At 63.4% G+C, this 56,055-nt stretch carries 53 protein-coding genes, 1 tRNA gene and 1 pseudogene (2 of these 55 running past the window's edge); 24 read left to right on the top strand and 31 right to left on the bottom strand.

The features are described from left to right. The 11 genes and pseudogenes from EH240_RS09495 to moaA all read right to left on the bottom strand — a co-directional run. Positions 1 to 339, bottom strand: the 5' portion of a protein-coding gene (locus EH240_RS09495) for a DNA alkylation repair protein (RefSeq protein WP_124997484.1). Its footprint begins 366 nt before the window's first position; 339 of the gene's 705 nt are visible here — the first part of the coding sequence; it begins with the start codon at positions 337 to 339; its stop codon lies beyond the left edge, outside the window. 6 nt (positions 340 to 345) lie between these two features. Next, positions 346 to 1,201, bottom strand: a pseudogene (locus tag EH240_RS09490) (NAD(P)-dependent oxidoreductase). Positions 1,202 to 1,400: 199 nt separating this feature from the next. Further along, positions 1,401 to 2,225, bottom strand: coding sequence for an ABC transporter permease (locus EH240_RS09485; RefSeq protein ID WP_124997482.1), 825 nt, complete (start codon positions 2,223 to 2,225; stop codon positions 1,401 to 1,403). Next, the gene (locus EH240_RS09480) at positions 2,222 to 2,938 is read right to left on the bottom strand and encodes an ABC transporter permease (protein ID WP_124997480.1); all 717 of its coding nucleotides are present in this window, start codon (positions 2,936 to 2,938) and stop codon (positions 2,222 to 2,224) included. Before EH240_RS09480 ends, EH240_RS09485 begins: the two co-directional genes overlap by 4 nt. A gap of 78 nt (positions 2,939 to 3,016) precedes the next feature. Next, positions 3,017 to 3,802: an ABC transporter substrate-binding protein gene (locus EH240_RS09475; protein WP_124997478.1), complete on the bottom strand. Its 786-nt coding sequence runs from the start codon at positions 3,800 to 3,802 to the stop codon at positions 3,017 to 3,019. Positions 3,803 to 3,953: 151 nt separating this feature from the next. Then, on the bottom strand, positions 3,954 to 4,469 hold the full coding sequence (mobB, locus tag EH240_RS09470; RefSeq protein ID WP_206075241.1) for a molybdopterin-guanine dinucleotide biosynthesis protein B: 516 nt from the start codon (positions 4,467 to 4,469) through the stop codon (positions 3,954 to 3,956). Beyond that, on the bottom strand, positions 4,466 to 5,098 hold the full coding sequence (mobA, locus tag EH240_RS09465) for a molybdenum cofactor guanylyltransferase MobA (protein ID WP_124997476.1): 633 nt from the start codon (positions 5,096 to 5,098) through the stop codon (positions 4,466 to 4,468). Before mobA ends, mobB begins: the two co-directional genes overlap by 4 nt. A gap of 5 nt (positions 5,099 to 5,103) precedes the next feature. Further along, a complete protein-coding gene (locus EH240_RS09460; protein ID WP_124997474.1) occupies positions 5,104 to 6,024 on the bottom strand; it encodes a DMT family transporter in 921 nt (306 codons plus the stop codon). A gap of 122 nt (positions 6,025 to 6,146) precedes the next feature. Continuing rightward, positions 6,147 to 6,503: a hypothetical protein gene (locus tag EH240_RS09455; RefSeq protein ID WP_124997472.1), complete on the bottom strand. Its 357-nt coding sequence runs from the start codon at positions 6,501 to 6,503 to the stop codon at positions 6,147 to 6,149. Between the two features lie 114 nt (positions 6,504 to 6,617). Continuing rightward, a complete protein-coding gene (locus EH240_RS09450) occupies positions 6,618 to 7,115 on the bottom strand; it encodes a hypothetical protein (protein WP_124997470.1) in 498 nt (165 codons plus the stop codon). A gap of 53 nt (positions 7,116 to 7,168) precedes the next feature. Further along, positions 7,169 to 8,164 carry a GTP 3',8-cyclase MoaA gene (gene moaA / locus EH240_RS09445; RefSeq protein WP_124997468.1) on the bottom strand — a complete coding sequence of 332 codons (996 nt, stop codon included), beginning with the start codon at positions 8,162 to 8,164 and terminating at the stop codon, positions 7,169 to 7,171. A 194-nt stretch (positions 8,165 to 8,358) separates the two neighbouring features. Between moaA and EH240_RS09440 the strand changes: the two genes are divergently transcribed. Both EH240_RS09440 and EH240_RS09435 read left to right on the top strand, forming a co-directional pair. Beyond that, on the top strand, positions 8,359 to 8,712 hold the full coding sequence (locus EH240_RS09440; RefSeq protein WP_124997466.1) for a gamma-butyrobetaine hydroxylase family protein: 354 nt from the start codon (positions 8,359 to 8,361) through the stop codon (positions 8,710 to 8,712). Between the two features lie 95 nt (positions 8,713 to 8,807). After that, positions 8,808 to 9,419: a pyridoxamine 5'-phosphate oxidase family protein gene (locus tag EH240_RS09435; protein WP_124997464.1), complete on the top strand. Its 612-nt coding sequence runs from the start codon at positions 8,808 to 8,810 to the stop codon at positions 9,417 to 9,419. Positions 9,420 to 9,467: 48 nt separating this feature from the next. Here EH240_RS09435 and EH240_RS09430 read toward each other — a convergent pair whose 3' ends face one another. After that, the gene (locus tag EH240_RS09430) at positions 9,468 to 9,920 is read right to left on the bottom strand and encodes a MarR family winged helix-turn-helix transcriptional regulator (protein WP_124997463.1); all 453 of its coding nucleotides are present in this window, start codon (positions 9,918 to 9,920) and stop codon (positions 9,468 to 9,470) included. A gap of 47 nt (positions 9,921 to 9,967) precedes the next feature. Here EH240_RS09430 and EH240_RS09425 point away from each other — a divergent pair, with 47 nt between their 5' ends. Beyond that, positions 9,968 to 10,876 (top strand): alpha/beta hydrolase, encoded by a 909-nt coding sequence (locus tag EH240_RS09425; RefSeq protein ID WP_124997461.1) that lies wholly within the window; start codon positions 9,968 to 9,970, stop codon positions 10,874 to 10,876. A 56-nt stretch (positions 10,877 to 10,932) separates the two neighbouring features. Here EH240_RS09425 and EH240_RS09420 read toward each other — a convergent pair whose 3' ends face one another. Both EH240_RS09420 and EH240_RS09415 read right to left on the bottom strand, forming a co-directional pair. Continuing rightward, positions 10,933 to 11,334 carry a rhodanese-like domain-containing protein gene (locus tag EH240_RS09420; protein ID WP_124997459.1) on the bottom strand — a complete coding sequence of 134 codons (402 nt, stop codon included), beginning with the start codon at positions 11,332 to 11,334 and terminating at the stop codon, positions 10,933 to 10,935. Positions 11,335 to 11,406: 72 nt separating this feature from the next. After that, positions 11,407 to 12,018: a TetR/AcrR family transcriptional regulator gene (locus tag EH240_RS09415; protein ID WP_124997457.1), complete on the bottom strand. Its 612-nt coding sequence runs from the start codon at positions 12,016 to 12,018 to the stop codon at positions 11,407 to 11,409. A 99-nt stretch (positions 12,019 to 12,117) separates the two neighbouring features. On the opposite strand from EH240_RS09415, the gene EH240_RS09410 reads away from it, so the two are divergent. After that, positions 12,118 to 12,864 (top strand): 3-oxoacyl-ACP reductase family protein, encoded by a 747-nt coding sequence (locus EH240_RS09410; RefSeq protein WP_124997455.1) that lies wholly within the window; start codon positions 12,118 to 12,120, stop codon positions 12,862 to 12,864. Positions 12,865 to 13,074: 210 nt separating this feature from the next. After that, positions 13,075 to 14,940 carry a L,D-transpeptidase family protein gene (locus EH240_RS09405; RefSeq protein ID WP_124997452.1) on the top strand — a complete coding sequence of 622 codons (1,866 nt, stop codon included), beginning with the start codon at positions 13,075 to 13,077 and terminating at the stop codon, positions 14,938 to 14,940. Here the strand turns inward: EH240_RS09405 and EH240_RS09400 are convergent. Together EH240_RS09400 and EH240_RS09395 are read right to left on the bottom strand one after the other, a co-directional pair. Beyond that, entirely contained in the window at positions 14,932 to 15,402 is a 471-nt protein-coding gene (locus EH240_RS09400; RefSeq protein WP_425374778.1) for a hypothetical protein, read from the bottom strand. The two genes, EH240_RS09405 and EH240_RS09400, sit on opposite strands and share 9 nt — an antisense overlap. A gap of 117 nt (positions 15,403 to 15,519) precedes the next feature. Further along, positions 15,520 to 15,777: a PepSY domain-containing protein gene (locus tag EH240_RS09395; protein ID WP_124997448.1), complete on the bottom strand. Its 258-nt coding sequence runs from the start codon at positions 15,775 to 15,777 to the stop codon at positions 15,520 to 15,522. Positions 15,778 to 16,198: 421 nt separating this feature from the next. Here EH240_RS09395 and EH240_RS09390 point away from each other — a divergent pair, with 421 nt between their 5' ends. Together EH240_RS09390 and EH240_RS09385 are read left to right on the top strand one after the other, a co-directional pair. Next, positions 16,199 to 17,980, top strand: coding sequence for an adenylate/guanylate cyclase domain-containing protein (locus EH240_RS09390; RefSeq protein WP_124997446.1), 1,782 nt, complete (start codon positions 16,199 to 16,201; stop codon positions 17,978 to 17,980). Positions 17,981 to 18,099: 119 nt separating this feature from the next. Continuing rightward, complete coding sequence (locus tag EH240_RS09385) at positions 18,100 to 22,380, top strand: cytochrome P450 (protein ID WP_124997444.1); 4,281 nt, start codon at positions 18,100 to 18,102, stop codon at positions 22,378 to 22,380. 17 nt (positions 22,381 to 22,397) lie between these two features. Here EH240_RS09385 and EH240_RS09380 read toward each other — a convergent pair whose 3' ends face one another. Continuing rightward, complete coding sequence (locus EH240_RS09380) at positions 22,398 to 23,084, bottom strand: Crp/Fnr family transcriptional regulator (protein ID WP_124997442.1); 687 nt, start codon at positions 23,082 to 23,084, stop codon at positions 22,398 to 22,400. A gap of 591 nt (positions 23,085 to 23,675) precedes the next feature. On the opposite strand from EH240_RS09380, the gene EH240_RS09375 reads away from it, so the two are divergent. The 3 genes from EH240_RS09375 (at position 23,676) to EH240_RS37875 (ending at position 29,176) form a co-directional block, all read left to right on the top strand. Beyond that, positions 23,676 to 27,347 carry a S8 family serine peptidase gene (locus EH240_RS09375; RefSeq protein ID WP_124997440.1) on the top strand — a complete coding sequence of 1,224 codons (3,672 nt, stop codon included), beginning with the start codon at positions 23,676 to 23,678 and terminating at the stop codon, positions 27,345 to 27,347. After that, positions 27,340 to 28,863 carry an MBL fold metallo-hydrolase gene (locus EH240_RS09370; protein WP_124997438.1) on the top strand — a complete coding sequence of 508 codons (1,524 nt, stop codon included), beginning with the start codon at positions 27,340 to 27,342 and terminating at the stop codon, positions 28,861 to 28,863. The genes EH240_RS09375 and EH240_RS09370 overlap by 8 nt, the downstream gene beginning before the upstream one ends. A gap of 142 nt (positions 28,864 to 29,005) precedes the next feature. Further along, a complete protein-coding gene (locus EH240_RS37875) occupies positions 29,006 to 29,176 on the top strand; it encodes a hypothetical protein (protein WP_167483977.1) in 171 nt (56 codons plus the stop codon). Between the two features lie 65 nt (positions 29,177 to 29,241). Here EH240_RS37875 and EH240_RS09365 read toward each other — a convergent pair whose 3' ends face one another. The 6 genes from EH240_RS09365 to EH240_RS09335 all read right to left on the bottom strand — a co-directional run bounded on the left by EH240_RS09365 (position 29,242) and on the right by EH240_RS09335 (position 34,443). Next, positions 29,242 to 29,991, bottom strand: coding sequence for a glucose 1-dehydrogenase (locus EH240_RS09365; protein WP_124997436.1), 750 nt, complete (start codon positions 29,989 to 29,991; stop codon positions 29,242 to 29,244). Positions 29,992 to 30,081: 90 nt separating this feature from the next. After that, on the bottom strand, positions 30,082 to 31,086 hold the full coding sequence (locus tag EH240_RS09360) for a sugar-binding protein (RefSeq protein WP_124997434.1): 1,005 nt from the start codon (positions 31,084 to 31,086) through the stop codon (positions 30,082 to 30,084). Between the two features lie 51 nt (positions 31,087 to 31,137). Then, positions 31,138 to 32,199, bottom strand: a complete 1,062-nt coding sequence (locus EH240_RS09355) for an ABC transporter permease (RefSeq protein WP_124997432.1) — start codon at positions 32,197 to 32,199, stop codon at positions 31,138 to 31,140. Positions 32,200 to 32,254: 55 nt separating this feature from the next. Then, on the bottom strand, positions 32,255 to 32,995 hold the full coding sequence (locus EH240_RS09350) for an ATP-binding cassette domain-containing protein (protein ID WP_124997430.1): 741 nt from the start codon (positions 32,993 to 32,995) through the stop codon (positions 32,255 to 32,257). Positions 32,996 to 33,561: 566 nt separating this feature from the next. Beyond that, positions 33,562 to 33,636, bottom strand: a tRNA-Val gene (locus EH240_RS09340). Positions 33,637 to 33,762: 126 nt separating this feature from the next. Next, entirely contained in the window at positions 33,763 to 34,443 is a 681-nt protein-coding gene (locus EH240_RS09335) for a phosphoglycolate phosphatase (protein WP_124997428.1), read from the bottom strand. A gap of 153 nt (positions 34,444 to 34,596) precedes the next feature. Between EH240_RS09335 and rpiA the strand changes: the two genes are divergently transcribed. From rpiA to gor, 3 genes are all read left to right on the top strand, one after another. Then, positions 34,597 to 35,328 carry a ribose-5-phosphate isomerase RpiA gene (gene rpiA, locus EH240_RS09330; RefSeq protein WP_124997426.1) on the top strand — a complete coding sequence of 244 codons (732 nt, stop codon included), beginning with the start codon at positions 34,597 to 34,599 and terminating at the stop codon, positions 35,326 to 35,328. Beyond that, on the top strand, positions 35,315 to 35,914 hold the full coding sequence (locus EH240_RS09325) for a DUF2059 domain-containing protein (RefSeq protein WP_124997424.1): 600 nt from the start codon (positions 35,315 to 35,317) through the stop codon (positions 35,912 to 35,914). Before rpiA ends, EH240_RS09325 begins: the two co-directional genes overlap by 14 nt. A gap of 117 nt (positions 35,915 to 36,031) precedes the next feature. Further along, complete coding sequence (gene gor, locus EH240_RS09320) at positions 36,032 to 37,420, top strand: glutathione-disulfide reductase (protein ID WP_124997422.1); 1,389 nt, start codon at positions 36,032 to 36,034, stop codon at positions 37,418 to 37,420. Here the strand turns inward: gor and EH240_RS09315 are convergent. The 3 genes from EH240_RS09315 to EH240_RS37870 all read right to left on the bottom strand — a co-directional run bounded on the left by EH240_RS09315 (position 37,371) and on the right by EH240_RS37870 (position 40,396). Beyond that, positions 37,371 to 37,826, bottom strand: a complete 456-nt coding sequence (locus tag EH240_RS09315; RefSeq protein WP_245435888.1) for a magnesium transporter MgtE N-terminal domain-containing protein — start codon at positions 37,824 to 37,826, stop codon at positions 37,371 to 37,373. The two genes, gor and EH240_RS09315, sit on opposite strands and share 50 nt — an antisense overlap. A 277-nt stretch (positions 37,827 to 38,103) precedes the next feature. Then, entirely contained in the window at positions 38,104 to 39,993 is a 1,890-nt protein-coding gene (locus EH240_RS09310; protein WP_167483976.1) for an ABC transporter ATP-binding protein/permease, read from the bottom strand. A gap of 247 nt (positions 39,994 to 40,240) precedes the next feature. Beyond that, positions 40,241 to 40,396 (bottom strand): hypothetical protein, encoded by a 156-nt coding sequence (locus tag EH240_RS37870; RefSeq protein ID WP_167483975.1) that lies wholly within the window; start codon positions 40,394 to 40,396, stop codon positions 40,241 to 40,243. Between the two features lie 234 nt (positions 40,397 to 40,630). Here EH240_RS37870 and EH240_RS09305 point away from each other — a divergent pair, with 234 nt between their 5' ends. Beyond that, complete coding sequence (locus EH240_RS09305) at positions 40,631 to 41,065, top strand: hypothetical protein (RefSeq protein WP_124997418.1); 435 nt, start codon at positions 40,631 to 40,633, stop codon at positions 41,063 to 41,065. 86 nt (positions 41,066 to 41,151) lie between these two features. On the opposite strand, the gene EH240_RS09300 is transcribed toward EH240_RS09305, so the two are convergent. Both EH240_RS09300 and EH240_RS09295 read right to left on the bottom strand, forming a co-directional pair. After that, the gene (locus tag EH240_RS09300; RefSeq protein ID WP_124997416.1) at positions 41,152 to 41,832 is read right to left on the bottom strand and encodes a DsbA family oxidoreductase; all 681 of its coding nucleotides are present in this window, start codon (positions 41,830 to 41,832) and stop codon (positions 41,152 to 41,154) included. A 41-nt stretch (positions 41,833 to 41,873) separates the two neighbouring features. Beyond that, entirely contained in the window at positions 41,874 to 43,694 is a 1,821-nt protein-coding gene (locus EH240_RS09295) for an extracellular solute-binding protein (protein WP_124997414.1), read from the bottom strand. A 296-nt stretch (positions 43,695 to 43,990) separates the two neighbouring features. Between EH240_RS09295 and EH240_RS09290 the strand changes: the two genes are divergently transcribed. Beyond that, entirely contained in the window at positions 43,991 to 44,611 is a 621-nt protein-coding gene (locus EH240_RS09290; RefSeq protein WP_210325009.1) for an invasion associated locus B family protein, read from the top strand. 75 nt (positions 44,612 to 44,686) lie between these two features. Here EH240_RS09290 and hspQ read toward each other — a convergent pair whose 3' ends face one another. Both hspQ and EH240_RS09280 read right to left on the bottom strand, forming a co-directional pair. Further along, positions 44,687 to 45,010, bottom strand: coding sequence for a heat shock protein HspQ (gene hspQ / locus EH240_RS09285; protein ID WP_167483974.1), 324 nt, complete (start codon positions 45,008 to 45,010; stop codon positions 44,687 to 44,689). A 248-nt stretch (positions 45,011 to 45,258) separates the two neighbouring features. Then, on the bottom strand, positions 45,259 to 46,470 hold the full coding sequence (locus EH240_RS09280) for a UbiH/UbiF family hydroxylase (RefSeq protein ID WP_124997408.1): 1,212 nt from the start codon (positions 46,468 to 46,470) through the stop codon (positions 45,259 to 45,261). A gap of 101 nt (positions 46,471 to 46,571) precedes the next feature. On the opposite strand from EH240_RS09280, the gene EH240_RS09275 reads away from it, so the two are divergent. From EH240_RS09275 to EH240_RS09235, 9 genes are all read left to right on the top strand, one after another. Continuing rightward, on the top strand, positions 46,572 to 47,465 hold the full coding sequence (locus tag EH240_RS09275; protein ID WP_124997406.1) for a DUF2182 domain-containing protein: 894 nt from the start codon (positions 46,572 to 46,574) through the stop codon (positions 47,463 to 47,465). A 12-nt stretch (positions 47,466 to 47,477) separates the two neighbouring features. Further along, positions 47,478 to 48,092, top strand: a complete 615-nt coding sequence (locus EH240_RS09270; protein WP_124997404.1) for a DUF1326 domain-containing protein — start codon at positions 47,478 to 47,480, stop codon at positions 48,090 to 48,092. Continuing rightward, complete coding sequence (pcsA, locus tag EH240_RS09265) at positions 48,065 to 48,919, top strand: phosphatidylcholine synthase (RefSeq protein ID WP_425374777.1); 855 nt, start codon at positions 48,065 to 48,067, stop codon at positions 48,917 to 48,919. The genes EH240_RS09270 and pcsA overlap by 28 nt, the downstream gene beginning before the upstream one ends. A 41-nt stretch (positions 48,920 to 48,960) precedes the next feature. Further along, positions 48,961 to 49,938: a quinone oxidoreductase family protein gene (locus EH240_RS09260; protein ID WP_124997400.1), complete on the top strand. Its 978-nt coding sequence runs from the start codon at positions 48,961 to 48,963 to the stop codon at positions 49,936 to 49,938. A gap of 215 nt (positions 49,939 to 50,153) precedes the next feature. Then, on the top strand, positions 50,154 to 51,731 hold the full coding sequence (locus EH240_RS09255) for an ABC transporter ATP-binding protein (RefSeq protein ID WP_167483973.1): 1,578 nt from the start codon (positions 50,154 to 50,156) through the stop codon (positions 51,729 to 51,731). Beyond that, positions 51,728 to 52,840 carry an ABC transporter permease gene (locus EH240_RS09250; RefSeq protein ID WP_124997396.1) on the top strand — a complete coding sequence of 371 codons (1,113 nt, stop codon included), beginning with the start codon at positions 51,728 to 51,730 and terminating at the stop codon, positions 52,838 to 52,840. Before EH240_RS09255 ends, EH240_RS09250 begins: the two co-directional genes overlap by 4 nt. Beyond that, complete coding sequence (locus EH240_RS09245; RefSeq protein WP_124997394.1) at positions 52,840 to 53,760, top strand: ABC transporter permease; 921 nt, start codon at positions 52,840 to 52,842, stop codon at positions 53,758 to 53,760. The genes EH240_RS09250 and EH240_RS09245 overlap by 1 nt, the downstream gene beginning before the upstream one ends. Before the next feature lie 51 nt (positions 53,761 to 53,811). Beyond that, positions 53,812 to 54,879, top strand: a complete 1,068-nt coding sequence (locus EH240_RS09240) for a BMP family ABC transporter substrate-binding protein (RefSeq protein WP_124997392.1) — start codon at positions 53,812 to 53,814, stop codon at positions 54,877 to 54,879. A 396-nt stretch (positions 54,880 to 55,275) separates the two neighbouring features. Then, entirely contained in the window at positions 55,276 to 55,719 is a 444-nt protein-coding gene (locus EH240_RS09235; RefSeq protein WP_124997390.1) for a hypothetical protein, read from the top strand. Between the two features lie 149 nt (positions 55,720 to 55,868). Here EH240_RS09235 and rimO read toward each other — a convergent pair whose 3' ends face one another. Beyond that, on the bottom strand, positions 55,869 to 56,055 hold the end of the coding sequence (rimO, locus tag EH240_RS09230; RefSeq protein WP_124997388.1) for a 30S ribosomal protein S12 methylthiotransferase RimO. The gene runs 1,127 nt beyond the window's last position; only the last 187 of its 1,314 coding nucleotides appear in the window; its start codon lies beyond the right edge, outside the window — the gene reads right to left on this strand; its stop codon occupies positions 55,869 to 55,871.

The following is a 56,055-nucleotide window of genomic DNA, read 5'->3' as shown; positions in this document are numbered from 1 at the left end:
CGTTTCGGCAAACAGGTCGGCGACAGTGTCGACGATTTCCCAACTGTCGAAATCGGCGGCCCAGCGCCGGCATTGCGCGATATCGACCTTCTTCGGTTCGCCGGTGAAGGCAGCCATCAGCCGTGCCTCGCGGATGCCGATGTCCCACAGAAGCAGCGACCGCTCGTGGTTCTTCTTCAGCTTGCGCGCCAGCGGCCGCAGGTCGGAATTGCCGACGCCGAGCGCGGTCGCGGTGTTGATGCCGAACCGCGCCATGCCGGCGCGGTTTTCCCCGCTGCCGATCGAGCGCAGGTAGGCGACGATGTCGTCGGCGCTCCAGCTCGGATCGGGCAGCGCCATCGCCGTCTATTTTTCCAAGCGGGCCAGCAGCGAGGACGTGTCCCAGCGCCGGCCGCCCATGTCCTGCACTTCCTTGTAGAACTGGTCGACCAGCGCCGTCACCGGCAGCCTGGCGCCGTTGCGATTGGCTTCGGCCAGACAGATGCCGAGATCCTTGCGCATCCAGTCGACGGCAAAGCCGAAATCATATTTTCCCGCGTTCATCGTCTTGTGGCGGTTTTCCATCTGCCAGGAGCCGGCGGCGCCCTTGGAGATCACCTCGATGACCTTCTCGATGTCGAGCCCGGCCTTCTTGCCGAAATGGATGCCCTCGGCCAGCGGCAATAGTGATCTGGTTGATCATCTTGGTGAGCTGGCCGGCTCCCGCCGGCCCCATCAGCCCGACCATGCGGGCATAGGCATCGATCACGGGCCTGGCCCTGTCGAAAGCAGCCTGCTCGCCGCCGACCATCACGGACAGTACGCCGTTCTCGGCACCCGCCTGGCCGCCCGACACCGGCGCGTCGAGGAAGGAAAAGCCGGCCTTCTCGGCGGCTTCGGCCAATTCGCGCGCGACCTCGGCCGATGCCGTGGTGTTGTCGATGAAGACGGAGCCCTTCTTCATCGCGGCGAAGGCGCCCTTGGCGCCGGTCGTCACCGAGCGCAGGTCGTCGTCATTGCCGACGCAGGAGAACACAAAATCCTTGCCCTCGGCCGCTTCGGCCGGCGTCAGCGCCAGCTTGCCGCCGTGCCGGGCGACCCATTGCTCGGCCTTGGCGGCGGTGCGGTTGTAGACAGTGACGTCGTGGCCGCCCTTGTTCTTGAGGTGCCCGGCCATCGGGTAGCCCATGACGCCAAGACCGAGAAATGCAACCGATGCCATAAGCCTGCCTTCCAACAAAACAGAGATTTCAGTGGCGGAAGGTCTAGGCTATGCGCAAAATTCGTCAAGGCACGCAGAGCCGCAACGACTGGTGCAGGCAAGAGCCAGAGCGGTTCAGTTAGAGAGCCGCTCTAATTTTGTTTTCGGCAATTCCGGACGGAAAACCGCTACGCGCGTTTCCTGGAATTGCTTAGGCGCTCTATCGTTTGAGGTGAATGGTGATCCGGCGCTCGATCCATTCGACGCCGTGGCGCAGGATCTCGACCATCACCAGATAGACGATTGCCACCCAGATGTAGGCCTGGATGTCGAAGGAGTTTGCATAGGCGAGCTTCGCGTTGCCCATGAGGTCGTAGACCGTGATGATGGCAACGATCGCCGAAGCCTTGATCATCAGGATGAGCTCGTTGCCGTAAGGCCGCAGCGCCACGATGATCGCCTGCGGCATGATGACCTTGCGCAGCGTGTGCAGCTTGTGCAGGCCGAGCGAAGCGGCGCCTTCCCATTGGCCCCGCGGAACGCTTTCAATGGCGCCGCGCAGGATTTCGGCCTGGTAGGCGGCGGTATTGAGCGAGAAGGCAAAGACGCCGCAGTAGAACGCCTCGCGGAAGAACCACCACAGCCCGACGGTTTGCAGCTCCGGCCGGAACGAGCCGATGCCGTAATAGACCAGATAGGTCTGCACGAGCAGCGGGGTGCCGCGGAAGAAATAGACGTAGCAATAGGCCAATCCGGACAGGATTCGGCTCTTGGACATCCGCCCGTAGGCGACTGGCAGCGAGAGAATAGCGCCGGCCACCATCGAAATGGCCACGAGCGACAGAGTGGTTCCCAGCCCTCGCAGATAGGCCGGCGCGTATCTGGCGAAGAACGCGGCATTCCAGGCGAAGATCAGGTAGGCAAGGATGCCGAGGCCGAAGAGGGTCCAGAGACCGACGAGCGCATAGCCCACGATGCGGGCGCGCGGCCAGAAGCGGGCCAGGGGCGGCGGCCTGTCGACGGCTATGGCCTGGCTGACGCTCATCGTGCCTCCCTTCGGCCGAGCGAGCGAAGAATGTACCCCGTGGCGATCGACGACAGAATGGCCAGCAGAAGGAAGACCAGAGCGGCGACGCTGTAGAAGAGGAAGGCATGCTTGGTGACGCGGGCGGCGACACTGGCGTTTCGCAGCGTCTCTGCGAGATTCACGACGGACACCAGCGACGTGTCCTTGAGCAGGCTCAGCCAGCAATTCTCGAGGCCGGGGAAAGCGATGCGCAGCAATTGCGGCAGGATCACCAGTCGCATCGTCTGCCATTTGGACAGGCCGATGGCGTAGCCGCCCTCGTACTGCCCCTTGTGGATGGCGCGGAAGGCCGAGAGAAAAACCTCGCTGGCATAGGACGAGAAGATCAGCGACAGCACGATCATGCCGGCAATGAAGCCATTCACATCGACCGTTGCTTCGGGCCAAAACAAGCGGATGAGATGCTGCAGCAGGAGCGGCATGCCGAAGAAAAACAGGAACAGCGTCACCAGTTCGGGCAGGCCGCGAAACACGGTGGTGTAGATGTTGGCCGCGAGCCGCAGCGAGGGCTCTTCTTGCTGTTTGGCGAAGGCGACGAAAAAGCCGATCGTCAAGCCGATGGGCAGCGTGGCAAGCGCCAGCGCAATCGTGACCAGCACGCCGGAAGCGATATCGTCAATCCAGCCATCGGGCCCCCAACTGAGAAGTGTCCAAATGCTCTGGGCCGGCATTGGCGGGGCGTGTCTCCGTGGTGATCCCGGAATGAAGGAAGGGCGGTGAGGTCTTCCTCACCGCCCTGAGCGCAATGATCAGGACTCGGCGCCGTAGACGTCGAACTTGAAGTATTTGTCGTTGATTTCCTTGTACTTTCCGTTGGCGCGGATGGCGTCGATCGCGGCATTCAGCTTGTTGACCAGGTCGGTCTCGCCCTTGCGCACGGCGATGCCGGCGCCAGGTCCGAAGATCTCGACCGGTTGCGGCGAGGGCTGGCCGAGGATCTTGCAGCAGGCGCCGTCAGGCGAATCCAGCCATTGCTGCAGCACGACGATGTCGTCCTCAATGGCATCGAGACGGCCATTGGCAAGATCGGCCTGTTCCTCGGGGCTGCTCGGATAGCCCTTGATCGTGCTGTCGGTATAGGTCTTCGAGGCATAGTTGAAATGCGTCGTCGTGGTGGCGACGCCGATCGACTTGCCGGCGAGATCTTCCTTGGTCACGCCCTTGATGTTGCTGTCCTTGGCGACGGCGATCGCCGAGGGCGTGTTGTAGTATTTGTGGGTGAAATCGACCTTCTCCTGACGCTCGGGCGTGATCGACATCGACGCGACGATGGCGTCGAACTTGCCGGCCTGGAGCGCCGGGATGATGCCGTCCCAGTCCTGCGCGACGAAGGTGCACTTCACCTTCATCTCGTCGCAGAGGGCCTTGGCGATGTCGATGTCGAAGCCGACCAACTGGCCGTCCGAGGTCAAGTTGTTGAAGGGCGGATACGCGCCTTCGGTCCCGATCCTCAGGGTCTTTTCCTGAGCCTGGGCGACGCCAATCGCCAGTAGCGCGGCCGAAGCGGCAAGCGCGATACGCAGTGCAATACGCATGATAATCCTCTCATATTGTCTTGGCCGCTGTCCCGCGCGGCTCTTGTGGGCGGGGCTTCTTGACCGCCCGCTGCGTGGGATACTCCCACTCTTTCCAAGAAAAAAGCAACTGCAAATCAACAGCAAACGACAATCGCCGAATGCCGTTGCGTTACTTGCCCTGAGCAACGAGGCCGGTCGCGCGCTCGACAAAGTCGGCTATCGATTTCGTGTCGTCGAGGTCGAAAACCGGCAGGCTCTCGCCTTCGACTTTGAAATCCGCGGCGATGGCGACGATGTTCGGATCGCCGGCCGAAAGCGGCGTCCTGTCCTTGGCGTCGAGCCGTCTCGCTTCGATTTTCTTGTGTGCTTCGCGTTTGTACCCTTCGACCAGCACGACATTCGAGGGCGCCAGACGCGACAGGATGTCGTCCAGCGACGGCTCGTCCTCGTTTCGCAGTTCGTGCATCAGCGCCCAGCGCCGGCCTGAGACGACCGCGACCTCGGTGGCGCCGGCCTGCCGGTGGCGGAAGGAGTCCGTGCCCGGCTTGTCGATGTCGAAGTCATGATGAGCATGCTTCACGGTCGAGACCGTCCAGCCGCGCCGCGCCAGTTCTGCGACCAGCTTCTCGGTCAGTGTCGTCTTGCCGGAGTTCTTCCAGCCGGTGATGCCGAACACGCGTCTCATGATTGGAGGCTTTGCAACAGACGATCGGCCTGCGCAAGATCGTCCGGCGTGTTGATATTGAAGAACGGGTCGATCCGCAGCCCTTCGGCCTCGATCATCGGAAACTCCACCAGGACGAAACCGTGCCGCTCCATGAAGGCGGAAACCCGGCGATTGTCTTCCTCGACCAGGAAATGGCGCAGGGCATTGCCGAGGCCAAGAGGCCACAGGGCGAAAGTTGGATGCCGCCTCCCGTCGGAAACGGCGACGGCAATCCTGCCTGGCTGCTTGTCGGCCGCGGCGGCCAATCGTTCGACGAGATCGCCGGGGAAGAACGGCGTGTCGCCAGCCGCGCTCACCAGCGACCGGCAAGCCGTGTTGTCGGCCGCCCATTCGAGGCCCGTGAGGATGCCGGCCAACGGGCCGGCGTAGCCTGGTATCGTGTCGGCAAGCACCGGAAGGTCCGTGCCGGCAAACCGCGCCGGATCGCCGTTGGCGTTGAGCGCCAGCGTGCCGACCTGCGGTTTGAGACGCGCGGCGACGTGGTCGATCAGCTTGCCTTTGCCCAGCGAAAGCAGAGGCTTGTCGCCACCGCCCATTCGGCGCGACTGGCCTCCCGCCAGGATGATGCCAGCAATGCTCCGGTCCATCGGGCCTATATGCCGTCCGGCGCCATGTCCGGTCCAGCGCTTTCGGCGGCAGGCTGCCGCCTGCCGACAATACGCTCGCGATAGAGCGCATAGAGGCCGGAGCCGATGATGATCGCGGCGCCGACGATCATCGGCAGGTCGGGGACGTCGCCGAAGACGACGAGGCCAAGCAGGATCGACCAGAGCAACGCCGTATAGCGGAACGGCGCGATGAAGGAGATGTCCCCCGAGCGCATCGCCATGATGATGAACTGGTAGCCGATGAGCACTAGCACCGCCGCCAGCGCCAGCAGCGCGGTTGCCCTGCCGGACATCGGCGTCCAGCCGCCCATCGGCGACAGCAGCAGCGCGCCGAGCACGGTCATGGCGAGCGCCGTCGCCGTCGACACCAGCATGGTCGGGATCGCCTGCGGGATGCGCTTGGTGGCGAGATCGCGCACCGCGCAGCAGGCGACGCTCGCCAGCGCCGGCAGCGAATAGACGCTAAAGCCCTCGAAGCCCGGCCGCACGATGATCAGCACGCCGGCAAAACCGACGGCAATGGCGAGCCAGCGCCGCCAACCGACGCCTTCGCCGAAGAAAAGTGCGGCCCCCATCGTCACGGCCAGCGGCAGCGCCTGCAAGACGGCCGAGACATTGGCGATCGGCAGATGGGCAAGGGCGATCAGGAACGAGACGGTGGCACCGGCTTCGCCGGCGACGCGCACCGCGACCATCGGCTGCAGCATGGCGCCGGGGCGGGCAAGCGCGCCGCGATGCCAGGCGAGCAGGCCGACGAAGAGCGATGCGAAGGCACCCCGCACGAGCATGACCTGCGCCATGTTCATCGATTCGGAAGAGAATTTGGTGATCGCGTCGTTGAGGGTGAAGCCGATCATGGCCACGACCATGAACAGCGCGCCGCGAAGATTGGGCGAAAGAGGCAAGGGCGTTTCCGGGTTATGTTCTGCGCCAAGCCTCTAGCAGCAGGCAGCAAAACAGCAACGTCAAAGAAGTGGGCCACAGGTTTTTCCCGCGGCCCGCAATATCGGTTGCAATTGCTGAATGCTTATTTCGGCGTCAGCACTTCGGTGCCGTTGCCGTCCTGGCCGGCGATAGTCCACAGGCCGTGCAGCGTGCCGTCCTTCTCCACCTTGTAGACCACGAGACCGATTTCCTTGCCCATCACATAGCCTGCCGAAAAGGCATTGTCGTTGCGCATGCAGATACCGTCCGAGGTCGAACCGCCGGTTTCCCAATGGATGGTGCAGGTCGTCTCGCTGGTGAGCGTGATCGTTGCCTCGCCACCATATGACGAGCCTTCGAAATTGGTGCCGGAGACGGTATAGGTGCCGCCAATCGACTGGGCCGCTGCCGGCACCGATGCAAGTCCAAGCATTGCAAGCGAAGCCAAGAATTTGCGCATAAGATTTCCCCCTGGATGCGAAAAATCGCTTCTGGAGGCTAGGCCCAAATGCCCCTGGGGTAAATCGCGCGGACGTCCGCGCGGAGGCTTTATTTGCAATGCGTCGCACGCGCCTCAAGGGCCGCGCAGGCTGGCGGCGATCGCGCCGGTCAGCGGATCGTATTTCGCCTTGCGCGACGAAGGATATTCGATCCAGACGCTGCGGATGACGCCGTCCTTTCCGAACAGGCGCCGCTCGTAGAACACCCTGTCGCCCTTGACGCCGGAGAGCACCGCCCAGTTCTTCCCGGTCTTGCTGTAGGTGATCTCGTAACCCGGTCCGGTGTTTGCCTTTTCGCCGGCGACGAAGCTCTTCGGCGTGTCGTTGTCGATGTTGTAGATGCCGGAGCAGGCCAGGCTGGCGCCATCGGCGCTGAGCCATTGTTGCCCATCGCCATTTTCGGGCTCAGGCAAGCGGTCGCTGAAAATCTCGTCGGGAAAGGTGCAGGACGTGCCGAAGCGCGCATTGACGTAGGTGGATGGTTTTGCAACCGCCGTTGCCGTGACAATCGCCAGCAACGACGACACGGCGATCGCCAAAGGCGCGCCCTGGATGAGATGAAGTCGCGTCATGGTGCCCCCAAGGTCAGTGACCAGGGTGATCCTGCACCAATTTCCGGAAAAAATCAGCCGCCGGTGACGCTCATGTGGCGCGATACCGATGGACGCCTGGTGCGGCGGTCGATGATGAAATCATGGCCTTTCGGCTTGCGCCCGATCGCCTCGTCGATCGCCTCGCTGACCAGGTCGTTGCCTTCGGACGCACGCAGCGGCGTCCTGAGATCGGCGGCGTCCTCCTGTCCGAGGCACATATAGAGCGTGCCGGTGCAGGTCAGCCGGACGCGGTTGCAGCTTTCGCAGAAATTATGCGTCATCGGCGTGATGAAGCCGAGCCTGCCGCCGGTCTCGGCGACCTGGACGTAGCGCGCAGGGCCGCCGGTCTTGTAGGGGATGTCGGTCAGCGTGAACTGGCGCTCCAGCGAAGCGCGCAGCAGCGACAGCGGCAGATACTGGTCGGTGCGGTCGGCGTCGATCTCGCCCATCGGCATGGTCTCGATCACTGTCAGGTCCATGCCGCGGCCATGCGCCCAGCGCAGCATCTCGGGGATTTCGGCGTCGTTGAAGTCGCGCAGCGCCACGGCATTGAGCTTGACCCTCAAGCCTGCGGCCTGCGCGGCGTCGATGCCTTCCATGACCTTGGAGAAATTGCCCCAACGGGTGATCTGGCGGAATTTGTCGGCATCGAGCGTGTCGAGCGAGACGTTGATGCGCTTCACTCCGCAATCGGCGAGTTCGGCGGCAAAGCGCGAGAGCTGCGATCCATTGGTGGTGAGCGTCAGCTCTTCCAGCGCGCCGCTCTCCAGATGCCGCGACAACTGGCGAACCAGATGCATGATGTTCTTGCGCACCAGCGGCTCGCCGCCGGTGAGTCTCAACTTCCTCACGCCCTTTTCGATGAAGACGGTGCAGAGCCGGTCGAGCTCCTCGAGCGACAACAGATCCTTCTTCGGCAGGAAGGTCATGTCCTCGGCCATGCAATAGGTGCAGCGGAAATCGCAGCGGTCGGTAACCGACACGCGCAGATAGCTAATCGTGCGACCGAAGGGGTCGATCATGTCCATTGCAAGCGTTTCCCGTGGCCTGAACGACGTCGTTTATATGGCTATGTGATACGATCCAGCCCGGCATTCAAGATAGAAGGTCTCGATCTTTGGTAACATCCCCCGACCGACATTCAATGTCGGCTGCCTCGCATGGCCTTTCCGCATCGCGCGAAGCGGCGTAGGGAAGGGCGCCATCTCACGCAGGACCAGACATGACGGCGCCGAAGGAACTGAGGGTCTCTAAAGACCGCAAGCTGCTCACCGTGACCTTTCCCGGGCATCAACCATTCGAGCTGCCGGCGGAGCTCTTGCGCGTCGCATCGCCGTCGGCGGAAGTGCAGGGCCATTCGCCCGAACAGCGGGTGACCGTGCCCGGCAAGCGCAACGTCGCGATCCTCAAGATCGAGCCAGTCGGCAACTATGCGGTGCGCATCACCTTCGACGATTTCCACGACACCGGCATCTTCACCTGGAACTATCTTCATACGCTCGGACATGAGAAAGACGAGCGCTGGAATGCCTATCTTGCCGAGCTCCAGGAAAAGGGCTTGAGCCGCGATCGTTAGCCTGGCGCGCCTGGAAGCTCAACTTCGGCGACGAGCTGTCGTCAAGGCGTCATGGACATGGCGTAGCGCCGGCAAAAGGTCAGGAGGCGAAAAAGATGTCGTTCATCACATCGGTCGAACAGCTCGAGGCCCTTTACGGGCTGCCTGGCGAGGCCTCGATCGTCAAGGAACTCGACCATGTGATTCCCGAATATGCCGCCTTCATCGAGGCCTCGCCTTTCGTGGCGCTGGCGACCAGCGGGCCGGAAGGGCTGGACTGCTCGCCGCGCGGCGATCTTGCCGGCTTCGTGCGCCTCGTCGACGAAAAGACGCTGATGATGCCCGACAGGCGCGGCAACAACCGCGCCTATTCGCTGAAGAACATCATTCGCGATCCGCGGGTCGGACTGCTCTTTCTAGTGCCCGGCTCCGGCACCACGCTGCGCGTCAATGGCCGCGCCCACATCACCACCGACCCGGAGCTTTGCGCGTCCTTCACGGTCCACGGCAAGCCGGCGCGGTCGGTCACGGTCATCGCTGTCGACACGATCTATTTCCAGTGCGCCCGCGCCATCTTTCGCTCGGATCTCTGGAGCCCGGCAAAGCACGTCGACCCGAAGTCGCTGCCGACGCCCGGCCAGATCCTCGAGATCACCAGCCGCAAGAACATCGACGGCGTCACCTACGACAGGGAATGGCCGGAGCGGGCGAAGAAGACGATGTGGTGAGGATATTCAGGTGAGGCCGGCCTCACTTGAGACTGACAGGCCTGGAGATCACGCCTCTTTCAGCACGTCGGCGATCTTGCGCATCTGCTCGCCGATCATGTCGCACTGTTCCGGCGTCGATTGGCTCATCGCTTTCTCGATCAGCGCCATATGCACTTTCAGCGCCCGCATCAGCAGGGCCTCGCCGGCCTTGGTGAGGTTCAGCCGCAGCACGCGCTTGTCCTTCTCGTCGCCCTCGCGACGCAGCAGGCCGCGGGCTTCCAACTGCGGCAACAGCATGGTGACGTTGGAGCGGCCGACCAGCAGCTTGCGGGCAAGGTCATGCTGCGACATGCCGGGATGGCGGTAGAGGTTCATCAGCACGTCGAGCTGCGCAGGCTTCAAGTCGAGCGGCGCCAGCTTCACCGCCAGCGTGCGCTCCAGCACATGGCAGGCGCGCGCCACCGCAACCCAGTTGCGAAAGCGCGGATTGTCCCAGGGCAGCTCTTGCTTAATGTTCATGTTTGAACTATTATGTTCATGCTTGAACGAATGGATGGACCGCCACTATGGCATCATTTGGATTGAAGGTCATCCGGGGCGTGTTCGGCGCGGCCGAGCATGTCGCTCCGCGTTTGAGCGGCCGCGCCGCGTTTGAATTGTTCTGCCGCACGCCCAACGTGAAGGCATTGAGCGACGGCGAGCGCCGCGCCGTCGAGCGCGCTGCCGGTTTCATGGCCGAGGCGCGCCATCATCGTCTGAAAACCAAGACGGACTGCGTTGCGGTGCATGAGTTCCGGCCCGAGCCGGGCAGGGGCTCTCGCGGCACGGTGCTCGTCATCCATGGCTGGCGCTCGCGCACCGAATACATGCGCGCGCTGATCGAGGGATTTCGCGAGGCCGGTTACAAGGTCGTCTCGCTCGACCTGCCAGGGCACGGCCATTCGCTCGGCCGGCATCTCAACATGGTGACGGCGGTCGACGCGGCACGAGTCGCCGGCGAATGGTTCGGCCCGTTTGCCGCCGCCGTCGGCCATTCCTTTGGCGGCGCGATCGCTGCCAACGCGGTTGCGGCCTCGGTCAAGGGCATGCCGCCGCTGGCGGCCGAAAGACTGGTGCTGATCGCGGCGCCGAGCTCGCTGCCGGCGATCTTCGACGATTTCAGCCACAGGCTTAATGTCGGGCCGCGCTCCCGGATCGCCATGGCGGATCGGGTGAAGCATCTGTCGGGGCGCCCGCTCAGCGAATTCACCGGCGACCGCCAGCTTGCCGAGGCGCCGGTGCCGACGCTGATCGTCCACGCGCCGGACGATCGCGAAGTCCATGCCGATCATGCAAAACGCTATGCGGGGGCCGGCGACCATGTCCGCCTGCATTGGGCCGATGGACTTGGCCACCGCCGCATCCTGGCCGACAAGGATGTCGTTGCCCGCGCCGTGGGCTTCGTCACCGAGGAACGCCAATCGGCGCTCCATTGAAAATAGATTCGGGAAAGCCTGCCGCCGTCTTCCGTCCGGAATTGCTAAAAACCCGGTCAGTCGGCCTTCTTCTTCTGTCCCGGCTCGACCGGTAGGCCGGCGGCCTTCCAGGCGGTATAGCCGCCGAGAATGTGCTTGACCGGCGTCAGCCCCATGTCCTGCGCCGTCTTGGTCGCCAGCGCCGAGCGCCAGCCGCCGGCGCAGAAGAAGACGAAGGTCTTGCCGGAAGCGAAGAACGGTTTGTGATAGGGGCTTTCCGGATCGATCCAGAATTCCAGCATGCCGCGCGTCACGTGCTTCGCGCCGGGGATCTTGCCGTCGCGCTCGACCTCGCGAGGGTCGCGCAGGTCGACGAAGATCGTGCCGTCATCCTCCAGCAGCCCGGCCGCTTCCTCAGGCGACACCACCTCGATCTCGGCATTCGCCTCGTCGAGAAGCTCGCGATATCCCTTCTTCACTGCACATCCTCCGGGCCGTGGCCGCTGGAATTTCGATCACAAAGACCGCGGTTTGTCACGGACCGATGTTTGTCACGCCGGGTCGCCGGCCATCGTTGCCCAGGCCGCCATGGCGCCTGCAACGGTTGCCATAAGAGCGGCATGGGTGGCGCCGTCGCGCGCCTGGATCGACATGCCGTGCTGGACGGTGGAAAAAAAAGTGGCGGCGGTTTGGATGTCGAAGTCCGCAGGCAGCTCACCTTCCGCCACGGCACGTTCCAGACGCCTTTTGAGCGCCATGTGATTTTCGGCGCGGCGGCGGCGCAGATCATGGCAGATCGGGCCCTGGCTGGAATCCTGATGCAAGGCCCCGAGCGCGATCAGGCAGCCCTGCGGCCGATCGGTCTGGGAATAGGCCTTCGCCGTCCGGGTCAGGAATCCCTCGATCGCCAGCCGCGCGGTCGGCGCTTGTTCCAGCGTCGTCCAGATATCCGCCCCCTCGACCCGCGTGTAGAGATCGGTTGCTTCGAGGAAGAGCGCTTCCTTGCTGCTAAAGGCGGCATAGAGGCTGGGTGAATTGATGCCCATGGCCGTCGTCAGGTCGCTCAGCGAAGCGCCTTCATAGCCTTTGGCCCAAAAAACCTCCATCGCTCGCCGCAACGCGGCGGTTCGATCGAAGGAACGAGGGCGGCCTCTTTCCGGCATGACATCCTTTTGTATGTTGATCGATACATAATTCAGTTGACGAGGCAGGGCAAGGCTGACAGATATTTATGTATCAATCACTACAAAAAGGAGAAATCGATGTCTTCCAAGCAACTGAGCGGCAAGGCCGCGTTCGTGACCGGCGGCAGCCGCGGCATAGGTGCGGCCATCGCCAAGAGGTTGGCGCGCGACGGTGCGAGCGTTGCCTTGACCTATGTCTCCGGCGAGGCGCAGGCGCTGGCCGTCGTCGACGAGATCGAGGCGGCCGGCGGCCGCGCCCTTGCCATCAGGGCCGACGGCCGCGATGCCGATGCGATCGCGCGTGCGGTCGAACAGGCGACGGATGCGTTTGGCCGGCTCGATATCCTGGTCAACAGCGCCGGCATCTGGCGCGCGGCGCCGATCGACACCTTGTCGCTTGCCGACTTCGACGAGAGCATGGAGGTCAATCTGAGGGCGCCCTTCGTTGCCTCCAAGGCGGCCGCCCGCCGCATGGCGGAAGGCGGCCGCATCATCTCGATCGGCAGCAATCTGGCTGAGCGCGTGACGGACGCGGGCCTCAGCGCCTATTCGACCAGCAAGGCGGCTCTGGTCGGGCTGACGAAAGCCCTGGCACGGGACCTTGGCCCGCGCGGCATCACCGCCAACATCGTTCATCCGGGATCGACAGACACCGACATGAACCCTGCCGACGGGCCGCATGCCGAGCATCAGCGCCAGAAAATGGCGACCCCGCGTTTCGGCGAGGCCGAGGAGATAGCAGGCCTGGTTGCCTGGCTCGCCGGTCCCGAGGGACGCTTCGTCACCGGCGCAGAGCTGACCATCGATGGGGGCGCCAACGCCTGATTGTTATCGACGCTTGTGAAACCCGGAGCGGCCCTGCCGCATTGGGTCTCACAAGGATGTGAAACTGTTCTGCAACAGAGCGTGGAAATTTATGAAAGCTTAACGAAATCGGTATGAATCGGTATAGTCGCGCCTTACATCCGCCATGCGGAGGGCGGGACCGTCTAGCGGCGCGGAACGGGACCCGGTTGCAACCGGTGCGGGTGAAGCATGAAAATCCTCGGGAACAAAAGGGCTGTCATGCCGATCGCGATCGCGGCGGCATTGGCCTTCGGACAGCAACCGGCGAGCGCGCAGGGCTTGTTCGACATGCTGTTCGGCGGCGGCCTTCGGCACAATCCCCAGGGTGAGTTTCCGCCGCCGCCACGTAAGCTACAGCCTGGGACCGGCGGCGGTGCCAGGATCAGCAGCCCGACCTACAACATCTACAGAGCCGACAAGCTTGTACGCGTCGACTTCAAGTCGCTGCTGCCGGTTCCGCAGCCCGCGACCGCACAGGACGCAGCCTTTGTGCCGTCCGTGACGAGCAATACCTTCCGCGATGCGGTAGCTGGCCTGAGCGACTACGAGCTTTTCGCAGAACCCGACATCGCCAAGGCGCTCATCGCCTACTATTCGGCCAATCCGGACTTCATCTGGCTAACCGATAGCGCGCTGAACGGCAGGGCGCAGGATGCGGTGCGGGTACTCGGCGAGGCGGCGAGCTACGGCCTCACACCTGCCGACTACACCGTCGACGTTCCGGCGGCCACGACTTCCGCCACGCCGGAAGAGCGGACCAAGGAAATGATCCGCTTCGAGATGGCGCTGTCGGCGCGCGTGCTGCGCTATGCCCACGACGCCCAGAGCGGCCGCGTCGACCCGAACCGCATGACCGGCTATTACGATTTCCCGGCCAAGCCGCTCGATCTCGAAGGCGTGCTGAAGACGCTGGCGCATACCCAGGAGGTCCGCACCTATCTCGAATCGCGGCACCCGCAGAACCCGGAATACCAGGCGCTGCGCGTCGAACTGGAATCGCTCGAAGCAAGCGAGGAGAACGAGATCGTCGTCGATCCGAAGCTGCTACTCAAGCCAGGCGAAAGCAGCCCGGAACTGCCCAAGCTTTTGACGCTGATCGCGCGCAATCTCGATGACGAGATGGGCGGTGATTATGGCGAAACCCTCGCCAGACTTGGCAAGAGCGAGATTTACGATCCCGAACTGGTGCCGGTGATCAAGGCGGTGCAGCAGCGGGCCGGCATGAAGGGCGACGGCGTCATCGGTCCGCGCACGGTCGCCTCGCTTGCGGGAACCTCCAAGGCCGACAAGATCGAGAAGGTCAGGGTCGCGCTCGAAGAGCTGCGCTGGCTACCCTCCGACCTTGGCAGCCCGCGCGTCTTCATCAACCAACCGGCCTTCACCGCAAGCTACATCGACAATGGCGAGGAGAAGCTGAAGACCCGCGCGGTCATCGGCAAGGTCACCAACCAGACCGCCTTTTTCTACAATCAGATCAAGCAGGTCGATTACCATCCCTACTGGGGCGTGCCGCAGTCGATCATCGTCAACGAGATGCTGCCGCGGCTGCGCAGCGATCCGGGCTATCTCGACCGCGCCGGCTATGAGGTGGCAGATTCCAGCGGCAGGCGAATTCCCTCGGCCGCGGTGGACTGGGGCGCCTACGGCTCCAAAATTCCATTCAGCGTGCGCCAGCAGCCGAGCGAGGCCAATGCGCTCGGCGAACTGAAGATACTCTTCCCCAACAAGCACGCCATCTACATGCACGACACGCCGCAGAAGTCGTTCTTCGAGCGCGACATGCGTGCGCTGAGCCACGGCTGCATCCGCCTGCAGGATCCACGCGGCATGGCGGCCGCGGTGCTCGGCACCTCGGTAGACTATGTCGCCGAGAAGCTGAAACACGGCCATTCGACCGAAAATGTCACGCGCGTCATCCCGGTCTATGTCGCATATTTCACCGCTTGGCCGGACATGTCGGGCAAGGTCGAATATTTCGACGACGTCTACGATCGCGATTCGAAGCTGATGCAGGCGCTGGATGCGACCGAAGCGGTGCGCGCACCGTCAACCTAAGCGCTCGATGAGCGGGCGCCTGAAACCGGCGTCGCGTCCGGCGATCAGCCAATAGACGAATCCGGCCACCAGCCCGGCCGCGACAACGATGCCCATGTCGGCCCAGCGTTCCGGATCGTCGGGCGCGCCGGGCCAGAGCAGCATGAAGCCGGCGGCCGCCGCCACGCCGCCGAACAGCATGTGCAACCAGAAGCTTCGCAGCGAAAAGAACTCGGCAATCAGGGCAAAGACCAGTGTCTGCATGCCGGTGACCACGATCGTCAGGAAATAGACGAACATGCCGAGAGGCGGCACGACCAGCACCGCGATGGGCGTAATCCCCATAAGGTCGAAATAGGCCGGCGCGTTGGGCACTGCGCTCAGGATCGCATAGATCGTTACGACGGCGATCAACCCGACGAGCACTGCGACCAGATAGCCGGCGAGCACCATCAGGATGCGCTTCAGGACGTAGCCAACCATTGCCATGCACCCCCGTGCCCGCAATCGTGGCGCGCAGTCAGCCACCAAACACGCGTCGACGCAAGGTCTGACAGGAATGCAAGTTCTGACAGGGCGGATTTGGTCCAGTTGGGGAGCTTACTTCGGCTCGCCGGTCACCGGATCATAAGTGATTTCGACCTTGGCCCTGTCGGTCGTGAAATAGGTGACGGTATAGCCGTCGCTGCTCCACTCGACCTCCTTCACATACTGGAAGTCGTTCCGCTTCTCGACCTTGGCGACGATTTCGGAGAGCTTCTTGGCACTTTGCGGCGGCCTCACTTGCTCGTCGGCCGCGAAAGCCGACCCGCCGATAACAAAGAACGCAATACCACTTGCCAAAACAATAGCGCGCATGACTGCCCCCTCAATCTCATGTTGGTATGAATGTGCTGCATGAATGTGCCGAAAACTCGAATCCCCGCCCGTTGGTTCCGCCACGGGTGGGCAACGCCTTGCGCCACGGCTGGTCCGTCACGGCCGGCGCCACCTTCATTCGCGGAAGCCGAAATAAAAACGTTTCGAGATTCCAACATGTAAGGAAGTTTCTATGATCTGGCGCCTCAGATAACAAACGGCTAACCATGGATCGGACCGAAGACGCGTTCCATTAGCTGTTAGTGGTAGAGCTTTTAACGAGACCCTGTTAGAGTTCCAGATCAACAGGGTGGCAACGGCGCGCCGAGCCTGCCGAGGGTGTTCCGTCGGCAAACGGCGAAGTGTTTCGAGAGCGGAAGTCGCCTGTTCTGGACCGAAAACAGGGACCGGGGGCTCAGCCATGGCTGAACGGAACTATACCCGTCAGCTTGCGACAATCATTTCTATCGACGCCGTGGGCTTTTCTCGGCTGATGGGCATCGACGACGAGCTGGCCGTCGCGGCCTTCGAGGAACGGCGCGATATCATCACCGACAGCTGCAGCGCCTTTGGCGGCCGCACTTTCGGCGTTGCTGGCGACAGCATCATGGCCGAATTCGGCAATCCGATCGAAGCCTTGCGTGCGGCGTTCGATTTCCAGGATCGGATCATGGCGCTCAATGCCTCGGCCGCCGAGGAGATGCGCATGCCGTTTCGGGCCGGGATCAACACCGGCGACGTCATCGTCCGCGAGGGCCGTCTCTATGGCGACGACGTCAACATCGCCGCACGTCTCCAGGAATTCGCTCCGCATGACGGCCTCGCCATTTCGGAGACAACCTGGCACCACGTGAAAGACAAGACGGCAGCGGTTTTCACCGACCTCGGCGAATTCATGCTCAAGAACATCGCCCTGCCGGTGCGCGTCCTGATAGCCGGGCGCGGCGGCAATGGCGCGGCGACGGCAGCTCCCCTGGCCGCCATCCCGACCGCGCCCGGTCATTACAAACCCTTCCCCAAGGGACCGCCGGCAATCGCGGTGCTGCCGTTCCAGGGCGACGGAAACAAGCCCGATGTCGGCTACATGGCCGACGGCATTGCAGAGGACATTATCTATGGCCTCTCCAACACCCGCTGGCTTTCGGTGATCGCCAAGGGCTCCAGCTTCCAGTTCCGCGACGACAGCCTCGGAACCAGGCTTATCGGCAACGCGCTTGGCGCGCGCTACATCGTCAGCGGCTCGCTGACGGGTTTGGGCGGGCAGATACGCCTCAACGCCTCGCTTGCCGATACGTCGAACGGGCGCCTCGTCTGGTCGCAGCGCTTCGACCGCGACCTCGTCGACATCTTCAGCCTGCGCGACCAGATCGGCAGCGAGATCGTTTCGATCCTCGACAAGGAGGTTGACCGGGCCGAGCAGGTTCGGACCTTCCAGGTGCCGTGGGAAAGCCTCGAGACCTGGCAGCTGGTGCGGCGGGGCCGCTGGCACATGAACAGGCGCACGCGCAAAGATACGGAGATCGCGCTCGAATTCTTCGACAAGGCCTACCGGGAGGACCCGAATTCCAGCGCCGTGCTGAACGAGCTGGCATGGTGGTATTTCTGGCGGGCATGGCTGCGCTTCGGCGACAGCGACGACCTGGCCAAGGTCGAAGAATTCGCGCGCAAGGCGCTTCTGATGGACAGCCTCGACGCGCGCCCGCACGCCTATCTCGGCGCGGCCGACATCATGCGCGGCCTGCCGGCATCGGCGGCCGAGCATCTTACCGAAGCGATCCACATCAATCCGAGCTTTGCGTTTGCCCGCTCGGCGATGGGCAGCGCGCGCCTGCTGCTCGGCGACGCCGCCGGCGCGATCCCGTTCTTCCTGGATACCGAGCGGCTGAGCCCGTTCGACCTCTACCGCTTCCACAATCTTGGGGAACTGGCCGCCGCATACTGCTTCGTCGAGGACTGGGCGGCGGCAATTGCCGCTGCCGACCGCTCGCTCAACCTTTCGCCGGGCTACTTCTACGCCAGGTTCCTGAAGATCGGCGCCTTGATGCGGAGCGGCCGCCGCGAAGAGGCCGAGCGGGAACGCGCCATTTTCGCCACTAGGCATCCGGATTTCTCCGAGCAGAGGATTCGCTGGATACCGTTCGTCGACCCGGCGAAAAACAACTTCCTGATCGCCAATTTCGATCAGGGCAAGCCCATTGCATGATTGCTGGAACCGAAGACAGACGACTGTGAAAAAAATCACATACGCCGGACCGAAGCAAACCTAGGCCAAGGGATAGCCGGCATCGCAGTGACGTGGACAGCCGGGGGGCACGAACGCGCATGATCAGGTGGAAGTACTTCAACGGCATAAACGAGGCCCAGAAAAAACAGGGCCCCGTGTCGGCAATGCCGCCATTCGACATCGATCGGCTGCGCACCAAGGGCCTGTCGGCGCGCATCGCCGAGTTTTTTCTCCGGGATCATCCCCATTGGGGATTAGCCTTCCTGCGGCGCTTCCACCCGAACCTTGCCATAGGCAGCAGATTTCTCCTCGTCACCAAGGGAGTGGACGTCCGCGACATACTGGAGCGCGGCGACGAGTTCGAGACGCCCTACGGGCCGGAAATGACCGAGCTGGCAAGGGGATCGAACTTCATTCTCGGCATGCAGGACAGCGCCGCCTATCGGCAGATGAAATCGGCCGTGCTCAGCGCCTTTCCGCCGTCGGAAGTCGAAGCCGCCGTGAGGCCGATCGCCGAGCGGCATTCGCGCGACATCATGACCCGCGCCAGCCCCGGCTTCGATGCCGTCGCCGGATTGATGAAGATCGTGCCGGTGCGCATCTGCCGGGACTATTTCGGCCTCGAGATCGACGACGAGACGGAATTCGCCGATTGGTCGATCGCGCTCAGCGCACTGTTCTTTTCAGATCCGATGGCCAACGCCACCACACGCGAGCTCGCGGTCGTCGCCAGCGATCGTCTGATCAAGCTCATCGATCGTTCGATCGCCGCTATCAGGAACCGGCAGGAAAAAGACGGCCGGCCGCTGGCGCGCCTTGTCGCCCTGGTCGATCAGAAGCGTCTATCGCTGCCCGACATCCACTCCATCATGCTCGGCATGATCGCCGGCTTCGTGCCGACCAACGTGCTTGCCGGGGGCAATTGCCTGGACGTCATCCTGTCGCGCGCCGATGCGCGGCGGGCTGTCGACGCGGCGCTTGCAGAGAACAGCATCGACAAGCTCGACCGGGCGATACTCGAAGCCATGCGCTTCAAGCCGATCTGGATCGGGCCCTGGCGCTACACCAGGCGCGATGCGGTCATCGGCCAGGGCACGCGCCGCGAGCGTCTGGTCAAGGCCGGAACGGTCGTGATGCCGGCGACGCTGTCGGCCATGTTCGACCCGGAAATCGTGCAGCGGCCGAACGAATTCGACACCTCGCGGCCGCATCGCGACTACATGGTTTTCGGCCACGGTATCCACTTGTGCATCGGCGCCGAGATCGCCCGCATCCAGATCGGCGAATGCGTTCGCGCCCTGTTCAGCAAGCCGGGGCTCGATCGCGTCCGGGGCAGGGCCGGCAAATTGGGCTACGTCGGCGCCTATCCGGCGAACCTCAAGGTCGATTTCGAGCGCTCACCGCTTTGCCGCATTGTCGATCAGTCCATGGTCACCGTGGTTTGCCCGATCACGCGCGCGGTGCCGCTGGATGCCGTGCGCGACAAGGTCGGCTCGCTCGGCAACCCGGCGAGCGACCAGGTAGGCGACGCGCTCGACAAGGTGGGCTCGATCCATTTCACCAGCTTGGCCGTCGTCGCCACCGGCAAGGACGAGAAATCGGGCCTCGAGACCGGCGCGCTCGTGTTCGAGATCTCCGGCGACGGCAGCACCGACGATGTCATCGGCGCCGTAACGCTAGCCATAGGCCGCCGGCTGCGGCCGATCTTCAGGGATGTGTGCGGTTTGCCCGACGGCGGTTCGCTGGAGGGCTTCCTGAAGAAGCATCACATCGAGATATCGCCGTCCTTCGGCAGCGCGGCAGGGCTGGTTTTTTCGGGAACGCCTGGCCATTCGGTGCGCCGCATCCAGGCCGAGGCCGAGCTTGCCGACAGCGTGCGCGAGATCGTCGAGAAGCCGCGCGCGGGTACCGGCAACGCCCCCGCGGTGCTCACCGAGGCGCGCCGGCATGCCCAGTCGCTGGGGCAGTTCGGCTGGGCCTTCGAGCCGGCCGAAAGCCTGCTGGAGCGTCCGCCGGGCCATTGGTGGCGTGCCTTGACGACGACGCTGCTTGCGCCGGCGATGCTCGCCGCGGTCGCGATCGTCGTCCTTGCCTCCTGGCGCATGACCTATGTGCTCGTGTTCGGCAATCCCCACGGCATCACCTTCACCAACATAGCCATTGCCGGCACCGCGCTTCTGCTGGCGGTGCTGGGACTGCTGGCGATAGCCATCCTGTTCTTCGCCTTGTGCTTCCTGGGCCTGCGGCGCCTCGAGGACAAGGACCGGCCTCAGAACACACCGGTCGACATCGGCGCGCTGGACAGGATCCTCGCCAATGAGGACCATTGTGCGCAGAACCATCTCACCGCGATCTCGACGATGAAGGCGGGCACCTTGCGGCGGCTGGCGCTGAGGCTTTCCTTCTACCTTATCTCGATATCGGCGCAGAAAGTATTCAAGCCGGGGTTCCTCGCCACCATAAACACCATTCACTTCGCTCGCTGGGTGCTGCTGCCGGGCACCGACAAGCTGATGTTCTTCTCCAACTACGGCGGCAGCTGGGAAAGCTATCTGGAGGACTTCATCGCCAAGGCCTCCGAAGGCCTGACCGGAGTGTGGAGCAACACGGAAGGTTACCCGCGCACGCGCTGGCTCTTCCTCGACGGGGCGCGCGACGGCGACCGCTTCAAGCGCTGGGCCAGGCGCCAGCAGGTGCCGACGCTGTTCTGGTACTCCGCCTATCCGCATCTCAACACCACGCGCATCCGTATCAACTCCAGGATACGGCGCGGCATTGCTTCTGCGACCGGCAACGAGGCCCGCGACTGGGTGAGCCTGTTCGGCTCGTTGCCGCGCCCGCAGGCGAGGGCGGCGGAATTCACAAGCCGTGAGCCGGCGCCTACCCCCCTCGAAGAGCTGGAATCCGGCGAGATCCAGTCGATCTTCTTCGGTCCGTTCGGCGCGCTCGGCCACGCGCATATGCTGGCGATCCGGCTGCCCGAAGAGCTGCCGGCAACGCAAAGGAGAGCATGGCTGGACTTCGTCATCGACAACACGAGTTTCGGCGACGGCGTGCCGGCCGGACGCGCCATGACGGTGGCCTTCGGTCCCGACGGCCTGCGCCGCCTCGGGCTGCAGGGCGGTGTCGACGACGATCCGCTGGATACATTCCCAGCCGCGTTTCGTCACGGCATGGGCAATCCCGAGCGCAGCCGCATCCTCGACGACACCGGCCTCGACGCGCCTGACAAATGGCAGTGGGGCTCGGCCGGGACGCCGGTCGATGCTGTGGTCATCTGCTATGCCAATGAGCCAGCCGTGCTCAAGGCCGAGGTCACCGCCGCGAAGCGGAAGACGACCGGCGCGGGGATGAAGATCGTCGCCGAATTGCCGCTTGTCGTGAATCGCGAGCCGAAGAAGGACGGCGTGAAAACCCAACATGCCGGCCATAGCGGCCGGCCGGAGCGCCAGCGCGCCTATGAGCATTTCGGCTTCGCCGACGGTGTCTCGCAGCCAATCGTCAGGGGTACGTCGCGCGCCGCCAAGGGTGCCGCACCGATGCACCTGGTCGCGCCCGGCGAGTTCCTGTTCGGCTATCGCGACGAGCATGGGTTCTATCCAGCCTCGCCCTCCGTTCGGGCAGCGCAAGATCGCACCGATATCCTGTCTCAGGTGCGGCGCAACCGGCAGATTCCCGGTCAGCCTCCGCCACCGCGCGATTTTGGCCGCAACGGCTCGTTCCTCGTGGTGCGCCAGTTCGAGCAGCATGTCGAGTTGTTCGATGACTACTGCAAGCATGCCGCCGCGCAGGCGGCGCGTGAGACCGGCGACGACACTATTACGCCGCGCTGGGTAGCGGCCAAGATGCTCGGGCGCTGGCAGGACGGCAGCTCGCTGGTGCGCAACCCCGATGGCCGCCCGGGCCGCGGCGTCGACAACGACTTCGCGCTCGGCGCAGAGGATCCGCAAGGGCATCGCTGTCCGCTCGGCTCGCACATACGCCGCTCCAACCCGCGCGACTCGCTCGGCGAGGATCGCGAGACGCAGATCCGGATCGGCAAGCGCCACCGCATCCTGCGTGTCGGCCGCACGTATGAGAAGAAGGACCGCAGCGGGAAGGTCGAGAAGGGGCTTCTCTTCATGTGCCTCAACGCCGACATCGAACGCCAGTACGAATTCATCCAGCAGACATGGGTCTCGTCGAGCTCGTTCCAGGGCCTTGTCGGCGAAAAAGATCCGACAATCGGCGCGCGCGACGGCGACGGCCGGTTCTCGATCCCGTCATGGGAAAAGGTCACGGTGCTCAGGGACATGCCGCAATTCGTCACCACGAAGGGCGGCGGCTACTTCTTCATGCCAAGCCGATCCGCGCTGCGCTACCTGATTTCGCGGCTCTGATTCGGGGTCAAAATCGCTCAGCCGTCGTCCTGCGAATCGGCGATCTGGTTCAGCGCGGCGGCATTGATGATGCGCAGCCCACCGCGTTTGATGGCGATCATGTGCCGGTTGCGCCAATCATTGAGCGTCTTGTTGACGGATTCGCGCGTCGCGCCGAGGAATTCGCCGAGCTCCGATTGAGAGATCGGGACCCAGCCGGCGGGATCGGCCATGACGCCGCTGAGAAACACCAGCCGCTTCGCCAGCCGGGCCTCGATGCCGAAGAAGGCCTGGTCGCCGAGCTCGCCGCTGACCCAGCGCAGCCGCGTGCATAGGAGTTCGATCATGGCGCGCGCCAACGGCGGATTTTTTTCAATGCGATCAAAGAGTTGTGCTCGGTTGAGCGAAACCAGCTCGCATGCGGTGAGGCACATGGCGGTTGCCGTGCGCGGGCGTCCGTCCAAGGCGCCTATCTCGCCGACGAGGCTGCGCGACAGCTCGATATTGGCCACCAGCTTCTGTCCGCCCGGCGAATAGAGCGAAATTTCGACCGTGCCGCTCATCACGCCGTAGATGCGGTCGGACGCATCCTCCTGGACGAACAGGTGCTGGCCGGCGGCATAACGTTCCACCTTGCAGCCGCCGAACAGCAGATCGAAGTGACGCGGATCGATCCGCGCCAGACGCGGCAGGGTGCTCCTGTCGTCTGCGCTGGCTGTGGACATGATGCGATTCCGCCTCTCGTTGAGCGGAAATTGTATGACAAGTGCATGTTCGATCAAGGCCTGGTCTCCTTTCGTGGCAATTACGGCAACACACGACGGCCTTTGGAGATCGAGCGCCAGACGTGCGCTGCAGGCATCAAATTAGCCGGCAACTTCCCTTGCAGCGGGAATCGGAGCGCGCTGGCGGACGCGAACCGATCTATGAAACGCCGTCCGCGCGCGTGGCGGGAGGTGACCGACGCGCGCGAACAGCAAATCTGAAAATGGCTAGGTGATCGAAATTCCACCCCACTTTCAGGCGCCCGGAAGCCATTCGAGCCCGTGCATTGAAGCAGAAGCGAGTGCCACCCGGTGCGGTATCTGCGCGCGAAGCCCACCCGCCGTATGTGAAGGCGATCACAGAAGCGTCTGTCGGCCGGCGCGATTGTCATTGCCGGGTGTACGTTTCAGTCGCCAAGCATATTGGTTCGGAAATACAATCGGCCCGGTTTCTTGGTTGGCTAACAGATCGATCGAAGCATGGTTTGGGACTTGGCTTGACTGCGATTGACGGTCCACGCCATGGTTTCCACTTCCGAGGAGGGGCACGCCATGGCGAGGAGACTCCTTGTCAAGGTTCGGGGTGACGGCGCCGGGCTCGCGGCCCGGAGGCGGTCGCTTGGTATCGGAGCAATCGACGCCGAACCGATCCTGACCGTGCCGCCTGGTGCTGCGGGCGCTGACTTCGGGGCGGCGGCGGACCGCGGCGCGACGTGGCTGCGGCTTTCCCCCAAGACCGAGGACTCGGACAATCCCTGGGACGCTGCCCACGAACTTGTGGCCCGCGGTGGAGATTTCGCTGCGACCGGCGGCGATATCCTGGCGGTCGAACCCGACATCGTTCAGCAATGGGACTACAGGAACAGCAGCGGCGACCGCGGCATGGCGGCGAGCGCCGCCCCCGTCTGCGCCTTCGACGACCAGGACCCGGGCGGCAGGCAGGCGACCGTGCCTGGCGTGGTTGCCTGGAACGCCGGGCCATCCTTCAGCCAGTTCGCCGCCGCCCGCAGCAAGGTCGGCGCCAAGCAGGCCAACATCACCATTGCCCATCTCGATACCGGCTTCGATCCTGGCCACCGCACCTTGCCGGCCGGCCTTCTCACGGCCAAGCAGCGCAATTTCGTCGACGACGGCACCGGGCCGAACAACGCGACCGATCATGCGCCTGCCGGTACGCTCACCAGCAATCGCGGCCACGGCACCGGCACACTCAGTCTGCTTGCCGGCAACAAGCTCGACGGCACGTCGCCGCATTGGCCGGGCTTCACCGATTTCGTCGGCGGCGCCCCGCAGACCAAAATCCTGCCGGTCCGCATCGCCGACTGGGTGGTCCGGCTGACGACGGGCACGATGGTGCAGGGCATCGACTATGCGCGCCAGAAAGGCGCCCAGGTGCTGTCAATGAGTATGGGCGGCCTCGCTTCGCAGGCTCTCGTGGACGCGGTCAACCTCGCCTACGACCACGGCCTGGTGATGGTCACCGCTGCCGGCAACAATTTCACCATCACGCCGCGCAGCATCGTCTATCCCGCCCGCTACAATCGCGTGCTGGCCGCATGCGGCGTGATGGGCGACGGCCGCGCCTATGCCGGCCTCGACTTCGGCACCATGCAGGGCAATTACGGGCCGGCTTCCAAGATGAAGACGGCGCTCGGCGCCTACACACCGAACGTGCCCTGGGCCGAGATCGACTGCGCCAAGATCGTCGACATGGACGGCAGCGGCACCTCGGCGGCGACGCCGCAGGTCGCGGCCGCGGCCGCGCTTTGGCTGGCCGAGCACTGGGACGTCGTGAAGGCCTATTCGCAGCCCTGGATGCGCATCGAGGCTGTCCGCTTCGCGATGTTCAAGGCGGCGAAGAAATCGACGCCGAAGATGAACGCCGCCGAGACGCTGGAGAAGATCGGGCAAGGGGTGGTGCGCGCCTTCGACGTGCTGGCGATCGCCCCGCCGGCGGAGAACCTGCTGCAGAAGCTGGCGCCGGCGACCTACACCTGGAGCTGGCTCGATCTCTTGACCGGCGGCAATTCGCTTGCGGTCCAGTCGCCCGCGGCGTTGCAACGGCAAAGGATGCTGGGGCTGGAGCTGATGCAGATGGCGCAAACCACCGCTTCGGTCGACCAGGCAATCGCCGATCCGGACGGAGACCCGGACACGATCTCGGCCGCGGCGCGCAATCGCTATCTCGAAGCCGCTCTCGACGAAGGCAATCCGTCGAGACCGCTCAAGGCCTTTCTCGAAGGGTTGCTGGGCAGGACCGGCGCCAAGCCGGTGCCGGTCGCAGCCCCTGCCGCAAGTCCGGCGCCGATCAAGCGCAAGCCGCGTCCGCTACCGCCGCCGCAGCGGCGCCTGCGCATCTACGCGCTCGACCCTTCCGTCGCCAAGCGATTGGTCTCGGTGTCGGTCTACCAGGCGACGATTTCGGTTCCGTGGGACGACGAGCCGTCGGCCGACAGGCCGCTGCTGCCGGGCCCGATCGGCGAATATCTCGAAGTGGTCGATGTCGATCCGGCGTCCGACCGCGTCTACGATCCGGTCGACCTCAACGACAAGATGCTTTTGGCGCAGGACGGTCTGCCGCCTTCGGAGGGCAATCCGAAGTTCCACCAGCAGATGGTCTACGCGGTCGCCATGACCACGATTGGCCATTTCGAGCGCGCGCTCGGGCGGCGGGCGCTATGGGCGCCGCATTATTCGCAACACCCCGGCCGCACCGGAGACATGACGGTGAAGGCCCACTATGTGCCGCGCCTGCGCATCTATCCGCATGGACTGCGCGCCGAGAACGCCTACTACAGCCCTGAAAAGAAGGCGTTGCTGTTCGGCTATTTCCCGGCAACCAGCAATGAGGGCGACGTCACCACGCCCGGAACGACGGTGTTTTCCTGCCTGTCCAGCGACATCATCGCGCACGAGATGTCGCATGCGCTGCTCGACGGGCTGCATCGCCGCTTCCAGGAAACGTCCAACCCGGACGTCCCGGCCTTCCATGAGGCCTTTGCCGACATCGTCGCGCTGTTCCAGCATTTTACCCTGAAGGAGCTGGTAAATTTCGAGATCGGCAAGGCGAGGGGCGATGTGTCGGCGGCCTCGCTGCTCTCCGGCATCGCCAAGCAGTTCGGTGAGGGCAGCGGCAGGGCAGGGCCGTTGCGCGAATATGGCGGCGCCGGCATGGCCAACCTCGACTACGACAAGACGTTCGAGGCGCATGACCGCGGCTCCATCCTCGTCTTCGCCGTCTACCAGGCGTTCATCGCCATCGCCGACCGCCGCACCGACGATCTGATCCAGCTTGCCACCGGCGGCACGGGCATCCTGCCGGCGGGCACCTTGCATCCGGGCCTGGTCGAGCGCCTTACCGACGAGGTCGCCAAGACCGCCAAACAGATGCTGACCATGTGCATCCGTGCGCTGGACTATTGCCCGGCGGTCGACATCACCTTCGGCGAATACCTGCGGGCGCTGATCACAGCCGACCGCGACGCCTATCCCGACGATCCGCTGCACTATCGCCTGGCGTTCCTGGAATCCTTCCGCAAGTGGAAGCTCCTGCCGCGCGACGTGCGCACCATTTCGGAAGAGACGCTTGCCTGGAGCGCGCCGGAAGATCCTTCGCCTCTCTGGCTGAAGGGCTTGCTTGCCAAGGTCGACCTCGGCTGGAACCAGAAGCTGAAACGCTCCGAGATCTTCGCCCTGAACGACAAGAACCGCTACGCGCTGTGGAAGGCGATGCACAGGGCCTTCGCTTCCGATCCCGATCTCTACAAGCAGTTCGGCCTGCTGCCCGACCTGCCGCGCTACAACGAGGACGGCACGGTCATGCACCAGCCGAAGAAGGGCGAGACGACCTTCGACATCTACAGCGTGCGTCCGACGCGGCGCGTCGAGCCGGACGGCTCGTTCCGCGTCGAGGTTGTCGCCGTGATCCAGCAGCGGCTTCCCGTCGCCTTCGACGGCACGCCGGCGCCGCAAGGCGTCAACAAGGGCGACGGCTTCTTCTGGTTCCGCGGCGGCGCCACCATCATCATCGACCCGCGCGAAGGCTTTGAGGAGATGCGCTACGCGATCATCAAGAACACCGGCAGCACGGACCGGCAGAAGCGCCAGGCCCAGACGGTAACCGCGAACTATCTGTCGCCGCTCCGGGCGCTCTATTTCGGCGGCGAGGCTTCCGAGCCCTTCGCCATTCTGCACGCCAGCGACGGAGACGACGACCATGTCTAGGAAGCCAGCGGCAACAAGGCGACCTCGACGAGCCGCGGCTCCCGCCGCACGCGCGCCTTCGGTTACCGTCCGGCACTATTGCCAAGGCATCGGCGACTGCCACCTGCTCACCTTCACGAGAGCCGACGGCTCGCCGTTCCGGATGCTGATCGACTGCGGCATCCACGTCTCGATCGCCGGCGGCCCGGCGCTGGTCGCCGACATCGTTGCCGACCTCAAGAAGGAGACGGGCGGCAAGATCGACGTGCTCGTCGTCACCCATGAGCACTGGGATCATGTTTCGGGCTTCCTGACCGCAAAGGACTTGTTCAAGGAATTTTCCGTTGGCGACATATGGATGGCGTGGACCGAAGATCCGGCCGACCCCGAAGCCTTGGAACTCGATAAGTTCAAGGGCCAGGCGCTGGCTGCGTTGCAGGGCGCGAGCCAGAAGCTCGACGGCATGCAGGGGCTCAACCCCTATATGGAGCGCGTGCGCGACGGCCTGCAGGCCGTGCTCGGCTTTCAGTTCGGGGCAGCCGGCGAAAGAGTGCGCTCGGCGCGCAACGCCGCGGCAAAGCTATCCGCAAAACCATCGCCCACCTATTTCGAGCCCGGCGGGGCGCCGCAATCGATCGCGGAACTGCCCAATCTCCGGATTTATGTGCTTGGTCCGCCGCGCGACAAGGCGGCGCTTCGGCTGGAGGAAAAGGCGAGCGAGATGTTCCCGCTCGCCAGCGGCGGGCCGTTCGCGCGGGCGCTTTCATCCGGGCTCAAGATGAACCAGGCCGATGATCCGACTTATATCGACGAGCTCAGCCCCTTCGAACGCAATGTCGGCACACCGCTCTCGGCGGCGCTGAACGGCGAGAAGGGCAGCGATCCGGCCGTCGATATCGACGCTTTCACCCGCAAGCATTATTCCGGGCCGGTCTCCAGCGCGGCTCCGATGGAGGACCGCGATCAGTCATGGCGCCGCATCGACGCCGACTGGATGGCGATCGCCGCCGACCTCGCCTTGCAGCTTGACCGCGGCGTCAACAACACCAGCCTGGTGCTCGCCTTCGAGTTCATCGACAGCGGCCGGGTATTCCTGTTCCCGGGCGACGCCCAGATCGGCAACTGGCTGAGCTGGAAGGATCTGAAATGGCCGGTGGGGCAGGCGACCGTCACCACGGCCGATCTGCTCGCTCGCACCGTCTATCTCAAGGTCGCTCATCACGGCAGCCAGAACGCCACGCCGCAGAAACAGGGGCTCGACCTGATGACAAGCCCGGACCTCTCGGCCTTCATTCCAACCAACAAGCTGGATGCGGTAAAGGTGCATTGGGGCGAGATGCCCTATGACCCGATCCTGGCCGCGCTCGAAGCCAAGACCAAGGGCCGCGTCATCCGTGCCGACGATTCCTGGCTGGCCGGTGCAAATGGAAGACCGGCTTTTGCTTCGCCGTCCGGCTCGATCCTGGCGGTGCGCAGCGCGCCGCGCGACCCTGCTCGGGGCCCCGGTGGGCTCTGGGTCGAGGTGGATTTGGTATAGGGAGCGTCGGCGCCGGCACGCTCCAGGCGCGGGTTCTGTCAGTGTCCCACATCATGCCGGTTGCGGAAAATCGAAAACCGCTCTATTGAGCGCACGGCTGATTGAGGGCGGCCATCCATCCTATTTGCATAGGTTCGTCTCTATGCCCGATAACTTCTCGCGCATCATTGCTTTTCTTGCGGTGGCCATGGCCCTGCTTCTCGCAGGGATTTACTTCCACCACGGCAACATTGTGGCCACGCTCTATTTCATGACCGGCGCAATCCTGGTGACGGCGGTGACGCATTTGACTGTGCGCAGAGGGTTGATCTAGGCAGCCACGTCCGGCGCCACTAACCGGTTGTTGTCTGGCTGTCACTGTTGAAGGCGGTTCGCAGGTCAGAGGGAGACCGATAGCCCCCCGTCGACCGCCAAAACATGTCCGTTGACGTAGGCGGCAGCGTTGGACGCGAGAAACACCACGGCTCCGCCGAGTTCCTCAGGTTGGGCCCAGCGGCCAGCAGGAGTTCGCGCCTCGACCCATTTGGTGAAGGCCTCGTCGTTGGTAAGTGCGGTATTGAGCTCGGTGGCGAAATAGCCGGGGGCAATCGCGTTGATGGTGATGCCGTGACGACCCATCTCGGCGGCGGTCGAGCGTGTCAGTCCATGCAGCCCCGCCTTTGCCGCCACATAGGCGTGAATGGTGGGACGGCCAAGGATCGCTGCAACCGATCCAGTGTTTATGATGCGCCCGAATTTGTTCGGCAGCATCAGGCGCACCGCCTCGCGCATCATGCGGAAGCAGGCCGAAAGGTTGACTGCAATCACACGGTCGAAGTCCTCGTCCTGCCATTCGACCAACGGGCTGCGATGCTGGATACCGGCGTTGTTGATCAGGATATCGAGGCGGCCGTGGCGTTCGACGATTCCCTCAAGCGCCGCCCTTGAGATCGCCGCGTCGGCAACATCGAACGGCAGGGCTTCGGCGCCGATCTTTTGCGCCGCCGCGGAGAGGGCATCCATGCCGCGGGCATTGACGATCACCGTTGCGCCGTTTTCCGCAAGCGCCTTGGCCATCGCGAAGCCGAGGCCACGCGAAGCACCTGTCACCAACGCGACCCGGCCCTTGAGCGAGAACAATTCCGACATTGAAACCCCTGGAGCGAGATGAGAACGCTTCAATCTAACTGCATCTCGCTCCAATGAAAGGGCGGGAGTTTTCCTCCCGCCCATAGAGCACTATTTGGCGACGCAGGTGTCCGCCGTCTCCGGAGTGCAGACATCGAGGCCGGTGTAGGTCGGGTCAGCCGGCGGCGCCTTGCCGTCCTTCATGTCCTTCAATGCCATCATCGTCTTGTAGCCCATTTCGAAAGGCCGCTGGCCGACCTGGCCAAGAGAGAGACCTTCCTTCATCTGGTCGATCTGCACGGGAAGCGTGTCGGCGACGACAAGGGCCAGCGCCTTCGAGGCGATCTTGTCCTTGTACGGGGCTACCGCAGCGCGGTTGGCATCGGGTATGAACTGCGGGAAGCCGCCGGTTGGGATGAATGCGTCGAGGTTCGGGTTTTTCCCCATGATGTCCTCGAACTGCTGCACCGAAAGCGGGAAATCATCATTGGTGTAGAGCGGACAGCCTTCGATTTCGGTCCAGCCGTTCTGGCCCGTCAGCCGGTCCCCGGGCGAGGCGGCCGATTTGGTGCCCGAAAGCGTATCGCGAATGCCCTGCATGCGTTCATTGTGGTTGGCCGCCGCCGCACCGCCCGACTGGATGCAGACCGTGCCGCCTTTGGGCTTGATCTGCATGGCAAGCTTGGCAAGGTTCACGCCGATCTCATAATTGTGCGTGCCGATATAGGCGGCGCGAAGATCCTTGTTCTCGGGCAGGAGGTCGGAGTCCCAGGTGAGGACCGGGATGCCGGCTTCCTTGGCGGCCTGCAGCGCAACCGCCATCGCCGCGGCGTTCGATGGCGACACGGCGATGCCGTCCACCTTCTTGGCCACGAGGTCCTGCACGATCTGTACCTGCTCGTCGCCGCCGCCATGCTCGCCGGGGCCGATATACATGCACTCCACGGCGCCATTCGATTCGGCTTCGGCCTTCTTGCAGCCGTCGCGTGCCTGGTCGAAGAAAGGATTGTTCATGTTCTTCGGCACCAGGGCGAAGGTGTATTTCGCCTGGGCACCGGAAACGGCGAGCACCATTGCGCCAAGCGCCACGGCCGCCGTCAGCAGATGTTTTTTCATCGGACGTTCTCCTCCTTGGTGTGATCCCGCAGGCCTCCCGCCAGCGGGTTTCTAGCGGCTTCTTTTGGGCATCAAGGCTGCCAGCGACGCTGCGAGCAGCGATCTGCCGCCGGTTTGCATGCCCAAAAGAACCGCAAGAACGATGAAGGCGCCGACGAAGGCACCCTGCCAATTTGAATCGATGCCGGCCATCAGCAGTGCGTTCCTGATCACCTCGAGGAAGGCCGAACCGATGATTGCGCCGAACGCCGTGCCGGCGCCGCCCATGAGGCTGGCTCCGCCAATGACTGTCGCGGCGATCACGCGCAACTCATAGCCCTGGCCCATGGCATTGATGGCCGAACCGTTGTAGCCGAGGAGCAGTAGCGAGGCGAGCGAAGCGGTGAAAGCCGAGAACACATAGGCCTCGAACTTGATCCAGTCGACCGGCACGCCGGTAAGCCGGGCCGCCTCCTCATTGCCGCCGATGGCGAAGAGATGCCGGGCCCAGGCCGTGAAATTGAACACGAAGCCGACGATCAGGGCCAGGACCACCATGGTCCAGAACTGCGATGACAATCCCGGTATCCAGTGCGGTGCCCAGTCCTGCGGCCCATGCAGCGGCCATCTCGCCTGACCGATCGCCTTCACGATCGGAGCATCGGGGCCGAACTGGTAGAGCATCTGGTTGGCCGAGAACACGACCGCCAGCGAGCGCGCCACGGACAGCATGCCAAGGGTGACCACAAAGGACGGCATTCCGACATAAGCGACAAAGAACCCGTTGACCGCCCCGCAGGCCAGGCCGGAGAAAAGGCCGACTGCGAAGGCGACGTACCAGGGATAGTGCCAGGTCAGGAACAGCCCGGCGACGATGGCCACCAGGCCCATGATCGAGCCGACCGACAGATCGATGCCGCCGGTGATGATCACCACCGTCATGCCGAGCGCCATGAGGCCGAAAGGTGCGAAGTTGCGCGTGACGTTGGCGACGTTTTCGGAGGTGCCGAAGCTCGGCTCCATGGCTGTCATCAACATGACCAGAGCGATGAGCGCGATCGTCACCCAGAACGGCTGACTTGAAACTACACGCTGCAGCCCCGTCTTTTCCTTGGTCGGGACGAAGTCCGACATGGCTGGCCGGCCGGTTTCCCCGGCCGACTCCCGAACACTAACCGACTGCCGAGCACTATTCGCCACGGATGGCCCCCGTTATCAGTCCGGTGATTTCCTCGGGCGAGGTGTTGTCGGTCTGCTTGTCGGCAACCTTCGAACCTCGCCTGAGCACTATAATACGATCTGCCACGGCGAAAACGTCGGGCATGCGGTGGCTGATCAACATGACGCCGACCCCTTGCGCCTTGAGGCGCCGGATCAATTCGAGCACCTCCGCCACCTGGCGCACGGAGATGGCGGCGGTCGGTTCGTCCATCAGCACCAGCTTGGCGTTTGAAAGCCGGGTCCGCGCGATGGCTACCGCCTGGCGCTGCCCTCCCGACATCTTCCTGACGAGGTCGCGCGGCCGGGTTTCCGATTTCAGTTCCTTGAACAGCGCTGCCGAGCGGTCGACCATAGCCTGCTTGTCGAGCACCCTGATGGGCCAGAAGCCCTTCTTCATCTCGCGGCCAAGAAAGACGTTCTGCGCGGCCGTCAGATTATCGGCGAGCGCCAGGTCCTGATAAACGACTTCTATCCCCTTGGCCCGGGCCTGGACGGGTTTGTGGAAGTGACAAACCTCGCCGTCCACGACAATTTCGCCGTCGTTCGGCGGGAAATTCCCGGCCACCGTCTTGACTATCGTCGACTTGCCGGCTCCGTTGTCGCCCATCAGACCCACGACTTCACCCCGCTCCACCTGGAAGCTGACGTCGGTCAGGGCCTGGATGGCCCCAAAATTCTTGGAAACGTGACGAACCTCAAGCACCGGCATCGCGGTCCTCCCCGGACAACATTTGCCAATCTTGTCCCGGTGTTATGCAAGGCAGCTAATCAGCGAAACGCCTTCAACACAAATCATTATTAGATCGGCCTTATCGGATGGCAATCTCCCTCGACTTGGGCTTGGAGACGCGGCGTTGTCGCCCGTGACGGCCGACCGATCCAAAAGATTCGCAAGCCTTGGTATGCGGCTCGAAAGTTCGCCGGCCTCAAGAGGTCAGTGACGCCGCATATCCTCCGTCACAGCCGCGCAACATGGATGATGCAGCAGGGCATCGATCTGTAGGAGGCAGCCGGCGCGCTAGGCATGTCCGTCAAGATGCTTGAGGACACCTATGGGCATCATCCCGTGATTTCCAGGGGCAGGCAGCGGAGGTCTGACCATGGCGAAATCGGCGGTTTCGGCCGACTGCATCTGCCCGCTACTTCCGGGGCTGACGTCCGTGGCTTCAGGTCCCGATCGGCGCAACCAAGTCTGTCAGTCTCGGCCGAAGTAAGGCTTTGCTGCACGGTTTCGGTACGCGGAGGATTTTCGGTATGGCTAAGTGCTTGAGAAAATGGTGGGCGATGCAGGGATTGAACCTGCGACCCCACCCGTGTGAAGGGTGTGCTCTCCCGCTGAGCTAATCGCCCGCTCGTTGGCCGAAGGCCGAAGCGAGCCGCGATATAAGGGAGGCGGGTGCGCGAAGTCAAGGCAATGTGCCGACGATCTGCCATGATCGAATTCGCCGGGCCTCGGCAGGCTGGAAAAGCCGGAACTCAGCGCGCGGCGGCGATCAGCCTTTCGGCCAGTTCCGGCGTCAGCGTGTCGAAATGCGAGACGACCAGCGTCGGCTCGAACTCGCGCACATGGCGGTCGGTGTAGCCGAAATCGACCGCCACCACCGGAATGCCGGCCGCCTTGGCGGTGTCGATGTCGGTCTGCGAATCGCCGACCATCAGGGCGTTGTGGGGGTCGCCGCCGGCCAGCTTGATGGTTTCGGTCAGGTGACGCGGGTCGGGCTTACGGAACGCGAAGGTATCCTGGCCGCAGATCGCGTCAAAATAGTCAGCCATGCCGAGCGCCGTAATCAGCGCCACCGAATTCGCCTCGTATTTGTTGGTGCAGACCGCCATCAGGCAGCCGGCAGCCTGGAAGCGGTCGAGCGCGGCGACGACACCGGGATAGGGACTCGACTTGCCTGGAATGTTGATCGTGTAATGGTCGAGGAAGAGTTTCAACAGCCGGTCGTGCTCCTCCGCCACCAGCGATTTGTTCTGCGCGGCATGCGCGCGTTCGATCATGACGCGGCCGCCATGGCCGACGAAGCGCCTGAAGCCGGCCTCATCGACGGCAACGAGGTCGCTTGCCGCCAGGCTGTGGTTGAGGCTGTCGAGCAGGTCCGGCGCGGTGTCGATGAGCGTCCCGTCGAGGTCGAACACGATGATCGGTCGGGTCATGGCCAGTCCTGCAGCGGTTGAAGTGCCGCAGCCGATACAGGCTGCGCGGCGGTCAAGCAAGCAGGCTCTATCGGTCCACAGGCAGAGCCTTTGACGGGACAGGCAAAAATGCTAGGAGGCGCGCGAAACCAGCGAAATCGGGACAACGGCGGCATGGATGCAAGGCAGTTGAAGGTCGAGGCCGCGCGCGCAGCGCTCTCCCATGTCAGCAGCGGCATGCGGCTCGGCATCGGCACCGGCACGACCGCCGACGAGTTCGTCCGGCTGCTGGCCGAAAAGGTCGCGACCGGGCTCGCCGTCATCGGCGTGCCCACATCCGAACGCACCGCGGCACTCTGCCGCGAGCTTGGCGTGCCATTGTCGACGCTGGAGGAAACGCCCGAGCTCGACCTCACCATCGACGGCGCCGATGAGATCGACCCGGCGCTGACGCTGATCAAGGGCGGCGGCGGGGCGCTCTTGCGCGAAAAGATCGTCGCGGCGGCGTCTGAGCGCATGATCGTGATTGCCGACCAGTCCAAGATGGTCGAGACCCTCGGCCGTTTCCCGCTGCCGATCGAAGTCAACAAGTTCGGCCTGCGCGCCACCGAGATCGCGGTCGGCGCAGCGGCGGCTAGCCTCGGCCTTGTCGGCCCGGTGACATTGAGGATGACGGGAAGCCAGCCTTTTGTTACAGACGGCGGCCACTTTATCCTCGATGCATCTTTTGGCCGCATTCCGGATACAAGAGCGCTTTCGAATGCTCTCTTCGCCATTCCAGGCGTTGTCGAGCACGGTCTATTCATCGGGCTGGCGTCAGCGGCCATCATCGCCGGCGGCGACGGCATCCAAACCGTCCATGCCGCCCGAAAACCAGGGAGTTCTATCCATCATGATGTTGCATAAACGGGTTCGCCGCCTTTCTACGATTCTGGCGGCCTCAGCCGTCCTTGCGCTGTCCTCGCCGGCGTTTTCGCAGGATATCAGCGAATCGCATCTCAAGGCCGCGCGGGCCGCGGTTGCGGCTATTCATGCTACCGACCCGTTCGACAATATCCTGCCGCAGGCGGCGGCCGCGCTTCAGAACCAGCTGATCCAGAAAAACCCCGACATGCAGGAGCTGATCGGCAAGACCGTCACCGAGAAGGCCATGGCGCTGGCGGCACGCCGCGCCGATCTGGAAAAGGAGGCGGCCCTTGCCTATGCCAAGGTGTTCTCCGAAAAGGACCTCAACGATATCGCTACCTTCTACAGCTCGGATGCCGGCAAGAAGCTGCTCGACAGCGGCCCGGCGGTCACGCGCGATCTCGTGAAGGCAGCCGACATCTGGCAGAACGGCGTCGCCCGCGATCTCGCCCAGCAGGTCGGCGAGACGCTCGCCGCCGCCGCCAAGGCCGCCGCTCCGGCCAAGCCTGCGCAGGATGCAACCGCTCCCGCCGATGGCTCTGCTCCGGCTGACGGATCGGCCCCGGCTGACAATTCGCAGAACTGATCCACTTCCACAGGCTCAATGCCGCTGGACCAGGAAAGCCCGGGTTTCCCGGGCTTTTCTTTTAGCGCCCGGCAGCCTACCTCTGGCACACACTTCCATTGTGCAGGAGCCCATCCGATGGCCGGTTACGACTATGATCTTTTTGTCATCGGCGGCGGCTCCGGCGGGGTGAGGGCGGCTCGTGTGGCTGCCTCGCTCGGCAAGCGCGTCGCCATCGCCGAGGAAATTCGCTATGGGGGCACCTGCGTCATCCGCGGCTGCGTGCCGAAGAAGCTCTATGTCTATGCCTCGCAGTTCCCCGAGCATTTCGCCGACGCGGCCGGCTATGGCTGGACGGTGCCCGAGGCAAGCTTCGACTGGCCGACGCTGGTCGCCAACAAGGACAAGGAGATCGCCAGGCTGGAGGCGATCTACAAGAAGAACGTCGAAGGTGCGGGGGGCCAGGCCTTTCACTCGCGCGCCGTGCTGGTCGACCCGCATTCGGTATACCTGGTCGCCGAAGACCGCACAGTCAGCGCCGACCAGATCCTGATCGCTACCGGCGGCCGTCCGGCGCCGCATCCGGCGCTTTCCGGCCACGAACATTGCATCTTCTCCAACGAGGCCTTCGACCTCAAGGAACTGCCGAAGGCGATCATGATCGAAGGCGGCGGCTACATTGCCGTCGAATTCGCCAACATCTTTCATGGGCTCGGCGTCGATACCACGCTGGTCTATCGCGGCCAGGAGATCCTCAGCCGCTTCGATATGGATCTTCGCCGCTCGCTGCACGAGACGATGGAGAAGAAGGGGATCAGGATCCTCTGCCACAGCATTTCCGAATGGGTGCGCAAGAACCCGGCCGGCAGGCTGGACGTGCTGCTTTCCGGCGGCCAGACGCTGACGGTCGATCAGGTCATGCTGGCGATCGGCCGCATCCCCAACACGGAGAATATGGGGCTCGAAGGCGTCGGCGTGGAACTAGGCAAGACCGGTGCGATCGTCGTCGACCAATATTCCCGTACCAGCATCGACAACATCTGGGCGATCGGCGACGTCACCCACCGCGTGCAACTGACGCCAGTGGCGATCCACGAAGCGATGTGCTTCATCGAGACCGTCTTCAAGGGCAACCCGACGTCTCCGGACCATGACACCATTCCGACGGCCGTGTTCTCGCAGCCGGAAATCGGCACCGTCGGACTGTCCGAGGATGAGGCGGTCAAGCGCTTCGCGGACATCGAGATCTATCGCGCTTCCTTCCGCCCGATGCGGCATACGCTGTCGGGCCGCGACGAGAAGATGCTGATGAAGCTGGTGGTCGACGGCACCACGAGAAAGGTGCTCGGAGCGCACATTCTCGGCCCCGACGCCGGCGAGATGGCGCAGCTTCTCGGCATTCCGCTGAAGGCGGGGCTGACCAAGGACGATTTCGACCGCACGATGGCCGTTCACCCGACGGCGGCAGAGGAACTCGTCACCATGTACAAGCCGACTTACCGCGTGAAGAACGGCGAACGCGTCTAAAGCAGGTGGAGACCGCCGCCGGCAAGCCGGCGACGCTGCCTTCGGGATAGCCGAGAATGGAAAGCAGAGTCGCGCGCGGCGGTGGGGCAAGCGCGCCAAGCAGTTCCGAGCGGGCAGGCTCATCCAGCTCACGCAGGATGTCGGCCGCGCGGTCGACAGACATGGCGGTCAACAGCTTGCTCGCCTTGGGGCGCGGCAAGGCTTCGGCGAGCTCCGGGGCGGCTTCGAGCTCCGGCTGGTCGAAGATCTCGACCAGACGCTCGAACGGCACCGCGCAGAGCAGCTCGATCGCCGTCTGGCGGGGTTCGTGGTTGAGGGCTTCGACGACGTCGGCGACGTGATCGTTGGCAAGAACACGGGCGACGGCGACGGCGTCGTCATCCAATACGGGTGCGAATTCGTTCATGGCTCACTCCTTGCCGTCCGGCAGGACGTGAGCCGTCAGGTCACGTCAAGGCGGACGGCGGTTGCGTTCGACTGTGACTGTCGCCAGGCATGGCGTGTTGGCCTTTCTGCCCGCGGGGTTCGAGTTAGAAATCAGCGAGCGGGCGCAACATAGGAGCGGTTTTTGCCGAGTCAATCGCAAAGGACGCCGGAAAGGGCGCAGGAGGGCGGGATCGCGAGACCGTGATCAAAGACAGTCGGCTTGGAGCCGCGGCATCCTCAAGGGCTTGGCCTAACTGCTATTTCTGCTTCAGCCGCCGGAAGCGCAGCCATTTGTCCTCGGCGGGCCTGGGCTGCGCGAGGATGGTCGTGAGTTCGCGCGGCAGAGTGGGGGCCAGCGGCTTCTTGGTCGCGACACCGTCGTTGATCGCGACGACGCTGTGGTAGAATTCCTCTCCGGAGAGCGACCGCGGCGGCACGGCCTCGTGCATCACGCTGATCACCGTGACGTCCGCGCAATTGGCCTTGATCGCCTCGTGGAAGGCGATCTTGCCTTCGGGGTCGAGCGCGCCGGTCGCCTCGTCGAGGAACAGCAGCCCGGGCTGCTGCAGGATGATACGGGCGACCACCAGCTTCTGCTTCTGGCCGCCTGACAGGACCTGATCCCAGATCTTGCCCCCGCGGCTTTCGTCGGGCAGGTGCCCGATGAAGTCGCCGAGGCCGGCCTTGTGCAGGGCCGCCGCCACCTGCATGTCGCTGTGATCGTTTTCCGAGCCCGGCAGGCAGACGAGCTGCTTCAGCGAAACCTGCTGCAGCTTGACCTCCTGGGCGGCGTAGAAGCTCGTCACCCCTTCGGGGAACACGATGGTGCCGCGGCCATAGGGCCACAGGCCGTTGATCGCTTTGATCAGCGAGGTCTTGCCGGAACCGGACTCGCCCTTGAGGAAGGTCCACTCGCCACGGCGGAAGCGCAGGTTGGCGGCGCTGAGGAAGGGCGTAGCATCCTCGCCCTGATGCGCCAGCTCAAGCTTCTGGATGGTAAGGCCGAAGACAGGGTTTTGGCTGCCATAGATGAAGTCGGAGCGGCCGGTTTGGCGATAGAACTCCTGCGGCTGCTGGACGTTCTCGATGGCATTGGCGAGCTCGGTCACGCGCTGGCTGTTGGCCCGAAGCGTGGCGATCGCCGGCATCACATGGATGAACCACGAGCATTGGCTGATCAACTGGGCGACCATTTCGGAGCCGGTGATGTAGCCTTTGTAGTCCAGGCGGTTATGGAAGAACGACACGAGACCCGGTCCGTAGGCAACAATACGGGCGCCGATGAAATTGTAAATCAGCTCGAACGAGGTGTAGCTGGTGTTGACGACATTGAGCCGACCCCACGTTTTGTCGATATCGACATAAAGCCTGTCGTGCATCGACTTTTGCACCCCTTCGCCATGCGAGGCGGCGACGTGGAAGCTGCGGCGCAGGAATGTAGTCAGTTCGGCGCGGTAGCTGCCCTCTGCCTGCTGCATGCGGACGTTGAGCCGCTCGAGCAGCCGCCCCAACTTGACCGCGATCCAGGTGTTCAGCGGCACGTATGTGGCGACGGCAAGGAAAGCCAGCACCGCAGTGCCGTAGCTGCCGAGGAACTCCAGCCCTTTGACCTCCACCGAGGCTCCGATGAGATTCTCACCGACGAAGTAGAGCGAGGTCGCGACCCCCAGCACGCCCATGGCAAGGCCGATCGCGCCGCCGGTCATGTCCTTGATCGATTCCTGGATGCGCTGGTCGATGTTGTCGGGAGCGACGATTCCGCCAGCCGCCGAACCATGCTGGGCATGGAAATGCGTGTGATTGCCGTCGAGCAGGGCTTGGTTGAACTGGCTGTCCAGCCAGCCTCGCCATTTACGGTGCAAGGTCGTTGAAACGAGATTGCGTACGCCGGTGAAACCGGCATCTTTCAGCACAACCAGCAGCACCAGTATGCCGGCATTGGTCAGAATTGTCTGCAACGGATGGGTGTTGGCGGCATCGTGGAGGAAGGCGATCGAATTGCCGAGCTCGCCCAACGCCATGGCAAACCACACGCCGGCCTTGCTGGAGAGCGCTGTCAGCAGCGCAATGACGAGGGTGAGGGTCCAGGCTTCCTTCCACCGGTCGGAGAACCAGTAGGCTCGCATTAGCCCCCAGAAAGTGCGCATCGACGATACCGGCGTCAGGAACGAGGTCTTTGCCTCGTTGGTTGTTTGCTCCGGTACTGTACGTCGCGGTCTACCGACCCGAATCACGATCCCGCCCAAACCTTTCTTGTTTTGTTACACATGGTAACACCAATTGATCATTTTCCATTATTTTTCTGCCCCCGAATGTGAACAGGGTTACCTGCAGTGGCATGAAAGCAACAGAAGTACATGGCCGGCTAATATCTTCCGGAAACGGATTCGTGTTTTATTCCAGCTGCTTGGCGATATGAATTTCACCCTGGATCGGCTTTCCCTTAGGGAAGCAGAAAACACGGTTTTGTGAAGAAAATGGAGCGGCAATCAGCTCGATTCGCGGGCGGGAGGTGGCCGAAACGCACAAAAAAGAGCCGCCGGTGATCACCTGCGGCTCGCTCTAAATCATCCTTCGCGGAGCCGCGAGAGGTCCAGAAATGGTCTTGCTTGCAGCGTCGCATTCTCGACCACCGCTATGCAGCTTGGACGAAACATCTCGGGCCGGCGGTCGGTATCGAGGGCTGAAGCCGGGGCGCTTGCCTGCATAGTCGACGGCATTTGACAATTTCGTCCGTCAGGATGGAATCTGCGTGGGCGATCAGTCCGCATCGAGGGGATCAGGATGTCTGCACGGATCTTTTCGGCCGCGATGCTCGCGGCCTTCGCCTGGCTGCCGCAGGCATATGCCGGCAATCAGACGATCCCGGCGAGCGCCGAAGGCCAGGTCGAATTCAACACGCCGTCCGGCAAAATCGGCTGCATCTACACGCCGAAGGGCGGCACCGGCACATACCAGCCGCAGGACGGCGGGCCGGAGCTGGTCTGTTCCCGTGTCGAGCCGAGCTACGTGACGGTGATCTTGGGGCCGAAGCGACCGGCGACGCTTGTCAAGAACCCCGGCGAGCAAGGCTGCTGCAGCGACGTGACCAAGCTCGGCTACGGCAACAGCTGGAGCAAGGGGCCGTTCACGTGCCTGTCGTCGAGGAAGGGATTGACCTGCACGAGCAGCAGCGGCCACGGCTTCTTCGTCAGCAGGGCCAAGGTGACGGTTAAGTAGACTCTCTCTTTTTTTGACGCAATTCCGGACGGAAGGCTACGGCGGAAGTCGCCGAGCCTAACGTCTCACACTTTTCCTGGAATTGCTCAGCCCACCGTTTCCAGCTCGCCGCGCGCCTTGGCCTGGGCTACCTGGCGGATGGCGTCGGCAAGCGTGTCGGCATCCTGCGCGCCCATCACGGCATATTTGCCTTCGAGCAGGAAGCAGGGCACGCCGGTGATGCCCATGCGCGAGGCGGTGGCGATCTCGTTGCGCACGGCATCGACATCGGCGTCGGTCGGCAAAAGCGTTTCCACCACGGAGGCGTCCATGCCGGCCTCGCGGGCGGCCTTGGCCAGCACGGCATGGTCCCCGAGATTGGCGCCTTCCTCGAAATTCAGCTGGAAGAGGCGGCGCACCAGCCGATTCTGCACGTCCTCGTCGGCGGCACCCGCCCAGCGTATGACACGGTGCGCGTCCAGCGTGTTGGGCGCGACTTTGATGGCGCCGAAGGCGAAATCGATGCCTTCCGCTTCGCCGAGCGGTTCTATGCGCGCATGGATCTGGCGGATACGTTCCTCGCTGCCGAATTTGCCCAGCATGTATTCGCGGCGATCCATGCCGCCTTGCGGAATGGTCGGATCGAGCTGGAAGGGCCGCCAGCGCACATGCACCTCGACATCGCCGGCAGCGGCAATCGCCTTGTCCAGCCGCTTCTGGCCGATGAAGCACCAGGGGCAGACGACGTCGGACACCACATCGACAGTGATGGAGTTCTCGGCGCTCATGCTCGTCTCCTTGCTTTGTCCATGTCAGGTGGGGTTTTGCGTCAGTTGGGCTTTCGCCACCATGCCGGCAGCTGATAGCCGAATATGGGGGTCTTTTGCGGATGTTCCAGGTAGCTCCAGTAAGCAACCCACTGCTGCGTGTTGTACTGCATGGGCACGATGTAGTTGCCGGAGATCAGCAGCCGATCGAGAACGCGCACCGCGGCGACATAATCTTCCTTGGCGCGGGCATTCAGCATCGCGTTGATCGCCGCGTCGACCGCGGGGTCGGCAACGCCTGCCAGGTTGAACGAACCTTCATGCCTGGCCGCGGCAGATCCCCAGCGCCCAACCTGCTCGCTGCCGGGCGACAGCGAATTGTTGAAGCCGCTTGTGCCGATCAGAACCTCGAAGTCGAACCGCTGCTTGCGCGACTGGATCTGGTCGCCGTCGAGGCTGCGGATGGTGACATCGATGCCGAGCTTCTCCAGCGTGCGTTGATAGAGGGCCGCAAGCCGCTCCTCGTCCTGCGATGACGTCATGATCTCGAAGCCGAAAAGATTGCCCCGGGGATCGAGCATCCGGCCGTCCTCCACGTGATAGCCGGCGCCTTTCAGGAGCTCGAAAGCCGCTCGCAGCACCTTGCGGTCCTGGCCGGAGCCGTCGGTCACCGGCGGCCGCCAGGTGCCGTCCATCATCTCGGCAGGCACGCGGCCGGGGTAGGGGGCAAGCAGGGCCTTCTCCCGCTCGTCGGCCGGATGGCCGAGCGCGGACAGCTCTGAGTTCTGCCAGAAGCTCATGGTGCGGTTGAATTTGCCGGCGAACAGGTTCTTGTTCGCCCACTCGAAGTCGTAGAGCATGCCGAGCGCGCGCCGCACGACCGGATCGGAAAACTTCGGCAGCCTGGTGTTGAACAGGAAGCCCGTCACCACGGGTGGAATGCCGGTGTCGAAATATTCCTGCTTCACGTCACCCTTGCGGAAGGCCGGGAAGTCGATATCGCGGTCGCGCTTGACCGGATCGGTCTCGTCGTCGAGGGCGCAGATGCCCTTCTTGAACGCTTCCGTCTTGGCGTTGGCGTTGAGGAAGTACTCGATAGTGATCCGGTCGAAATTGTCGAAGCCGCGCTTCGAGGGGATGTCCTTGCCCCAATAATCGGGATTGCGTTTGAAGACGATGCGCTGCCCGGGCTGCACCTTGTCCACGGTATAGGGGCCGCTGCCCATCAGCGGCTTCAGCGTCGTCTTGTCGAAAGTTTCCTTGTCGAAGGCATGCTTGGGGACGATAGGGGTCAGCGCGATGATCAGCGGGAATTCGCGATTGGCCTTGTCGTTGAACGTGAACTTCACGCTGTGGTCGCCGGTCTTCTCCAGCGTGGCGATCATGCTCATGCGGTCGCTGTAGGGCGGGCGGCCCTTGTCCTTGAACACGTCGTAGGTGAACAGGACGTCTTCCGGCGTCACCGGCTGGCCATCCGACCATTTGGCATTGGGGTTGAGGTGGAACTCGATGCTCTTGCGCTCGGGATCCATGTCGGCGCTGTCGGCGAGTAGGCCGTAGAGGCTGAAGGGCTCGTTGTAGTTGCGCTGCATCAACGGCTCGAACACGAGGTTGCCGTAGACCGTGTCGATCATGCCGCGCGCGGTGGTGCGGAGGCTCTTCAGGATGAAGGGGTTGAGATTGTCGAAACTGCCGACGACGCAATAGGTGACGCTGCCGCCCTTCGGCGCATCGGGATTGACGTAGTCGAAATGAGCATAGTTAGCAGGCAGCGCCGGCTCGCCCTGCATGGCGATGCCGTGCTTCGGTTCCGACAAAGCCGGAAGCAGCGAGACGGCCAGAAATGAGGTCGCGGCGATCAGCCGAACGAGAACGCGGTCCATGACCGTCTCCTTGCCGGGCAGCTTTGTGATTCGACACGCACCCTAGAGCATTTCGCCGGCCGATTGAATCGGCGCACGCCGGTGGAAATTGGGTTCGGCCAGTGCATCGCCAATCGAGGGCCGTCCAGGGAGGAGAAACCAGCAAGAAATCGCGGAAACCGGGCTGGATTCGGCGCCGCTGGCAGTGTAACACGCGCTCCGAAGTCATGCTGTCGCCTCATTTGGGCAACAGGTAGCGGGACCACACGGCACGAAGAAGCTGGTCCCCGGGATCATTTGAGAGGAAAGTGCACCATATGACGAGCAACGCGTATCGCCTTTCGGTGCTGGCCGCAGGCGTGGTCGGCGTCCTGGGCGCCGGGCTTTTCACCGCCTCGGCGCAGCAGCAGCCGCAGATTCCGCAGGGCTGGTTCAAGGCCTGCACCAAGCAGGAAGACGTCGATATCTGCAACGTGCAGAACATTGTCACCGCCGGCAATGGCCAGCTCGTCACCGGCGTCAGCCTGATCGAGCTCAAGGGCAAGGTGAACCGCAAGGTGTTCCAGGTCACGGTGCCGACCGGCCGTCTCGTTCCTCCGGGCATCGGCCTGCAGATCGATGCCGGCAAGGCGCAGAAGCTCGACTACGTGATCTGCTTCCCCGACCGCTGCGTGGCCGAAGTGCCGCTGACCGACCAGCTCGTCGCCTCCTTCAAGAAGGGCCAGCAGATCACGCTCACCTCGGTCAACTTCCAGAACCAGCCGAACCCGATCAAGGTCGCGCTGACCGGCTTCAGCGGCGCCTATGACGGCCCGCCGCTGCAGCAGTCCGACATCGAGGACCGGCAGAAGAAGCTGCAGGACTTCGTCGCCAAGAACAACCAGGACTTCGCCAAGAAGCTCAAGGAAGAGCAGGACAAGGCGAAGACCGCCAACTGATCGCCGGAGCGTTTGCTCCAGCATGCAAAAAGCGGGGCAAGCGCCCCGCTTTTTTGTTGGTGCAGTTCAGCACTATCAGTGCTTCGAGTGGCGTTTCGGTTCGTAGCGCCCGTTCGGCAGCTTGTCGAACATCTCGCCGATCTGCGGATGCCGCACCGGCTCGCCGGACCGGTCCTCGAGCAGGTTCTGCTCGGACACGTAGGCGATGTATTCAGTTTCGGAATTCTCGGCGAGAAGGTGATAGAAAGGCTGGTCCTTGCGCGGACGCATTTCCGCGGGAATGGCTTCATACCATTCTTCGGTATTGGCGAATTGCGGATCGACATCGAAGATCACGCCCCGGAACGGGAACAGCCGGTGGCGAACCACTTGTCCGATCGCGAATTTGGCCGTTTTCATCGCACTCACCACTTACAGCGCCGCGCGTCCTTTCGGACGCGCAAAGGCGCCGTCAATGGCTTGCGCGCAAGGCGCCTAAGGTCTTGAATTTACACGTCACGCAGCCAAAAATCGACCCCGACTTTCGGCGTGATACCATTTGGCGCAGATGCCGGCCGGATTAAATGCCGCCATCTCGCTGCCAGGTCACGGGTCCGATGGACGCAAAGGTTTCGCGACCGGAAAGCGCACAGTCCAGATGTGTCGGCCTACCGGCCAACCTCTTTCCTCAGGCCGCCGGCGAGCGCGCGAAAGCCGCTGCCGGGCCGCAGACCTTCACTCATGAAGAAGGCGCGTAGCGGCGCGAAGCTGCCCAGCACGCCGAGGCCGGCGCTGCGCGCCAGCTGCGCCGGCAGCATGTCGGACAGCAGCGACATGTTGAGCAGGTTCACGGCGCTGCTGCGCGCCAGGATATCGGGCCTGCGCCTTGTGTCATAGGCGGCGAGGCTCAGCCTTGACCCGGGATCGTCGCGGTTTTCGCTGGCTATTCCAATGAGATCATCGATATCCCTGATGCCGAGGTTGAGGCCTTGCGCGCCGATCGGCGGGAAGACATGAGCAGCCTCGCCGACAAGCGCCACACGGTTTTGCGCGAAGCGGCCGGGCGACGCGGCAGACAGCGGGTAGACCTGGCGGCCGGGCTCGACCGAGACCCGGCCGAGCATCGACTGCATCTGCTCCTCGACCCGGGCGGACAGCGTGGCATCGTCGAGCGCTGCGAGTTCCTGCGCCGTTTCCGGCTTCACTACCCAGACCAGGCTGGAACGCCTGCCCGGCAACGGAACCTGCGTGAACGGCCCGGTTTCGGTGTGGAATTCGGTCGAGATGAAGCCGTGCTCGCTGCGATGGCCGAAATTGAGGACGAGCGCCGACTGCGGATACGAGCGGGCGGAGGCTTTGATGCCGGCTGCTTCGCGCGCCGGCGACAGGCGCCCGTCGGCGGCGACCGCCAGCGACGCGGAGACCTCGCTGCCATCGGCGAGGCTGGCATGTGCCCGGTCAGCATCGAGCCGCCACGTCTCCACCATCGATTTTCGCCACTCGATGCCCGGGTGAGCGGCGACAGCCTTGGCGAGCACCGGGATGAGGACCTTGTTCGGCAGGTTGAGCCCGAACTGCTCCTCGCCGATCTCGCTGGCGCGAAAGGTGACGGTCGGGCTGCGGATCAGCCGGCGCGTCGCATCGACAATGCGCATCACCTTCAGCGGCGCAGCCTGCGGCTTGAGCTCGGCAAGCGCGCCCAGCCGATCGAGCACCTTGAGGGCAGGGTTCATGAGGGCCGTGGTGCGGCCATCGCCGGTGGCGGCCTCGGGGCCTGCCAGTGTCACGGCAAAGCTCGCCTCGGCAAAGCCGAGTGCCGCGATCAGGCCGGCCGGGCCGCTGCCGGCAACCAGTATGCGGGCTTTGTCGTTGTGCTCCACGCGAGGCTTCCATAGTGAAGGGCGACCCGTTGGGTCCATACGTGGATATAGGTCAGATCGGCAGACTTGATCAACGCGTCGATTCGGCTCATTCGATTGCCATGACCGGCCAGGAGCACGATTTCAGCCATCTCGACCGAGCCGGCCGCGCCACGGCGGGGCTCGCGCGGCGACCGCGCCTCGCGGTGACGCTCACCATCGGCGCGGGCATGGTGCTAGCCTGGCTTATCCTCGCTGCCATGGCGATCCGCGGCGCCGAAGCCCGCCTCGCCAGCGGCGCTCCGGGCGATGCGCTGCTCAAGGACCTGCCGCGATTGCCGCTGCCGGATTTCCTCGACCGCTTTTTCGCATTGTGCCTTGCGCCGTCACCACTTGCAGGCTCCGTAGGCGTGCAGGCGTCGGCGCTCGTCCTGATGTGGTTCCTGATGGCCGTGGCGACGATGCTGCCCTCGGCGGCGCCGATGATCCGCACCTATTGCGAGATTGCGGATACCGCTCGGATCAAGGGCGAGCCCGTCGTCCACCCGCTGGTTCTGGTTGCGGGCTACCTCGCGACCTGGCTTGCCGCCTCGGTGGCGTTCGCCGCGCTGACACTTTCGGTCTATGGTTTTGCCGCCTTCGGGCAGGTGCTTGAACCTGTCGTCGGGATTACCGGGGCGGTCGCCCTGGCGATTGCCGGCCTCTATCAGTTCAGCGGCTTGAAGCAGGCGTGTCTTGAGAAGTGCCGCAATCCGTTCTCGCTCCTGTTCGCCAACTGGAGCGCGAAAACGGCGCGCATCTTTCGCCTTGGGACGGAGCAGGGCGTCTGGTGCCTCGGCTGTTGCTGGGCGCTGATGCTGGTGATGTTCGCCGTTGGCGCGATGAACATCTTCTGGATGGCGCTGATCGGCCTGTTCACCCTGATCGAAAAACAGACCGCCGGCAGGGTGGCGAGCCAGGTCGCCGGTGCGATACTGCTTGTATGGGCCGCCGCCCTGCTATTAGTTTCGACGTGAGGGGAGAATTCGATGACGGATCAGAGCTGGGCGATGAAGGGAGAGTTGGTGCTCTCCTGCAATTGCACGGTTTTCTGCCCCTGCGTTCTGTCGCTCGGCAGCCACCCGCCGACCGAGGGCTATTGCCAGACCTGGGCGGGGTTCCGCGTCGACGCCGGCCATTTCGGCGAGGTGGACCTCTCCGGCCTCAATCTCGGCTTGATCATGGAAATCCCGGGCTATATGAGCCGCGGCAATTGGACCGCGGGTCTGTTCATCGACAAGCGCGCGTCGATCTACGCGGCGAAGGCGCTGACCAGGATCTTCACCGGCAAGGCCGGCGGCACTACGTCGCTGCTGTCGATCCTGGTCGGAAAATTCCTCGGCGTCGAGCAGGTGCCGATCACTTACGAGACGCGTGACAGGACGCGTATCTTCCAGATACCGAAGATCATCGACGGCGCGGTGACGCCGATACCCGGCAAGGACCGCGAGAAGGACACGGTTATCACCAATTCCGAATACTGGATCGCTCCGGAAATCACCGTGGCGAAGTCGGACAAGAGCAAGATGCGCGCCTTCGGCCGCAACTGGAATTTCGCTGGCCGCTCGGCCGAAATATGCAAGCTGGATTGGCGGGGCCCGTGAGCAAGAACACATCGCCCGGGAAGACGGCCAGGAAAGCGGCCAAGAAAATCGCGGAGCGGATTCCGCGACCGAAGAAGAAAGTGACATGGCCGCAAGCGCGCGCGTTCTCTGTGCATCTGCTCACCGCGTCCGGCTCGTTCCTAGCTTTCCTATCGCTGGTGGCGGCGAGCGAGGAGCGCTGGACGGCGATGTTCTGGTGGCTCGGATTGGCGCTCTTCGTCGACGGCATCGACGGCCCGATCGCGAGAAAGCTCGAGGTCAAGGAGATCCTGCCGACCTGGTCGGGCGAGCTCCTCGACAACATCATCGACTACGTCACCTACGTCCTCATCCCGGCCTTCGCGCTCTACCAGCGCGGCTTCATGGGCGAGAGGCTGTCGTTCCTGTCGGCTGCGATAATCGTAGTGTCGAGCGCGATCTACTATGCAGATACCGGCATGAAGACGAAGGAAAATTTCTTCAAAGGTTTCCCTGTCGTCTGGAACATGGTGGTGTTCACGCTCTTCGTCATCGAACCGGGACCGTGGGTTTCCTTCGCCGTCGTCGTGGTCGCCGGCATCCTAACCTTCCTGCCGATCAACTTCATCCATCCGGTGCGGGTGGTGAGGCTCAGGCCGCTCAATCTCGGTATGACCCTTCTATGGTGCGCCTTCGGCGCGCTTGCGCTGGCGCAGTCCGCACTCGCCAGCTTCTACAACCAGATCGGCGTCCTGGGTGAACAGGTCAGCGACTTCACCAAGATCGGCATCACCTTCACCGGCCTCTATCTCGCCTGCATCGGGGGCATCATGCAGTTGTTTCCCGATCTTGGCGCCAAGAAATCCTGATCCTAGATCTAGCTCCTGTCCTTCCCCGAGAAAGTTGAGCGATGTCCAAGGCAATCCGCATTCACGCCCATGGCGGCCCCGAAGTCCTGACCTATGAGGACGCCGATCCTGGCCAGCCGGGCACCGGGCAGATCCTGATCAGGCATACCGCGATCGGCCTCAACTTCATCGACGTCTATCATCGCTCGGGCCTATATCCACCGCCAGGCGGGTTCCCGCTGGTCCCGGGCGGCGAAGCCGCCGGCGTGGTGCTGGCGGTAGGCGCCGGCGTCGACTGGCTGAAGCCCGGCGACCGCATCGCCTATGCCGTCAACGTGGGTGCGTATTCCGAGGAACGCGTAATCGCCGCCGACCGCGTGGTGAAGGTGCCGGACGGCATCAGCGACGAGCAGGCGGCGGCCATGATGATGAAAGGCATGACGGCCGAATATCTGCTGCGCCGCACCTACAAGGTGAAGGCTGGCGACACGATCCTCTACCATGCCGCCGCCGGCGGTGTCGGCCTGATCCTTGGCCAATGGGCAAAGCATCTCGGCGCAACCGTGATTGGTACGGCGAGTTCCGCCGACAAGATCGAGCTCGCGAAAGCGCATGGTTTCGACCATGTCATCAACTACAAGGAGCAGGATTTCGTCGCCGGCGTCGCCGCAATCACCGCTGGCCGGAAATGCGACGTCGTCTATGATTCCGTCGGCAACGACACGTTTCCCGCTTCGCTCGACTGCCTGAGACCGCTCGGCACGTTCGTCAGCTTCGGCCAGTCGTCGGGGCCGATCCCGCCGTTCTCGATATCGCTTCTGGCGCAGAAAGGCTCGCTCTACGCAACCCGGCCGACGATCTTCGTCTACAATGCCAAACGCGAGGACCTTGTGGCGTCGGCGCAAGCGCTCTTCGACGTGGTGCTGGGCGGCGCCGTGGAGATCAAGATCAACCAGCGCTACGCGCTGAAGGACGCGGCGCAAGCGCAATCGGATCTCGAGGGCCGCAAGACGACCGGCACGACCATCCTCATCCCTTAAGCCGGCTGCCTTGTTCTTCAGCGCCTTGCCGCGCCTGAAGACATGGTTTGCCCGAAAAGCTTACCGGTTTCCCTCTTGCCCTCAACAGGCCTATCTTACCCCTTGAGTTTCCGCAGGAATTCTTGAAGCTCTTTCAAGTTGGGTGCCGCTTTCCGACAGAAGCCGGCCGCGCATACGATACCAGCGGGAACACAGAACATATCCGGGGAAACTGGATGGGAGGCACTGTGAGTGCAAATCATGACAAGGCGAACCTGCTGGAGGTTCGCGGCCTTACGAAGATTTTCGGCACGCTGACGGCGTGCGATCATGTCGATCTCAACATTGCCGGAGGCGAGATCCACGCGCTGCTGGGTGAGAACGGCGCCGGCAAGTCAACGTTGGTCAAGATGCTGTTTGGCTCGCTAGAGCCGAACTCGGGCGAGATCTTCTGGGACGGTCAAGCTGTCCAGATCACCAACCCGGGCGTGGCCAAAAAGCTCGGCATCGGCATGGTCTTCCAGCATTTCTCGCTGTTCGAAGCGCTGACGGCGGCCGAGAACATCGCGCTGTCGCTCAACGACGGCTCGCCGATCAGCACGATCGCGGCGAAGGCGAGGGCGCTGTCATACAGCTACGGCCTGCCGCTCGATCCGGAATCGCTGGTCGGCGACCTTTCCGTCGGCGAGCGCCAGCGCATCGAGATCATCCGCTGCCTGCTGCAGACGCCGCAACTCATCATTCTCGACGAGCCGACCTCGGTGCTGACGCCGCAGGAAGCCGACAAGCTGTTCGAGACGCTGGAGCGGCTGCGCGCAGAAGGAAAGTCGATCCTCTACATCTCGCACCGGCTGGAAGAGGTCAAACGCATCTGCGACCGCGCCACCGTGCTGCGCCACGGCAAGGTGGTCGGCCACTGCAATCCGCGCCAGGAGACGGCCTCATCGCTCGCCCGCATGATGGTCGGCAACGAGGTGAAGCCGGTGGTGCGCGCGCCAGCCGAAGGTATCGAGACGGCGCCGGCGCTGCTGGAGATCCGCGGGCTCACCCGCAAGCCTGCGACGCCGTTCGCAATCCCGCTCAAGAACATCAACCTCAGGGTACGCGCCGGCGAGGTGATCGGCATCGCCGGCGTCGCCGGCAACGGCCAGGGCGAATTCTTCGAATCCGTCTCCGGCGAAGTGCTGCAGCAGGATGCCGGTTCCGTGCGCATCCGCGGCAAGGATGCCGGCGGCCTTTCGATCACGGGCCGGCGGCTGATGGGCGCCGCCTTCGTGCCGGAAGAACGCCTCGGCCATGGCGCGGCGCCGCGGATGAAGCTCTCGGAGAACCTGCTGCTGTCGCGCCACGCGACCGACGGCAAGTCCTTCGTCGGCTCCGGCGGCATGGTCAAGAATGCTTCCGTCTACAGCGCCGCCCAGCGCATCATCACCGCGATGGACGTGCGCAAGAGCGCGCCGGACCCTGAGGCGGCGGCGCTCTCCGGCGGCAACCTGCAGAAATTCATCGTCGGCCGCGAGCTCGACCGCAAGCCGAGCGTCATGGTCGTCAACCAGCCGACCTGGGGCGTGGATGCCGGTGCCGCCGCCCATATCCGCCAGGCACTGATCGAGCTTGCCCGCAGCGGCTCGGCGGTTCTTGTCATCAGCCAGGACCTCGACGAATTGTTCGAACTGACGGACGCGATCGCGGTCATGCACAACGGCGAATTGTCCGCGCCGCTGCCGATCGCCGAAGCCACCTTCGAGAAGATCGGCCTGTTGATGGGCGGCGCCGAACCCGGCCACGCCGAACACACCCTGGAGACGGCATGATGCGCCTCGAACTGGTCAAACGCCCGCAGCGCTCGGCGCTGTTTTCGGTGCTCTCGCCTTTCATCGCCTTCGCGCTGACGATGATTGCCGGCGCGGTTCTGTTCGCATTGCTCGGCGTCAATCCGCTCGAGGCTTTCAATATCTATTTCATTCAGCCGGTCAGCGAGGTGTGGCAATTGCACGAGCTGGCGATCAAGGCAGCCCCCCTGATCCTGATCGCGGTCGGCCTGTCGGTCTGCTACAGGGCCAACATCTGGAACATCGGCGCCGAGGGACAGTTCATCCTTGGTGGCATCTTCGGCTCGATCATCCCGGTGCTGTTCCCTCAATTCGAAGGCCCGCTCGTGCTGCCGCTGATGCTCTTGCTCGGCATGGTCGGCGGCGCACTCTATGCGGCCATCCCGGCGCTGCTGAAGACCCGCTTCAGCACCAACGAGATCCTGACCAGCCTGATGCTGGTCTATGTCGCGCAGCTCTTCCTCGACTGGCTGGTGCGCGGACCCTGGCGCGACCCGCAGGGCCATGGTTTTCCGCAGACCATCCAGTTCGGCGACTCGGCTGTCCTGCCGGAGCTGATGCCGGATGCCGGCCGCGCCAATTGGGGTTTTGTGTTCGCGCTGGTCGCGGCTGTTGCGATCTGGCTGATGATGAGCCGCATGCTGAAGGGTTTTGAGGTCCGCGTGATGGGCTCGAGCCCGAGGGCAGGGCGCTTCGCCGGCTTCGGTTTCAGCAAGATGGTGTTTTTCACCTTCCTGCTGTCCGGCGCGCTGGCTGGTCTTGCCGGCATCTCGGAGGTGTCCGGCGCCATCGGCCAGCTGCAACCGGTGATCTCGCCCGGCTACGGTTTCACCGCCATCATCGTGGCCTTCCTCGGCCGGCTCAATCCGCTGGGCATCGTCGCCGCGGGCCTTGTGCTGGCGCTGACCTATCTCGGCGGCGAGGCGGTGCAGAGCGCGCTCGGCATCTCCGACAAGGTGGCGCGGGTGTTCCAGGGTATGCTTTTGTTCTTCGTACTCGGCTGCGACACACTGATCCACTACCGCATTCGTCTGATCGGCCTTGCCGCGCCGAAACTCGAGGCCGCGCCCAAGCTGGAGGAGGCCCGCTGATGGACATCACCGTCAACATCCTTTTGACCATCGCGACCGCGGCAACACCGCTGCTGATCGCGGCGATCGGCGAACTGGTGGTCGAGCGCTCCGGCGTGCTCAACCTCGGCGTCGAAGGCATGATGATCATGGGCGCCGTCGGCGGCTTCGGCGCCGGCTACCTCACCGGATCGCCCTGGATCGGCCTGCTTGCCGCGATCATCGTCGGCGCGCTGTTTTCGCTGCTCTTTGCCGTCATGACACTGTCCCTGGCCACCAACCAGGTGGCGACCGGCCTGTCGCTGACGCTGCTCGGACTCGGCCTTTCCGGCATGATCGGCACGAGCTTCGTCGGACAACCCGGCGTCAGGCTGCCAAACCTCAGCATCCCCGGCCTGAGCTCGATCCCGGTCGTCGGCAGGCTGATCTTCGGCCAGGATCCTCTGTTCTACATCTCGATCGCGCTCACCGCCGCCGTGATGTGGTTCCTGTTCAAGACGCGCACCGGCCTCACCCTCCGCTCGATCGGCGACAGCCACTCGTCGGCGCATGCGCTGGGCATCAAGGTCATCCGCTACCGCTATCTCGCCGTGATCTTCGGCGGCGCCTGCGCCGGCCTTGCCGGCGGGCACCTGTCGCTCGTCTACACGCCGCAATGGGTGGAGAACATGAGTGCGGGCCGCGGCTGGATCGCGCTGGCGCTGGTAGTGTTCGCCTCCTGGCGTCCGTGGCGGGTGCTGGCCGGCGCCTATATCTTCGGCGCGGTGTGGATCGGCCAGCTTCATGCACAGGCTTTTGGCATTCCCGTGCCCTCACAGTTTCTTTCTTCACTGCCCTATCTGGCAACCATCGTGGTTCTCGTTCTAATCTCGCGCAACAAGCGGTTGACGATGATGAACACGCCGGCTTCGTTGGGGCAGCCATTCGTTCCGGATCGTTGACGACAACAAAAAGACGGGAAGCTCCAAGGCTTAACTCAGAGAGGTAACACGATGAAAAAACTGCTTATTGCGCTGATGACCACGGTCGCGGCCCTGTCGCTGGCGGCGACCGCCGAGGCGGCCGACAAGCTCAAGGCCTGCTGGGTCTATACGGGTCCGATCGGCGACTTCGGCTATTCCTACCAGCACGACCAGGGCCGGCTCGAGGTCGAGAAGGCGCTCGGCGACAAGGTCGAGACCGCGTATCTCGAAAACGTCTCGGAAGGCCCCGACGCCGACCGCGCCTTCGAGCGCCTGGCGCGCGAGAAGTGCAAGATCATCTTCGGCACCTCGTTCGGCTTCATGGACGCCGAGGTGAAGGTGGCCAAGAAGTTTCCCAAGGTGATGTTCGAGCATGCCACCGGCTACAAGACCGGCGACAATCTCGGCATCTATAACGCACGCTTCTATGAAGGCCGCTATGTGCTCGGCCAGATCGCCGCCAAGGAATCGAAGAAGGGGCTGGCCGGCTACATCGTCTCCTTCCCGATCCCGGAAGTGGTGATGGGCATCAACTCCTTCATGCTCGGCGCGCAGTCGGTCAATCCCGATTTCAAGGTCAAGATCGTGTGGGTGAACTCCTGGTTCGATCCGGGCAAGGAAGCCGACGCGGCCAAGGCGCTGTTCGACCAGGGCGCCGACATCATCGTCCAGCATACCGACTCCACCGCCGCCCTGCAGGTCGCCGAGGAACGCAAGCTGCACGGCTTCGGCCAGTCGTCCGACATGATCAAGTTCGCGCCGAACGCGCAGTTGACTGCGCTGACCGACGAGTGGGGCCCGTACTATATCAGCCGCGTCCAGGCAGCGCTGGACGGCACCTGGAAGCCGGACAATGTGTGGCTGGGCATCAAGGACGGCGCGGTTAAGCTGGCTCCCTTCACCAACATGCCCGACGACGTCAAGGCAATGGCGGAGGCGACCACGAAGAAGATCGCCGACGGATGGAACCCCTTCACCGGCCCGGTGTCCAAGCAGGACGGCTCGCCTTGGCTGAAGGACGGCGAGGTCGCCGACGACGGCACGCTTCTCGGCATGAACTTCTACGTCAAAGGCATCGACGACAAGCTGCCGCAGTAAGCGGCAACAAATTTTCGAACCGAAGGAGGGCGCCTTGTGGGCGCCCTCAGACTGCTGACGACCCATGTCTGATTTGGGCGGATGTTTGTCTATGGCTTGAGCGAATACCAGAATTCGCTTGTAAGATGGATTGGCAAGACTCCCCGCCTCAGGCGGAAGCTGTACTTAGCGTTGGCCAGTCGGCGAGGGGTCGTTCGACGGCTTTGCGCGACAAGTATTTGAAACCACACCTCACTCCAGCTTTTTCTTGAGATCCACACCTTCACGCGTCCGGTGCAATATCTGTGACCGGTTCCGTGACCGCTTTCACATACGTCAATGACCTCTACTTCCATGCTGATCATGCAGTTCAGACGAAATCAGCTGGCGTGACAAGCGCCCGTAGAAGGAGGTCTTATGCAATTGAATAAAAAGCTTTTGGCAATCATCGGGAAACGCATTCCCGCCATCTTCGATGTCATCCCGCGCGGACCGCAGGGCCGCCTTGCGCAAATCGCACTCAATCCTCAGCCGCTGCCGCCGCATGAACTGGGCGCCGCGGTTGCTGACGAATTTGTCCGCTACGCGTGGGTGGCCGAGCGAGGCGGACTCGATATGAAGGCGCTGTTGAACGACCTTGACGATTGGTGCCCTACGCGACCGAAGATACCGAAGCTTCCCCCGTGGTGGGGACCGTTTCCGGAGCCGGAACCGCGCCCTGATTGGTTCGTGGACTACCATTTAGGATTTGCTGCACGGCTGTCGGTGGTCGCGGCCGAATCGACGGGCATGCGCCTGGATGAGACTCTCAATCAGGTGATCGACCGTTCCCTGGCTGCAATCGAAGCGGTGAAGCTCTAACGAAACGCGGCGGTCAACAGTCTGAGGGCGCCGCAGAGGCGCCCTTTCGGCGGCTTTGCCATCCCGCGGGAACGTGGTGAAACCGGACCGGCCCGCCATCAATCCTGAGCTGGTCCGTCCGAGTGTTGGCCGCTCGAAGATGTTTGAATCTAAACCGCGGTACCGTACAGATCGTAAGCGTCGGCGCGGTCGATCTTGACGGTGACGATCTCGCCGGCACGCAGCGGCCGCCGCGACTGGATATGCACGGAGCCGTCGATCTCGGGCGCGTCGTACTTGGTGCGGCCCTTGGCCGAGGCGCCATGCGCCTCGTCAATCAGCACCGGCAGGCGCTTG

Origin of the sequence: Mesorhizobium tamadayense (assembly GCF_003863365.1) — a bacterium.
In the GTDB taxonomy this organism is placed as follows: Bacteria; Pseudomonadota; Alphaproteobacteria; order Rhizobiales; family Rhizobiaceae; genus Mesorhizobium; species Mesorhizobium tamadayense.
The sequence above is the reverse complement of the archived record's forward strand: the minus strand, read 5'-3'. Positions and strand labels throughout refer to the sequence as shown.

Bases quoted from the DNA above. Each gene is read 5' to 3' on its own strand.
- EH240_RS09485 (WP_124997482.1), bottom strand. From the start codon at position 2,225: ATGAGCGTCAGCCAGGCCATAGCCGTCGACAGGCCGCCGCCCCTGGCC.
- EH240_RS09480 (WP_124997480.1), bottom strand. From the start codon at position 2,938: ATGCCGGCCCAGAGCATTTGGACACTTCTCAGTTGGGGGCCCGATGGC.
- EH240_RS09475 (WP_124997478.1), bottom strand. From the start codon at position 3,802: ATGCGTATTGCACTGCGTATCGCGCTTGCCGCTTCGGCCGCGCTACTG.
- mobB (WP_206075241.1), bottom strand. From the start codon at position 4,469: ATGAGACGCGTGTTCGGCATCACCGGCTGGAAGAACTCCGGCAAGACG.
- mobA (WP_124997476.1), bottom strand. From the start codon at position 5,098: ATGGACCGGAGCATTGCTGGCATCATCCTGGCGGGAGGCCAGTCGCGC.
- EH240_RS09455 (WP_124997472.1), bottom strand. From the start codon at position 6,503: ATGCGCAAATTCTTGGCTTCGCTTGCAATGCTTGGACTTGCATCGGTG.
- EH240_RS09450 (WP_124997470.1), bottom strand. From the start codon at position 7,115: ATGACGCGACTTCATCTCATCCAGGGCGCGCCTTTGGCGATCGCCGTG.
- moaA (WP_124997468.1), bottom strand. From the start codon at position 8,164: ATGGACATGATCGACCCCTTCGGTCGCACGATTAGCTATCTGCGCGTG.
- EH240_RS09440 (WP_124997466.1), top strand. From the start codon at position 8,359: ATGACGGCGCCGAAGGAACTGAGGGTCTCTAAAGACCGCAAGCTGCTC.
- EH240_RS09435 (WP_124997464.1), top strand. From the start codon at position 8,808: ATGTCGTTCATCACATCGGTCGAACAGCTCGAGGCCCTTTACGGGCTG.
- EH240_RS09430 (WP_124997463.1), bottom strand. From the start codon at position 9,920: ATGAACATTAAGCAAGAGCTGCCCTGGGACAATCCGCGCTTTCGCAAC.
- EH240_RS09425 (WP_124997461.1), top strand. From the start codon at position 9,968: ATGGCATCATTTGGATTGAAGGTCATCCGGGGCGTGTTCGGCGCGGCC.
- EH240_RS09415 (WP_124997457.1), bottom strand. From the start codon at position 12,018: ATGCCGGAAAGAGGCCGCCCTCGTTCCTTCGATCGAACCGCCGCGTTG.
- EH240_RS09410 (WP_124997455.1), top strand. From the start codon at position 12,118: ATGTCTTCCAAGCAACTGAGCGGCAAGGCCGCGTTCGTGACCGGCGGC.
- EH240_RS09405 (WP_124997452.1), top strand. From the start codon at position 13,075: ATGAAAATCCTCGGGAACAAAAGGGCTGTCATGCCGATCGCGATCGCG.
- EH240_RS09400 (WP_425374778.1), bottom strand. From the start codon at position 15,402: ATGGTTGGCTACGTCCTGAAGCGCATCCTGATGGTGCTCGCCGGCTAT.
- EH240_RS09395 (WP_124997448.1), bottom strand. From the start codon at position 15,777: ATGCGCGCTATTGTTTTGGCAAGTGGTATTGCGTTCTTTGTTATCGGC.
- EH240_RS09390 (WP_124997446.1), top strand. From the start codon at position 16,199: ATGGCTGAACGGAACTATACCCGTCAGCTTGCGACAATCATTTCTATC.
- EH240_RS09385 (WP_124997444.1), top strand. From the start codon at position 18,100: ATGATCAGGTGGAAGTACTTCAACGGCATAAACGAGGCCCAGAAAAAA.
- EH240_RS09380 (WP_124997442.1), bottom strand. From the start codon at position 23,084: ATGTCCACAGCCAGCGCAGACGACAGGAGCACCCTGCCGCGTCTGGCG.
- EH240_RS09375 (WP_124997440.1), top strand. From the start codon at position 23,676: ATGGCGAGGAGACTCCTTGTCAAGGTTCGGGGTGACGGCGCCGGGCTC.
- EH240_RS09370 (WP_124997438.1), top strand. From the start codon at position 27,340: ATGTCTAGGAAGCCAGCGGCAACAAGGCGACCTCGACGAGCCGCGGCT.
- EH240_RS37875 (WP_167483977.1), top strand. From the start codon at position 29,006: ATGCCCGATAACTTCTCGCGCATCATTGCTTTTCTTGCGGTGGCCATG.
- EH240_RS09365 (WP_124997436.1), bottom strand. From the start codon at position 29,991: ATGTCGGAATTGTTCTCGCTCAAGGGCCGGGTCGCGTTGGTGACAGGT.
- EH240_RS09360 (WP_124997434.1), bottom strand. From the start codon at position 31,086: ATGAAAAAACATCTGCTGACGGCGGCCGTGGCGCTTGGCGCAATGGTG.
- EH240_RS09355 (WP_124997432.1), bottom strand. From the start codon at position 32,199: ATGTCGGACTTCGTCCCGACCAAGGAAAAGACGGGGCTGCAGCGTGTA.
- EH240_RS09350 (WP_124997430.1), bottom strand. From the start codon at position 32,995: ATGCCGGTGCTTGAGGTTCGTCACGTTTCCAAGAATTTTGGGGCCATC.
- EH240_RS09335 (WP_124997428.1), bottom strand. From the start codon at position 34,443: ATGACCCGACCGATCATCGTGTTCGACCTCGACGGGACGCTCATCGAC.
- rpiA (WP_124997426.1), top strand. From the start codon at position 34,597: ATGGATGCAAGGCAGTTGAAGGTCGAGGCCGCGCGCGCAGCGCTCTCC.
- EH240_RS09325 (WP_124997424.1), top strand. From the start codon at position 35,315: ATGATGTTGCATAAACGGGTTCGCCGCCTTTCTACGATTCTGGCGGCC.
- gor (WP_124997422.1), top strand. From the start codon at position 36,032: ATGGCCGGTTACGACTATGATCTTTTTGTCATCGGCGGCGGCTCCGGC.
- EH240_RS09315 (WP_245435888.1), bottom strand. From the start codon at position 37,826: ATGAACGAATTCGCACCCGTATTGGATGACGACGCCGTCGCCGTCGCC.
- EH240_RS09310 (WP_167483976.1), bottom strand. From the start codon at position 39,993: ATGCGCACTTTCTGGGGGCTAATGCGAGCCTACTGGTTCTCCGACCGG.
- EH240_RS09305 (WP_124997418.1), top strand. From the start codon at position 40,631: ATGTCTGCACGGATCTTTTCGGCCGCGATGCTCGCGGCCTTCGCCTGG.
- EH240_RS09300 (WP_124997416.1), bottom strand. From the start codon at position 41,832: ATGAGCGCCGAGAACTCCATCACTGTCGATGTGGTGTCCGACGTCGTC.
- EH240_RS09295 (WP_124997414.1), bottom strand. From the start codon at position 43,694: ATGGACCGCGTTCTCGTTCGGCTGATCGCCGCGACCTCATTTCTGGCC.
- EH240_RS09290 (WP_210325009.1), top strand. From the start codon at position 43,991: ATGACGAGCAACGCGTATCGCCTTTCGGTGCTGGCCGCAGGCGTGGTC.
- hspQ (WP_167483974.1), bottom strand. From the start codon at position 45,010: ATGAAAACGGCCAAATTCGCGATCGGACAAGTGGTTCGCCACCGGCTG.
- EH240_RS09275 (WP_124997406.1), top strand. From the start codon at position 46,572: ATGACCGGCCAGGAGCACGATTTCAGCCATCTCGACCGAGCCGGCCGC.
- EH240_RS09270 (WP_124997404.1), top strand. From the start codon at position 47,478: ATGACGGATCAGAGCTGGGCGATGAAGGGAGAGTTGGTGCTCTCCTGC.
- pcsA (WP_425374777.1), top strand. From the start codon at position 48,065: ATGCAAGCTGGATTGGCGGGGCCCGTGAGCAAGAACACATCGCCCGGG.
- EH240_RS09260 (WP_124997400.1), top strand. From the start codon at position 48,961: ATGTCCAAGGCAATCCGCATTCACGCCCATGGCGGCCCCGAAGTCCTG.
- EH240_RS09255 (WP_167483973.1), top strand. From the start codon at position 50,154: ATGGGAGGCACTGTGAGTGCAAATCATGACAAGGCGAACCTGCTGGAG.
- EH240_RS09250 (WP_124997396.1), top strand. From the start codon at position 51,728: ATGATGCGCCTCGAACTGGTCAAACGCCCGCAGCGCTCGGCGCTGTTT.
- EH240_RS09245 (WP_124997394.1), top strand. From the start codon at position 52,840: ATGGACATCACCGTCAACATCCTTTTGACCATCGCGACCGCGGCAACA.
- EH240_RS09240 (WP_124997392.1), top strand. From the start codon at position 53,812: ATGAAAAAACTGCTTATTGCGCTGATGACCACGGTCGCGGCCCTGTCG.
- EH240_RS09235 (WP_124997390.1), top strand. From the start codon at position 55,276: ATGCAATTGAATAAAAAGCTTTTGGCAATCATCGGGAAACGCATTCCC.